We start from the raw sequence: 57,671 nt of genomic DNA, 5'->3' as shown, positions 1-57,671 counted from the left end.
TTTTGGAAGGAAATCAGCTCACAAGTGTTATGGATTTAGATGAATTAAAGAATGACTACGTTAAAATCCAGATGGCATTTGAAGAGGATATGAACTTAAGTATTAGAAAAAAAGGCGTTGCCATTTTAGATCAAGCGGGTGTGTTCTATACAGCACTTGTACTCAAAACAGATGAAGAAGCAAAAGAGTATTTGAAATCGCTTGAACCAAAAGTGTGGCATGAACTGCCTGTAAATTTAGAAGAAGTATTCATTGCGAAGTTTGGAGGGAAACGCAGATGGTAAAGCGGCAATTGTTATATAAGGAATGGAAGCAGTCTGAGCTGACATTCATTTTAGTGATGCTTGTTGCGGTATTTGCGACGCCATTATCCTTTTTAATGGAATACTCATCCTTTCAAGATTGTTTAGAAAACCGAGAATGTCTAATGGATACAACAACATTCACTTATATTTTTAAGACGGACGCATTTCTCTCACTTTCATGGGTCATGGGAATATTTTTTGCTGTGATTCAGCTAGGATTTGAAAGAAATAAAGGGCAGATGGACTTTACCGTATCCTTGCCGTTTAGTAGAAGTTCCATCTTTCACACAAAGTTTTTCTTAGGTGCTGGAATTATTGCAAGTGTTCATGCTGTTTCATACCTTCTCATTTATTTATTAAAATTAGGTCTTGGGCCAATAGAGACACCTGGATTTAACAGTCATTATTTCTCTGCGTTGTTGTCAGCCTTGATGATCTATAGTTTGTTTTTTGCAGCAGGTGCTTTAACAGGGAGTGCTATTTCTCAAGCAATCGTTGGATTTAGTACAGCTATTTTACCTTACTTAGTGATTGGTTTACCAATCCTTCACTTAGATTTTATCTTTAAAACAAGCGGGATGTGGCTGGATAAAATCTTTAATTTTTTGATCACGCCCATTTCCCCCATTACTTATATTACAGCTAACAGTTTTTATCAGGAATATCGGCTTTGGTTCAATGGTGAAGAATACATCGTTCCAATTGTCATGATGTTGCTATTTTACCTTATTGGCTTGTTTAGCTTTATTAAACATCCAATTGAACGAAATGGCCGATTCTTCCTTTATTCAATAATGGATCGCCCAATTCAAATTATGGTGATCGTGTTTGGCGTCTTAGGGTTTGGCTGGGTTGGTTTCTCCTCAGATTCATTAATTGGATATTTTGTTGGGATGTGCATCGGTGGAGCTGTAGGCGCACTGACGAGTTATTTCTTAATCTATCGAAAAAGATAAACAGAGAGCAGGGGAGTAGAGATGATTCAAATTCAATCGTTAGATCATGTGTTTAAAATTGGGAAAAAGGGCAGGGAGAACGAGATTCCTGTGCTCAAAGACATTGACTTGTCTATTAAAAGAGGCGAAATTGCATGTATCGTCGGACGAAGCGGTTCGGGGAAATCCACTTTACTGAATTTAATATCGGGGTATATTACGCCAACAAGCGGACAAATTATGGTTGATGGCACCAATGTGACCGGCTTTAATGAGAAAGAATGGGCAGACTTTCGGTTAGATCATTTTGGCTTTATCTTTCAAAGCTTTCAATTGATCGGGAGTTTAACAACATATGAGAACGTTGAACTTCCGCTCACTTTAAAAGGTGTGAAGCCGTCTGAGCGAAAAGTGAAAGTAAAGGAAATGCTGAAACGAGTTGGACTGGAACATCACGCAGGACATTATCCTAATGAACTATCAGGTGGACAGCAGCAGCGTGTGAGTATTGCAAGAGCCTTGATCCTTAATCCGTCTATTATTTTAGCAGATGAACCAACAGGCAGTCTGGATTCAGAAACTGAAGGCGAAATTCTAGCCTTTATCCAGCAGCTCAATCGTGAAAAAGGAATTACATTTGTCATCATTACACATGACGATGAAGTCGCTTCAATCGCAGACACAACGTTCCAGCTTCATGATGGTGTATTAAAGAAAGGGGATCAGTCCATTGAAATTTAGAGATCAGGTCAAATTCATCAGAAGAAATATGAAGAAAAATAGATTGCGTGTGTTTATGACCATACTTGCAACGACAATGGCATGCTCTTTCTTAATCGTTCTAGCGTCAGTTGGTTTTGGTCTGCAAAAATCGGCTCAAGATGAAATCATGAAACAACAAATTATCACAGAAATTAAAGTGTTAGGCAAAGAAAAAGGTGACGTCAAGGTTGACGATTTAAAGAAATATGATCATGCGAAATCTGTCGTTGCAAGAACGTCAATCATTCCATCGGTTCACGTCGAGCTCGATAATCGCTCAAGTGATACGCAGGCTGTACTGACAGATATGAAAGAAGAAAAAGAGGCAGGCCTTGAACTAGACCGTGGAAAAGTCCCAACATCGGCGAATGAAATTGTAGTTGGGTATCAAATGGCAGAACAACTTTGGACGGAAAAAGAACGAAAAGACTATGAAAAAGAAATGAATCAGACATCAAATGGTGAAGAGACACCGGAAGAGCCAAAAGGCTATACGAAGGAAATTTTAAACAAAGTCATTCAAATCAAGGTGCCGAAACTGAATGAAGAAAATGAAGTGGTGAAAGAAAAGACGTTCGATTTCCGTGTCGTCGGTGTATTGAAGAAACCGAATTTGGAGTGGCAGCAGGATCATAAAATTCTTATTCCGAATGCTTATGAAAAAGAATTTAGTCAAGTGCTCGATCTGTCTCCTGATGCAGGAAATGTCGAAAAAATGACGTCTGTCTATGCTGATAAGTTCGACAATGTCGGTGCGCTCACAGATAAGCTGACAGATGACGGCTATCAAGTCATCTCTGTGACGAATCAGCTTGAAGGAATGGATATGTTCTTTACAGTCTTTAAAATTGGACTCATCTTTGTTGGATGTATTGCGGTGATTATTTCGGCGATCGGCATTTTCAATACGATGACAATGGCCGTAACAGAGCGGACACAAGAGATTGGGATCATGAAAGCCATCGGTGCGAATCCTTCCATTATTAAGCGAATGTTCCTCATGGAAAGTGCTTATATTGGGGTGATTGGATCGATCATCGGGATTATCATCTCGTACATCGTTAGTTTTGCAGTGAATTTAATCATTCCAGCGATTTTGTCTTCCATGTCTGAAGGGGGATCAAGTGATCAATTCTCGATCACCTTCTCCTATATTCCGCTAAGCCTTGTGGTCACAGCAACAGTGATTAGTGCAGGAGTCGCCATTATTTCTGGACTCAATCCAGCACGTAAAGCGACAAAAACGAATGTATTAACAGCATTAAGAAGAGAAATTTAAAGAAGAACCTCCTGTACCTATATTGGGCTGACAGGAGGTTTTTTTATCGTCAAAAGATGTTTATTGCTTTGGTGCCCGGTACCCTGCACGCTCAGCTTCTTCTACGGAGCAGAACATTTTGGTCACGTTTTTTGTCCGTGAGTAGTATCTGCTGCTCGGTGTGTGATATATGCCGTTGACACTTCCTTTAATATTACAGGCGGCAGATTCTTTTTTTGTTTCTTTTTGTGACTCATGACCGCCAGTATTCGACCCATCATCTTTAGGAGCAGATCGCTGGGCCGATGACGTGGTGTCTTTGTTTACTTTCTGGTGTTCTTTTTTGAGTGTTTCGTTTGTAGAGGTGAGCTTGTCTATTTTCTCTTCAAGCTCATGGATGGTTTTTTCTTGCTGTTTGACTGTCTTCTTTTCGGAGGTGATGGTTTCTAATTTCTTGGATAGCTTTTCTTTTTCTTTGGTCACGTCTTCTAAAGAGGCCGTCAGCGTTTCTTTGTCTTCCTTTAGACGAGAAATGTCAGATGCTAATTGTTTTTGCTCTTTCAGCAGCTGTTCAGAAGATGGATCTGCTTGTGCTTTCGGAGCACCTGTGCCGGCAAACGGTAATGACATAATAGAAAAAACAAGACCAATGGTCAAAAAAGGATAGAAGAGTTTTTTTGAAAAGATTTGTTGATTTTGGTGTTTAAGTAATAAATAATTGACGGCATATCCTATGGCGAAACAAATACATAAAAGACCTATGATGAGTAACATCATCATCTGGCAGCCCCCCTATATCGCTATTTACACCTATCATACCTCATTTTTCCATTTTGGGGAGCGGTTCAATTAAAAAAACCCTGTTTAAACAGGGTTTTCAGCTAATGGCAATCCTTTGATTGCTTCTTTTACCGTTAAATAAGTGATCGTATTCTGGAAGTCTGTATCTAAGTCTTTCATTTTCATCGCAAGCTGTGGTTTGATCCCAGTGATGATGAGTTCAGTTCCAGTTAAGTTCAGCAGGTGATGCAGTTTGAAAATTCGCGCTGCAACGGAATCATCGACATCAATTAAACCAGAAAGATCGACAATTAAATAATCATCCTTTGAATCTTCTAATATACAAGTTAACTTCGCGACGATAGCATCAAAGCGTTCTTCTGATAATTTTCCGATGAGTGGAAGAGCGGAAACACCATTTTTGATTGGGACAATTGGCGTCGACAGAGAGGTGACTTCCTGTAAGGAATCTTCTAGGAGTTGTTCATATTCTTTCTGCTTTGTAATGTCCTTTTGAAAGCCAATAAAAAATGTTTTGTCATCTTGTTCAATGTATAGAGGGTCTATATTGAGTTCATTCCAAAAAAAAGTACCGTCTTTTTTATAATTTTTGAGCTGTGTGGTAATAGGTGTTTTGTTTTGAATTCCGTGACGTATTAAGGCAAGTTGCTCTTGATTTGTGTCTTTTCCTTGGAGGAATCGACAATTACGTCCAAGAATCTCATCTGGTTTATATCCAGTCATTTGTGTAAAGCCATGATTCACATAAACGATAGGGTTATCCTCTAAAGAAGGGTCTGTAATGACAACACCAATCCGCGCATGATCCAGCGCTTTTTTTATGAGTTCAAGCTGTTTTTGCAAGCCGAAGATGTTCGAGCTGACCATATTACCCTCCTTTGCTGCTGCTATCAGACATTTAAGATGGTTTTTTTAAAACCAAATGAATTCTTTTTAAACGTAACATAACATATGTTCTGTTTCAATGATTGCAATCGCTTTGTTAAATTTGTCATCATAGTTTGTCCTCCATTAGAATAGAGTAAGTAAGGAGACTTTTCATTAGAAAAAGAAGGAATCATTTGAGGATAATTCATAAAATGACAAAAATAGTTAATATGGATTAGGTGAAAATGATTCCAATGCATCAAGATTGTTTTTGGGTCATTCACATATAATGGAAGAAACAAGCTTTTTTTCTTCGTTAGAGAGAATAGACCTTTTACATGGATTATGACGGAACAGCAGAATGGCATTACAGGGGGCTGGACAGCCTGAAGTCGCTTTACTATTCTAAGGGCTTTAGGAAGGTGATGAAAATGCTGCAACAAGTCATTATTGCTTGCGCCATTGGAGGGGTCATGGGCATTCTCGGTCACGTAAAGAAAAAAGGCAGGCTAGAGAAGCCCAGAATGACAAAGAAGTTTATTTATCTAGGGTTTATTGAAGATTGGCTCGTTGGGATGATTGCTGCTACACTGCTTGTCTTATCCTCAAATCCCGAATCTAGTCTGCACTTGATCATCTTATCCATTATTTCAGGTTACGGAGGAGAAGCAGTTCTGCGAAGCTTCGATTTTGTGAGAGAAGAACGTTCACAGGATGCAGGCTCCAACCGTCATAACCGATCTCCACACGAATAATATCCTCACTTTACCCTAGTCTAGGGTACATTCCCATTGTATACAAACCTGCTTGCACTTATGATCATAATTCTATAAAATACTACTTAGATGACGGTTACGATAAGAACAGTGAAGAGGAGTAGTAGGAAAGCAGTATTTGTCTTTAGAGAATTGACGGCTGGTGAAAGTCAATCAAATCTGCTTCTGAACTCGCCTCAGAGTTGCAGTTGCGTTAAAGCTTCTGTCGCATGTCTGCGTTAAAGATATTAAGTGAGCGTATGAACAGTTCATGACGCTAACAAGGGTGGTACCGCGGGAACCAAAAAATCTCTCGTCCCTTTCCAGGGATGAGGGTTTTTTGTTGATTTTAGAAAAATCTGAATTCTTGCAGTGGTCATCTGAGCAGATAAAGCCGTACATATTAAAGGAGGTTTTCACATTGAGTTTTCAGCATCGGGAAATTGAAAAAAAGTGGCAGGATTATTGGCTGACACATAAAACATTCGCCACATCTGACTCGGAAGATAAACCAAAGTTTTATGCGCTAGATATGTTTCCTTATCCATCAGGAGCAGGGCTTCATGTAGGGCATCCTGAAGGATACACAGCAACGGATATTTTATCACGTATGAAACGTATGCAGGGATACGATGTTCTTCATCCAATGGGATGGGACGCATTTGGTCTTCCAGCGGAACAATATGCGCTGGATACAGGAAATGATCCAGCTGCATTTACAGAAGAGAACATTAATAATTTCCGCCGTCAAATTCAATCATTGGGCTTCTCGTATGATTGGGATCGAGAAATTAACACGACAGATCCGAATTATTATAAATGGACCCAGTGGATTTTCTTGAAATTGTACGAAAAAGGATTGGCGTATATTGATGAAGTACCTGTAAACTGGTGCCCAGCACTCGGTACAGTCCTTGCAAATGAAGAAGTCATTGATGGGAAAAGTGAGCGCGGAGGGCATCCTGTTGAACGACGTCCAATGAAGCAATGGATGCTAAAAATTACAGCATATGCGGACAGGCTGTTAGAAGATTTAGAAGACATTGATTGGCCTGAAAGCATCAAAGACATGCAGCGCAACTGGATTGGACGTTCTGAAGGTGCACATGTTCACTTCGAAGTAGAAGGACATGACGAACAGTTTACGGTGTTTACAACACGTCCTGATACACTATTTGGTGCAACATATGCCGTTCTTGCACCAGAGCATGCACTAGTTGAAAAAATTACAACAGCTGCTCAAAAAGAAGCAGTTGAAGCATATATCAAAGAAATTCAGTCTAAGAGTGACTTAGAGCGAACAGATCTTGCTAAAACGAAAACGGGCATTTTCACAGGTGCTTATGCCATCAATCCATTGAATGGGGAAAAGATGCCGATTTGGATTGCAGATTATGTGTTAGCCACATATGGCACTGGAGCGATCATGGCAGTTCCTGCTCATGATGAACGTGATTATGAATTCGCCAAAACATTCGATCTTCCAATCAAAGAGGTTGTCGAAGGTGGAGACATTGACAAAGAAGCCTACACAGGTGATGGAAAGCACATCAACTCTGATTTCTTAAACGGCTTAGGGAAAGAAGAAGCAATTGAAAAAGCGATTGCATGGCTGGAAGAACATCAAAAAGGTGAAAAGAAAGTCACTTATCGTTTAAGAGACTGGCTGTTCAGCCGTCAGCGTTACTGGGGAGAGCCAATTCCAATTATTCATTGGGAGGACGGAACATCTTCAGCTGTTTCAGAAGAAGAGCTTCCACTGATTTTGCCTAAGACGACTGAGATTAAGCCAAGCGGAACAGGTGAATCACCTTTAGCGAATATTAAAGATTGGGTAGAGGTCGTCGATCCAGTGACAGGTAAAAAAGGACGCCGTGAAACCAATACGATGCCACAATGGGCAGGTAGCTGCTGGTACTTCTTACGTTATATTGATCCACATAACACAGAAGAACTTGCATCGCCTGAAAAGCTGAAGAAATGGCTTCCGGTTGATGTGTATATTGGTGGAGCAGAACATGCTGTGCTTCATCTGCTATATGCACGATTCTGGCATAAATTCTTGTATGATATTGGTGTTGTTCCAACAAAAGAACCGTTCATGAAATTGTTCAACCAAGGAATGATTCTTGGTGAAAATAATGAAAAAATGAGTAAATCAAAAGGGAATGTTGTCAACCCAGATGATATCGTAGAATCTCATGGTGCAGATACATTAAGACTGTACGAAATGTTCATGGGACCTTTAGATGCGTCGATTGCTTGGTCTGAAACAGGTCTTGATGGTGCTCGTCGTTTCCTAGATCGTGTATGGCGTCTGTTTACAAATGAAGATGGCTCCATCAGTGATAAAGTGACAGAGCAATCTGGCGGCGCATTAGAGCGCAGCTACCATGAAACCGTCATGAAGGTAACGGATCATTATGAAGGCTTACGTTTCAATACTGGGATTTCACAATTAATGGTGTTCATCAACGATGCATACAAGGCTGACACACTGCCGAAAGAATATGCAGAAGGATTTGTGAAACTTCTTTCTCCGATTGCACCGCATGTAGCGGAAGAGCTTTGGAATAAACTTGGTCATGAAGGGTCTATTTCTTATGAAGCATGGCCGCAATATGATGAGTCAAAACTTGTCGATGATGAAGTGGAAATTGTCGTACAGCTAAATGGAAAAGTGAAAGCAAAATTAACGGTCCCTGCTGATGCAACAAAAGAGCAGCTAGAAGAGCTTGCGAAAAATGATGCACGGATAAAAGAACAGCTTGAAGGGAAAACAATCCGCAAAGTGATTGCGGTTCCTGGAAAACTTGTCAATATTGTCGCAAACTAATGAACGCACCCATCGGTATCAGCCGATGGGTGTTGTTTATTTCCCGGGACATAATTTTGTCGAAAACAAGGTAATTCCTCCATCAATCTCGTATTTAACAAGTTGATCAAGAAAATGAGGAGTGACGTCAATGGAAAAGGAAAGCAAACGTGAACAACTGCTCAGTTTATTAGGGGAAATGCCGGAGCGCCATCGTGTGGAGGCGTATACGTTAAAGATTGAGGAACGTGAATCGTACTTAGTAGAAACACTCATTCTCTCTATTCATGGGGTGGAGGAAGTTCCGGCTTATTTTGTGAAGCCGAAAGATACAGTAAAAAAAAGGCCTGTTGTCTTGTTTCAGCATTCTCATGGTGGGAATTATGTGGATGGGAAAGAAGAGTTATTGAAGGGGGCTCATTATTTGCAAACGCCTTCATACGCAAAAGAATTCACTTCAAAGGGCTATAGTGTGTTGGCGATTGATCACGCGGGATTTGGTGAAAGAAGGGGAAGAACAGAAAGTGAAATTTTCAAAGAAATGCTGTTAACAGGAAAAGTGATGTGGGGCATGATGCTGTATGAGAGCATGTGTGCAATTGATTATTTGCTGTCCCGCTCTGATGTGCTTCCAGAGCGTTTAGCTGTTTTTGGGATGTCAATGGGCGGCCTTCTTTCATGGTGGACGGCAGCACTTGATGAGAGGGTCAGTGTGTGTGTGGATCTTTGCGCACAGGTTGATCATCACACATTGATTGAAACAAATCATTTAGATAGACACGGTTTTTACTATTATGTACCGAGCTTAGCTAAGCACTTTACAGCAGCTGACATCCAAGAAATGATTTTCCCAAGACCGCATTTAAGCTTAGTTGGAAAGCATGATCAGCTTACACCAGCTGAAGGTGTTGGACGAATTCAACAGACATTAAGTCAAGCCTATCAAGCTGCTTCCTTAAAGGAACGTTATCAGCTTGTAGGTTTACATGCAGGTCATTTTGAAACGGCTGCTATGCGCCACGAGGCTACACGTTTTTTGAAAAAGTGGCTGTAATCAATAGACGGCATGGACATACTACTCCGATAGAAGATGAAGGAGGAAACAGATGAAAAAAATCACCATGATTGGCGGATGTGGTGTCATCGGACGTTTATTAACTAACGAGCTCTCTTCGGAGTATGACCTGACCATCATTGATCAAACAAGATGTGTAGAAGAAGTCATTTTTGCAAATGCGGCAATTGAAGAGGAGTTGTTTCAAGCCATTCCAAGAGATACAGATGTGATCATTCATCTTTTAAACATAGGCATGACGCATGATGTGATGAATGAAAAGGAGTTTACAAAAATGAATGATGTGTTTTGGATAAGCACGTATAATATGTTTCGTTCAGCGGCAAGGTTAAGCATTCCAAAAGTCATTTTTGCAAGCAGTAATCATGTGACAGATCGATATGAAAAAGATGGTCACTCCTTACTAGGGCGAGAAATTACGACTGATGATGTACCAGCAACGAAAAATGTGTATGGCATTTTAAAATTTGCTTCCGAACAGCTTGGACGTTTGTTTCACGATCAAACAGGTATGTCTGTCATCAATTTGAGAATTGGAACCGTCGTGACAGATGAGATGGAAGGATTGCACACTAAAAAAAGAACGAAACGAACGCTTCTTTCACATGAAGACCTTTTCGGCATGATCAAGGCTGCCATCGAAACGGACGTTCCATTCGGGACTTATTATGCCGTATCAGAAAACGAAGGAAAACCTTGGTCTACTCAGTCAACGAAGCAGGAGTTAGGCTACAGGCCAGATGTCAATACGGCAGAAATTCTGAAAGAAAACGATCAGGCATAGGGCATAATCATGACATTAGCTCATGATCTTTTTCTTTTCATTGATGAGGCTAAAAGCACGAATGGCATGATCATCTCTGTGGTCTGTCATGATGATTATAGACGCTTTCTTCCCCCGTTTGTTACATTTTAATCACGATATCGTCAAAGGCTGCAGCTTATGTTCAGACGAAATGATAACGCTTACAAAGAAAGGGCGTGATGAACATAGATCGTTCTATTAAAGGCCGATTGTTCAATGTATTTAATTACTCTTTTCTACTCATGTTCGCATTAATATGTGTGCTCCCGTTCATCCATGTCATTGCCGCCTCTTTTGCGACAGTAGAAGAGGTCATCTCAAAGAAGTTTATTTTGTTTCCAACGACGTTTTCTCTAGAGGCCTATCGCTATATCTTTTCTACAGATATTGTGTATCGCAGCCTGATTGTATCCATTCTTGTGACACTCGTTGGAACAGCGGTCAGCATGTTTTTATCCTCACTCATGGCGTATGGGCTGTCTCGTCAGGAGCTAAAGGGCCGAAGAACTCTCATGTTTCTCGTTGTCTTCACGATGCTGTTTAGCGGAGGGATGATTCCAACGTTTATCGTCGTGAAAACACTTGGGCTGCTTGATACTTACTGGTCACTCATTCTACCTGTGGCCATCAATGCATTCAATTTGATCATTTTGAAAAACTTCTTTCAAAACATACCGGCTAGCCTTGAAGAATCAGCGAAGATGGACGGCTGTAACGATTTAGGGATCTTCTTTAAAATCGTCCTGCCACTTTCTTTGCCAGCTATTGCGACGATTTCACTTTTTTATGCCGTGACGTATTGGAATACGTACATGACAGCCATTTTATATTTAAACGATTCGGTGAAATGGCCAATTCAGGTCCTGTTAAGACAAATCGTCATTGTATCAAGCGGTATGCAGGGAGATATGTCAGATATGGGCTCATCAACACCGCCGCCAGACCAAACCATTAAAATGGCGGTCATCGTCGTGGCGACCATTCCTGTTCTGCTTGTCTATCCATTTATTCAAAAGCATTTCAACAAAGGGGCATTACTAGGTTCTGTAAAGGGTTAAAAAGATGGAATAACGGAGGGATCTATGGGGAGAAAGAAATTATGGCTGATTGCCTTTGTTTTGTTATTTGCCGCAAGTGGTATTCTGTCAGCTTGTTCAAGTAAAGGGGCAAGCTCATCAGATGAAAAGGTTGATTTAGACAAAAAGGTGAAGCTGACATGGATGGCGATTTTATATCATCAGCAGCCGCCGAAAGATTCAGTGCTAGAAGAGATTGAGAAGCTCACAAATACAGAGCTTGATATTACGTGGGTGCCTGATGCGGTGAAAGAAGACCGTTTAAATTCAGCACTTGCCGCAGGGAACCTCCCGCAAATTGTGACGATTCAAGACATTAAGAATTCATCTGCTATCAATGCGTTCAGATCAGGCATGTTCTGGGAAATCGGTCCATACTTAAAGGATTATCCAAATTTAAGTAAGATGAACGAACTGATTAATAAAAATGCCTCTATCGATGGGAAGCTTTATGGCATTTATAGAGAGAGACCACTTTCAAGACAAGGGATTGTCATTCGAAAGGATTGGCTTGAAAATTTAAATTTGGATACACCAAAAACGCTGGATGACCTTTATGAAGTAGCCAAGGCATTTACTGAAAAAGATCCGAACAAAAATGGCAAGGACGATACAATTGGTTTTACAGACCGTAACGATTTGATTTACGGTGCATTTAAAACGCTAGGTTCTTATGAAGGAATGCCAACAGATTGGAAAGAAGAAAACGGCAAATTTACGCCAGACTTTATGACGGATGAGTATATGAATACAATGAAATATATGAAAAAACTGCGTGACAATGGCTATATAAACAAAGACTTCCCAGTCACAAGCAAAACGCAGCAGCAAGAATTGTTCTCACAAGGAAAAGCGGGTATCTATGTTGGAAATATGGTAGATGCAGTGAACTTAAGAGATGATGCAACAGATAAGAACATGGAAGTGGATATTATCAACCGAATCAAAGGCCCAGATGGCAAAGAACGTGTATGGGCATCAGGCGGCCATAATGGCATCTTCGCCTTCCCTAAAACAAGCGTCAAATCAGAAGCAGAGTTAAAGAGAATTTTGGCTTTCTTTGACCGCATTGCAGAAGAAGACGTGTATGGTCTCATGACGTATGGGATTGATGGAAAGCATTATAACAAACAAGATGGAAATACATTTGTGAGGGAAGAAAGCCAAGTGAAAAGCTGGCAGACAGATGTACAGCCGCTTGTCAGCCTCGTAGGGATTGATAAACGTTACTTGAAAAATAAAGGCGATGCAGTTCGTACAAAATATGAAGAGCTAGAAGAAGACAATAAAAACATCATTGTCGCTAACCCTGCTGAAAGCCTGTATTCAGAAACGGCATCAGAGCGAGGAAATGAATTGAAGAAAATCATCGATGATGCGACCTATAAGTTCATTCTTGGTGATATCAACGAAGAACAATTTAAGAAAGATGTAGAGAAGTGGAAATCAAATGGTGGAAATAAAATCATAGAAGAATATGAAGCTTCCTTTAAAAAATCAAAATGATGAACATGAAGACCCCCGCTTAGTAAAAAGCGGGGGTGTTTTCATTAAAAGTCGAAGTTGTCGGGATCAGGACCAATTCGTTTATTTTCATTTAAGGCAGACAGGCGCTTCATATCCTCATCAGATAGGACAAAATCGAAAATGTCGGCATTTTCTTTTAAACGATGGGCTTTCGTTGATTTAGGAATCGTAATGACGCCTTTTTGCACATCCCAGCGCAAAATAATTTGAGCAGGTGTTTTGCTGTATGTGCCCGCAAGCTCCGTGATCAGCGGGTGGTGCAGTAGCTCTCCCTGCATAAGTGGTGACCAGGCTTCCATTTGGATGCCATGTGTTTTCAAATACGTAAACAGCGTTTCCTGTGTGAGTTTTGGATGAAACTCGACTTGATTAATCGCTGGAATGATGTCCGCATCTTTCAATAATTCATCTAGATGATGCGGTTGGAAGTTACTTACACCGATGGCTCTAACTTTTCCTTCACGGTACAGCGTTTCAAGCGCGCGCCATGCTTCCTTGTATTTCCCTTCAACTGGCCAGTGAATTAAATACAGATCAAGGTAATCAAGCTGAAGTTTTTTCAGGCTGTCTTCGTATGCTTTTAGTGTCGCTTCATATCCTAAATCGGCATTCCACACTTTGGATGTCACAAAGATATCTTCGCGGCGAAGGCCTGTTTCTGCTAGACCAAGTTGTATGCCTCGTCCAACACCTTCTTCATTGCCGTAAATAGAAGCTGTATCAATACTGCGATATCCTAATTGAATGGCTGTTTTAACAGCTTCAATTAATTCCGTGCCCTCTTCAACCTGAAAGACCCCAAGACCAAATCCTGGCATGCGGACGCCGTTGTTTAATGTTTTTGTACTTTGTAAATCGTTCATATGAAAGTCTCCTTTAAATGGTTTGTTTGTATTCTTTTTGTTCGATTTGATGACTCACCATCGTGAGTATGGCCGCTATGAGCACCATGATGCCGCCAACCCAGCCGGTATGCACAAGCCCAAGGGTATCTGTCACGATACCGCCTAAAAATGAACCAATGGCGATACCTGCATTAAAGGCAGCGATATTCAGAGCGGAAGCAACATCGACAGCTCCAGGTGTATACCTTTCTCCAAAATCAACGACGGCAACTTGAAGGCCGGGTACATTCATGAAAGCAAACAGTCCCATCAGCATCACAGTTCCAATCCCGAGTGTCATAAATCCAGCAGTAAAGCTAAGGATAAACAAGATGAGACTTTGAATGATAAACATATAAATCAGTGCTTTCATTGGCTGTTTATTCGCTGCTTTTCCGCCAATGACATTCCCAGCGGCGATGGTCATCCCGTATAACAGCAGGATCAAGGCAACTGTTCCAGGCGCAAGACCTGTCACATGCTGCAAGAGAGGGGATAAATAGGTGAAGACGACAAAAGTTCCTCCATACCCTGTAGCAGTAATGACAAATAAAAGCAAAATTCTTTTCGTCTTTAATAAGGCTGCTTGATCCTTAAACGTTGTTTTCACACCCTGTTTCAATTGAGACGGAACAAGGAAATAGTTAGAAATCAGTGCGATTAGGCCAATCATGACAATCACACCAAATGACGTCCGCCAGCCGAGCTCATGACCAAGAAACGTACCGAATGGCACACCGGTCACAGTAGCGACTGTTAAACCAGTGAACATAAAGGCAATAGCGCTTGCCCGCTTTTCTTTCACCACAAGGCTTGCGGCAATGGTCGAGCCAATCGACATAAATACGCCATGTGATAGGGCTGAAATCACTCGTCCGATTAAGAGCACAGAAAAAGTCGGGGCAATCGTGGCAAGTGTATTTCCAATGAGAAAGACGAGCATAATGAGCAAAAGCAATGTCTTTTTGTTCATAGCGGAAGTCAGGGAGGTTAGAATTGGTGCGCCAAAGGTAACACCGAGCGCATATAAAGAAACGGTCCAGCCGGCCTGACTGACACTCACGCCAAAGTCCTCTGAGATCATCGGTAGGAGACCTACAGAGATAAATTCAGTTGTACCTATAGCAAATGCACTAATCGCTAGTGCGAGAAGGGCAAAGTGATTTTGTTTGTTTTGCATAGTGATTCACATCCTTCTTTCATGACATTTTAATAGACGAAGCCGATCGGCAAGAGTTATTATCTAACATAGATAACAGAAAAAAAAGTACGTACTTTTTTGTAATATAGGTACTAAAAAGTGCCTGTACAGCATCAAAAGGAGTGAAGAGACGTTGGAAAAGAAGAAATATAATATCTCTGTGGAAGCAACGCTTGAAGTGATCGGCGGGAAATGGAAGTGTGTCATTTTATGTCATTTAACACATGGGAAAAAGCGGACGAGTGAACTGAAGCGCCTCATGCCAAATATCACGCAAAAAATGCTCACACAGCAGCTGAGAGAGCTTGAAAATGACGGTGTGATTAACCGCATTGTATATGAACAAGTGCCGCCTAAAGTGGAGTATGAATTAAGTGAATACGGACAGTCACTTGAGCGAATTTTGAATGCGTTATGTGATTGGGGGGCAGCCCATATTGAACGAGTGTATGGCGAGCCGCTTTCAGTGCTGGAAGACAGTATTCTAAATGAACAGTTTAAATAAAAAAGTCCCGCTTCTTGCGAGAGCGGGACTTTGCTTTATATGCCTTTTTTCTGATCACGGTATTTCCCAGGTGTGGTGCCTTCCAGCTTTTTAAAGGAGCGGATGAAATTTTGCGGATTTTTGTATTTTAGCTTTTCCGAAATTTCTTTCACCGACATATCCGTTTCCACCAACCAGTTTTTGGCGACATGATGTCTGTAAGACGAGAGATATTCACTAAAGGAGATATCCATTTCTTTTCTAAAAATACTGCTTAAATAATTTGGGTTGTAGTGTAGGCGTGTAGCGATTTCGTCCAATGTCAGATCTGAGTCAAATTCTTGATGAATGATATGAATGATTTTCTCTGAGATATTTTTATATTGAGAGTCTTCACGCGCGCCGAGCTGATCAATGATGGGTCGAATGATCTCATGTTTCAGCCACGCTTCTGTATCTTCAAACGTTTTAAACTCAAAGATCGTATCATAGAGCATTTTATTATCTTCGACTTCAAACAATTCAATGCCTAGCAAATGCATCAGCTCGATGAGATTGTTTAAAAAACGAGCGAGAGCAATCTGGTACTCATGTGGTCCAGCATTTTTAGAAAAAATGGATTGCAGAAGCACATGTAAATAGTGATCTGCCTTGCCTTGATCGCCTGCTTTAATGGCATCAAATAAATCATGCTGTAGCTGTTTTGGGAAATGAGTCTTAAACGTCTTTCCTTGCTGAATGTGCTCGTATAAAAGAATGGATTTTTTCTCTGCTTTGAGCCTGTATTTTAGGGCTTCTTTCCCTTCAATATAAGCATGTTTGGCCATAGGTAACTCTTTAAATGGGCGGCTGATCCCAATGCTGATCGATAAGCCCAGCTCTTCCTCAATCCGTTGCTGAATTGTTTCGGCTAATTGATTTAAATATTCAGTAAATTCCTCTTCTGACTTCGATTGATTGAGAACAATCGTCGTTTGATGCTGATTGACAACGGTCGGCTGAAGGTGCTCCTCTAGCGGAATAATCTGCTCAATCAGTCCGTTTATCGCAAATAAAAGCAAGTCTGCATCCTTTTTTTCATACGGCGTTCCTTTTAGTGTATCGATTTGGGTCACAAGCATGGACAAATGGGACCAGTCACGAGGAAAGCCTAGACTTTGAAATCGGTTGTGAATCTCTTCTTCCGTCAGTTTGCCAAGCAGCAGCCGCACCATAAAGTATTGCTGTAAGTGGGTCACTTGCTGCTCAATCCGTTCCTCTAGATCATTGTTTTGATCTTTCATTTGTTTAATGCTCGATTCGATGAGCTCAAATTCATTTTGGAAAGGCTGTTTATGCAAAAACGACTCATTACGTGCAAAGGATTCGTATAATAAGCGAATCGGTTTATAAAAGTGTCTAGAGCCAAACCATGAAAATAATAATGAAAGCGCTAACAAAATAAAGCAAATAATAAAGGTGATCCACCCGATTGATTTCGTTTGCTGCTTTAGTTCTGGAATGGAGACAAAGGATAAGTATGTCCATTCGTTATAATCTGATTTTTGAAACGTAATTTGATAGTTTAGTTCATCGATTTTCATATCAAATTGTCCGGATCGTTCTTCAAGTGACAGGACATGTTTGACGAAATCTTGATTTTTTAACGAGTCACCAATTTGTTCTTTTCGATTATGTAGCAGTACTTTTCCGTTTGTATCAATGACAAACATACTATCAGATTGAGAGAAGTCAGGCATGTTGTCAGCAATCACGCAGCTTGGAATGCTGGCGACGGCGATCCCCTTCTTTTGGACACTGTTCATTGGAAGCTGCTTAATTAAATTCACATTGTATTTGCAAAAGGATGTCTTTCCTTCTTTTGTTGAGACAAGTGGATTATTTTCTTCAAGTGCCCAGCTGGAATGACTCGGAATATTGAGGTAAGAGGTTAACGCTTTCTCTTGATCTCCGTTTGAGACATGATAAAGACCAGAATTGTTCATATACCAATCTTCCATTTTACTAACAAGTGTAATATTGGAGAGATCGGTGTCGAAGGTTTGCAGGTAATTCAGTTCTTGCTGGACTTGATTATAAAGTTGGAATTGGTCTGGATTTAAAGGTTCTGCCAGTGTTTGAAGGAGAGGCGGCGAACTGACATAGTGAGTGAGAGAATGATCTACTGTCTTTAGAATATGCTCAATATTGGATTGCGTTTGTTTGACGCTGTCCAGCTTTTCATTTGAAATATTTTCGAGTGCAGTTTTTTGCGAATGCTGATAAGAAAAAATACCGACAATAATAACAGGAATTGTACTAAGCACGAAAAAAAACGTCACCAGCTTGTAATAAAATTTATACTGCTTTCTTTTCATAAAACCCCCCATTTCAAACGAAACAATCTTTTCCCCTTAGTTTATTAATCCAAAAATCTGGTAGGTTTGTCAATAATCATTTTCTGAGATTAGGATCATTTTCTTATGTTTTATGTAACGTTTTGAGTAGCTTCCCCTGAGTAAATATGATCTGATGATATGATTGTAGACGGATTTTTCATCCTTAAGATACAGTTAACACATGCATCAGCATGAGGGGAGGCTTTATCTGTGAAAACACAGGATGTCACTGCCAAGGGTGTGCCTGCGGCAGCTTTGAAAAAAGAAAAGAGAAAGCGCTTACTTAACCAATTACTTAGTCAAAAATTTCTGTATTTAATGATTTTGCCAGGGCTCCTTTATTTTCTTGTCTTTAAATATGTCCCTATGTGGGGGCTGATCATTGCCTTTCAAGATTACCAGCCGTTTCTCGGAATTCTTGGCAGTGAGTGGGTTGGCTTCAAACACTTTATTCGCTTATTTACAGAACCAACATTTTTCATCTTATTAAAAAATACGCTCATTTTATTTGCCATGAATGTCGTGATTTTCTTTCCGATTCCAATCTTATTAGCCCTTCTTTTAAACGAGGTCAGATTGGCACTGTTTAAGAAATTTGTTCAGACAATGATTTATATTCCTCACTTCATGTCATGGGTGATTGTCGTGTCCTTATCTTTTGTTTTGTTAACGGTAGATGGCGGGTTAATCAATGAATTGATTGCTTTCTTCGGAGGAGAAAAGATTAACTTCCTTCTTAGTCAAGAATGGTTTAGACCCATGTACATTTTGCAGGTAATCTGGAGAGAAGCGGGTTGGTCAACCATTATTTATCTTGCAGCGATTACAGCAGTAGATCCGCAGCTATATGAAGCAGCAAAAATGGATGGAGCCGGCAGACTCAGACAAATGTGGCACATCACCCTTCCTGCGATTAAAAGTGTCATTGTTGTACTACTCATTTTAAAAATCGGTGATACATTAGAGCTTGGATTTGAACATGTCTATTTATTACTCAATGCGACCAACAGGGAAGTTGCAGAGATTTTTGATACGTATGTGTATACAGCTGGTCTGAAGCAAGGACAATTCAGCTATAGTACCGCTGTTGGTTTATTTAAAGCAGCCGTTGGACTTATTTTGGTCATGATGGCAAACCGTTTAGCGAAGAAGTTTGGAGAAGAAGGGATTTATTAAAAGGGGAGATGAAGACCAATGACATTATCGATTGAAAAGGGATCACCGCTTGAGCATGCAGAGAAATTAGCACAAACAATAATGAAAGCGTATACACCGATTGAACTTCCGCCAGCTGGAAGGTGGCACTATCATCAAGGGGTTTTCCTTTGCGGAGTGATGAAGCTTTACGAAGCAACAGAAAACGAGGCGTACTTTGATTATGTGAAAAATTATGCTGACTCACTCATTGATGACCATGGGAATCTGTTATTCCGCAGAGACGAGCTTGATGCCATTCAAGCAGGGCTGATTTTATTCCCGCTGATTGAAAGAACGGGAGAGAAGCGGTATGTGAAGGCAGCAGAAAAGCTTCGGGGGCTTTACCGGACGCTGAATCGCACGTCTGAGGGCGGTTTCTGGCATAAAGACAATTATGCCTATCAAATGTGGCTAGATGGTCTTTATATGGGTGGGCCTTTTGCTTTAAAGTATGCCCAGTTGACAGGAGAATCGGAGCTGGTGGACATGGTCATCCATCAAGAGCATCTCATGAGAAAGCATACCAAAGATGAAAAAACGGGCCTTTACTATCACGCATGGGATGAACGGAAAGTGATGCCATGGGCTGATCAACAGACGGGCTGTTCCCCAGAATTTTGGGCAAGATCCTTTGGCTGGTATGTCCTTGCGTTAGCCGATATGATCGAAGATTTACCAGAAGGACATGAAGGACGAAAAGTGTGGAAGGACACACTGACAGATATGCTGGAAAGTGTGGCAAAATATCAGGACGACGAGACGGGTCTATGGCATCAAATCATTGATAAAGGAAGTCATAGCGACAATTGGCTTGAAAGCTCAGGGTCATGTCTATTCATATATGCAATGGCAAAAGCCATGAATGAAGGATATGTCAGTCTTCGATATGTTGATCACGTGGTCAAAGCGTATCAAGGATTGATTCAGTATAAAACGGAGGAAAAAGACAACGGCGATTTTACGGTGAACGATATTTGTATTGGAACATCTGCGGGATTTTATGACTATTACGTTGGCAGAGAGCGGAGCACGAATGATTTGCATGGAGCAGGCGCTTTTATTATGGCGTTAACTGAACTAGAAAAGCTGTCTGTGTTTCAAAAGGTATGAGGCGGCATCAAAGGGCTGCGGCATGGTTCCTCAGCTTCATCGCTGCCTTTTATTTGTCCGCCTGTCAGGGGAAAACAGAGGGGATTGATGTCCTTATTTTTTCTGACATGTCAAAAGCAATGAAAGACCAATTAGTGGAGAAAGCTTTTCAACCAAATCAGGAGACATACGACGTTCACATCTTCCCTGCAATTCCTGAAAAACTTCTTGTTGAAATAACTGCAAAAGAGGGGGACGTGATGTTTGTCCCGGAAGAAATGTTTAGAACATATGATGATCCTGAAAGCTTTCAGCTGCTTGAAGAGATGCGGGTAGATGGCGAAGGGGCAGGACCATATACGGTGGAAGATGCAAAGACGGGAAATACAGTCGATTATGCGGTCCAAATCAAGAAAGGAACAAAGCAGCTAAATGGCTATACCTTTCGATTACACCGAGATATGGTCGCCTTCATTCCTGTGTATGCGGAGAAATCTAAAGAGGCACTGTCTCTCATGAAGCAGCTTCGTGAAAACCAATAGAAAAAGGGGTGGGGGAATGTGAAAAGGGTCGCTGTTTGCGGGCTCAGTCACCGTGCCTTCAATATGTTTATCAAACCGCTCACCGAGGATTTCAACGAGCATTACAGGATTACAGGGCTCTTAGATGTAGATGAGAAGCGATATACACTTTGTCAGGAGCGTTTTCCATCACTAAGGGGCGTCTCATTTTTTCATGAGGATGCATTTGGTCAGATGGTGAAGGAAGCAAGACCAGATATCGTCATTGTGGCGGGGCGAGATGATACACATGTCACATATATCCTGCAGGCACTGGATCATGATCTGGATGTCATAACGGAAAAGCCGATGGTCACAACAGCAAAAGACGCCAAACAGGTGATGGAAAAAGAGGCAGAAAGCAAAGGGAAGGTCACCGTCACCTTTAATTATCGCTACAATCCATTCCATCGAAAGATAAAAGAGCTCATTTTAGATGGAAAGATTGGAAGGGTCACGTCTGTTGAGTTAAGCTGGCTCATTGATACGTATCACGGAGCCAGTTATTTTAAAAGGTGGAACCGCTCGCGTCAATATTCAGGAGGTCTGTCTATTCATAAATCGACCCATCACTTTGACTTGGTCAACTGGTGGATTGATCAAAAGCCGAAGCAAGTATTTGCCTATGGCGCACTGAATTATTTTGGGGATGAAAGTCCTTGGAATCCTTTGCAGGGTGAAGAGAATCGATATTGTGGAACCTGTCATGTAAGAGATACCTGTCATTATGAAGCAAGGTGGAATCCGCGGGTAGAGCGCACAAAGGTGGAGGATGACCATATAGAATCAGGTGAGCAGCAGTCAAAGCAATACTCAAATTATCGCCCGGATGCCTGTATTTTTGATCAAGAAATTGATATTGAGGATACGTATGTGGCGTCAGTGGCTTATGATCAGGGGGCTTTGTTAAGTTACTCGATTCAATTTTCAGCGCCATATGAAGGCTACCGGCTTGCGATTAACGGGACGAAGGGACGGATTGAAACAAATGAGTTTCATGTGCCATCGAGAATCCCTTTTCAATTCCCTGAACAGACAATTGCATACTACCCGATGTTTGGTGGAAAAGAAACGATTGAAGTTGTGAAGCAATCAGGGGGGCATGGAGGCGGAGATCCGCTATTATTAGCAGATTTATTTTTAGGAAAAGATCCGCTCATTCCTTATGACATTTCGGCAGGAGCAGAGGCGGGGGCTTATTCCATTGCACTTGGCGAAGGCATGTGGCGCTCAGTTGCAGAAAAACGCCCGATTGAAATAGAAGAATTGTTTCAAAAAGAGACGGTGTAACGAGAAAGAGAGGAGGGAAGAGAGATGGATCATGATGGATCAATGAGCAGAATGCTGCGCATGTGTGAGTGGGTGATGAGACTCGCCTATACGAATTTGTTATGGCTTTTGTTCACTTTACTTGGGCTTGGAATCTTTGGCTTCATGCCTGCAACAACAGCGTTATTTTCTGTGATGAGAAAGTGGATACAAGGGCATGAGCAAGTCAGCGTCTTTCAAACCTTTTGGAAAGTATACCGCGAAGAATTTGTACGCTCTAATGTCATTGGAGTGGTGCTGGTCATCATAGGGACAATTATTTATGTAGACCTTGCTTATATTTATCCAACGAGTTGGTTTTTACACGTGCTTCGCTTTGCGATCTATATCTTTGGTTTTCTGTTTATTGTCAGCTTGTTTTATATCTTTCCGCTGCTGGCTCATTATGATTGGAAAAAGCGTCTTTATTTGAAATTTTCCCTTCTGCTTGGCATCTCGTATTTGCAATATACGCTCTCTATGCTCGTTTTCTCGGCTGTTCTCTTTATCTTATTTGCTTATTTGCCAGGGATCGTGCCGTTTTTTAGCATCAGCATTCTCGCATATGGCCACATGTGGCTGGCCTATCAAGTGTTTAAAAAGATAGAGTTTGAAAGCGAGCAGCCGGCAGTTGATGTGAAGAAACGATTCCCGTCTTTCCTTCAATCCAAGCGGGTGAATACGCAGTGATGTGTATGATTTGCTATAATGGTGTCACCGTGAATAAAAGGAGAGATGAGAGTCGTGTCAGTAAAAGAAATTTCAATAGAAGAATTAAAGCAAAAGCTAGAGCAAGAAGAAGCCATTCAACTCGTCGATGTGCGTGAGGATGAAGAGGTAGCAGAAGGCATGATTCCAGAGGCAGTCCATATTCGAATGGGCGATATTCCTGAGAAGCTAGATGCGTTTGATAAGACGCAAGAGTATTATATTATTTGCCGTTCTGGTAAACGCAGTGAGAATGTCTGCTATTTCTTAGAAGACCAAGGTTATCAAGCAATCAATGTCGTTGGCGGCATGCTTGCATGGACAGGAGAAACAAAACCGAAGCTGTAAAAAGAAGTCCTTTCATCGACAAGATGGAAGGCTTTTTTTTGTTCATATGTCCGTCTCTATTTGCATAAAAATAGAGTAGCAAGAGAAGGGAGAGTGGCATATGTGCTGAAGGTAGCTGTATTTGATGAAGAACACGAGAAAGATTTGCAAAGCGAAATCAATCTTTTTTTAAAAGGAATGGACGACGACCAAATTATTGACATCAAATACAATGTGGCGGTGATCTGTGAGCAAGGAGGAGAGCAGCTCTACTGTTTTTCAGCGCTCATTTTATATAAAAAATAAAAGGACCTGCTGAAGGGTCCTTTTGACATGATCAACTAGCGTCAATATGTAAACGATGCTTTTTGCAGTGAACGCATTGAAAGAGGTAGCCTTGCAAGTCTCCTCCGTTCACGAGCCATTGTTTCAGGTTCTCTTTTGTGAAATGTCCACCACTGCAAATCTCTTCAATATCCTCTGAGAGTTCTTCCTCTAAATGCTCAATCTCTTTCCATCCAACATACTGCACAATCGCGCAAAAATCCCCGCAATGGCTTAACCAATATTCCTGCTGCCATCCGCGGTAACCAGGCGTTCTGTAGATCAGTTCATCTATATATTCTTCATGATCGACGTCATCACAACTCACATCGTCTTGAAACATTCCATTATATGTTTGAGCAGCTGATCCATCTTTAATGCACCAAGGACAAATGCCAGAAACGTCTTCAACAGAATAAAAAGGACCATGATATACATAATCTCGTTCTTTCTCACAAACGGGGCATATCGTCTGCTCTTTTTTAATTACATGTAATGAAACTGGGTCTGGGTTGTACTTGAACGTAGGTAACGTCATATAAACCTCCATTATGTAGAAAAGTGATGATTCAACACTATTTTATCGGAATACGCGATGTCATGACAATCTTCAATTATTTCAACGAGAAAAAAAGCCGTTCGGATGAGGAACGACTTTTCTCTTGTGATGATTATGCTTTTTTTACTCTTGGACTTCTTGGTTTATTGTACTTATTTGCTTGTTTAATCGCTCTTCGTTCTTCATTTAATGACTTGTACAGTGAAACAATCATTAAAATGATGACAACAGAGAACGGCAAAGCAGCAAGTTTGGCTGTGTTTTGCAAGGCTTCAAGACCGCCTGAAAATAAGAGCACTGCCGCAACTGCGGACTGGATAATACCCCAGCTGATCTTTACACTATTCGCTGGATTTAATGATCCATAGGTTGTCTGCATTCCGAGAACGAATGTAGCTGAGTCTGCTGATGTGATAAAGAATACCGCAATTAAAATAAGAGCTAGAATCGATGTGATCATTGCCAGCGGATATTCATTTAGTACACCAAAAAGCATGGTTTCCGTAGAAAGGCCTGCAACATCGACAATATTCTTTTGCTGTAAGTCCATCGCAGAAACACCGAAAATAGAGAACCAAAGAAATACAAGGATAGATGGAGCAACTAACACACCAACTAAAAACTCTCGAATGGTTCGTCCACGTGATACACGTGCAATAAAGATCCCGACAAATGGTGCCCAAGAGATCCACCATGCCCAATAAAAGATCGTCCATCCGTTAATCCATTCTCTCTTTTCAGGGTCATTTGGAGATAAGCGAAAGCTCATTTGAACGATGTTGGATAAGTATTGTCCAATAGAGTCAGTAAATGAATTTAAAATATAAACTGTTGGACCTACCAAAAGTAAGAAAAACATCAGAACAGCTGCTAATACCATGTTGATATTACTTAAATATTTAATCCCTTTACCAATACCGCTAAGAGCAGATGCAAGGAAGAGCACCGTCACAATGATGATAATAATCAATTGTGTGCTAAAGGCATTTGGAATGTTAAATAGATAATCCAATCCGCCATTGATTTGTGCTGCGCCTAATCCTAAGCTCGTTGCAACACCAACAACTGTCGCAAACACAGCAATACAATCGATGGTTTTTCCGATCCATCCGTGCGTTTTATCTCCTAAAACTGGCTGCAGTGTTGCACTGATTAAGCCAGGCGCATCTTTTCTAAATTTAAAGTATGCAATGCAAAGCGCAACAATGGCATAGATCGCCCATGCATGAAGTCCCCAGTGGAAAAAAGTATAGCGAAGGGAATCACGGAAGGCTTGTGCAGTTTCAGTGTCACCCGTTGGTGATTGAATCGCATAATGACTGATCGGTTCAGCTGCTCCGTAAAAAACAAGCCCAATACCCATTCCAGCACTAAATAGCATGGCAAACCAAGAAAAAAGACCAAATTCAGGCTCTTCACCTGGCTTTCCTAACGTAATTTTTCCGATAGGGCTAAAGATAAAGAATAGACAAAAGCCGACTAGAAGCGATACGACTAATAAATAATACCAGCCAAAGTCATTTGTAATGTATGTTTGAATTTGATCTGTCACATTTTGCAGTGATTCTGGAGAAAAGGCTCCCCATAGAACGGCAATAAATGTGATTGCAATCACAATCCAAAATACACTTGATACGTTTTTCACACCATCTCACTCTCCTGTTGTTCTACACGTTTAAGCAGAGGATTTTGTTTAATATCCCCTGTCTCAACTATTTTCAAACAAAAAGAGGCGAGTTTCTCACTCGACCTCTATTTTACCGTAACATGTTTTGCTTCCATTTATCAACCATCGATATGTGAAGATGACTTTTCTTCAATTCGTTTGCGCAGACGGTAGACATATTCTTTTAAACAAACTGCGAAAATCGTAAACGCTAAAATAATGGCGATTTTTAACGGGGTAATGGACAGCTTCATAAAGAAAGCGGCTGTCAAACTAATGACAACTGCAAGGACAATCGGAAGTGCGCGTCTAATCATTGAAATCTCTCCTTTAGTTCTAGTGCGGCATTCATGCCAGCTAACCTGCCTGTCACAAGTGCTGACGTAATATTGTAACCGCCTGTGTAACCGTGAATATCTAAAATTTCTCCGCAGAAATAAAGACCGGCCATTTTTTTGGATGCCATTTTCTTCGGTTCAATTTCTTTGACAGAAACGCCGCCACCTGTAACAAAGGCTTTATCTAAAGAAAGCGTCCCATTTGCATGGACGATGAAATGTTTACAATCATGAGCAAAAGCGCGCAGTTTATCTTTAGCGAGACCAGAAAATGTCTCCTGCGGATCAATGCCATTTCGTTCTAAAAGGAACAATAAATAGCGCTCTTGCATCCAAGATTTCAGGACATTTTTAATGGCTTTTTTTGGTTCATCTTTTAGATCGCGATGAAGCTTTTGGAATAGCTCCTCGTCATTGAGCTTTGGGTATAAGTCAATTTGAAGACGGACGGCCGGCTGCTTTTTCAGTTCTTTCACAACAAATCCGCTGCATCTCAGAACGGCAGGACCTGATAAGCCAAAGTGTGTAAAGATCATATCCATGACATGAGTGACGACGGGTTTTCCTTTTTTATTTAAAACACTCACGGCAACACTTCTTAATGAAAGACCTTGAAGCACTTTGTCCTTAATAAAACGCTCGTCTGACGTGACGGGTACTTCGGTTGGGAAGAGCTCTGTAATGGTATGACCAGCGGCTTCTGCCCATGCATAGCCATCGCCAGTAGAGCCTGTATGCGGCACACTTTTCCCGCCAACAGCAATGACAACGGCATGACTTGAAATTTTTTCATCATTATTTGTAACAATTCCAGCTGCTTGTCCGTCTTGATACAGAACGGTTTTAATCTTTTCATTCGTTCGAATGGTCACATTGAGCACGCGGAGCCTATCTAATAGGGCATCCACAACAGATTGTGCTTTGTTTGAGACAGGGAACATACGTCCATGGTCTTCTTCTTTTAGTTCAATACCTAGATTTTCAAAGAACGAAATAATATCCTCGTTATTGAACTCAGAAAATGCACTATATAGAAAACGGCCGTTTCCGGGAATATGCTTGATGATTTCTTCTACTGGAAGGCGATTGGTCACATTGCAGCGTCCACCGCCAGAAATGGCGAGCTTTCTGCCAAGTTTGTTTCCTTTGTCAATTAACAGAACCGATGCACCGTGTTCTGCCGATGCAATCGCGGCCATCAGTCCAGAAGGTCCACCGCCAATGACAATGACATCATAATGTTTCATGTTACATTCCTCTTTCTACTTTCAGTCATTTCTCTATTATAACGAAGATTGGGGAAGGCTGAAATATGAATTGATTGGTTTTGTGACTTCTGTATTGGATTTGTTACCTGTGCGATGAAATGATGTGTTAAAATAGTTAAGTTGAATATTCATTAGAAAAATGGTGGTTAAGCGCATGTCTAATAAACTGCTTCGTGGTACGTTGGTTTTAACGATAGGGACTTATCTCTCTCGTATTCTTGGTATGATTTACTTAATTCCATTTAGCGCAATGGTCGGAGCGACTGGTGGTGCGCTATTCCAATATGGATACAATCAGTATACGATCTTTTTAAGTATTGCTACGCTCGGTTTTCCAACAGCGGTATCGAAATTCGTCTCTAAATATAATGCAATCGGCGATTATGAGACAACAAGAAAAATGTTCAGGGCGGGTATGTCGGTCATGCTTGTCACCGGTATTATCGCCTTTTCTATTTTATATTTGACCGCACCGATCTTTGCCAAGATTCAGCTTGGAGGATCGAATGAAACGGGCGGTTTGACGGTCGATCAAGTGGTTTATGTGATTCGGATGGTCAGTTTGGGTCTATTGGTTGTACCCATTATGAGTCTTGTGCGAGGGTTTTTCCAAGGGCACTCGATGATGGGCCCGACAGCTGTTTCCCAAGTCATCGAACAACTTGTCAGAATCATCTTCCTATTAACAGCGACGTTTATCATTTTAAAAGTGCTTGACGGCGGTCTTGTTATTGCGGTTGGTTATGCCACATTTGCCGCACTCATTGGTGCGTTTGGCGGTCTATTTACGCTTTATTTATATTGGCTGAAGCGGAAAGATCGGCTTTTGGCAATGCAGCCGAATACAGGGGACTATTCTGGATTATCTTATAAGCAAATGTTTACAGAGCTGTTCAGTTATGCAGCACCCTATGTGTTTGTTGGGCTTGCCATTCCGATTTATTCTTATATTGATACAAATACAATTAACAGAGCGATGATTGCATCAGGACATCAGGATATTAGTACAGCGGTTCTGTCTATTGTGACGTTATATTTACCGAAGCTTGTCATGATTCCTGTGTCACTTGCAACTGCATTTGGTTTAACATTGATTCCTACCATAACGGAATCCTTTACAGCGCGAAATTACAAGCTGCTGAATCGACAAATTGATCAAACGATGCAGGTCATTTTATTCTTCGTTCTGCCTGCTTCATTTGGTATTTCGGCATTGGCTGGACCAGTTTATTGGTTTTTCTATCCGTCTGTGCATCCTGAGATTGGGGCTTCTATTTTGTTTTGGTATGCACCTGTTGCGTTACTGTTTTCTTTATTCACCATTAACGCAGCGATTTTACAAGGGATTAACAAACAAAAATTTGCGATCGTCAGTCTTTTGTTAGGGATTATCATTAAAACGGTTCTCAATATCCCGCTGATTAGCTGGCTGCAAGGAAACGGTTCTGTGCTTGCAACGGCATTAGGCTACAGTGCCTCGATTTTGTATATGTTCATCATGATCAAGCGCCATGCAGGCTATTCGTTCCGCAGGATTTTCAAACGGTTTATTTTAATTGGTATTTTAACGGCAATCATGGCTGTAGTGGCTTATGTGACATGTCAGCTTGTGAGTCAAGTCATTTCATATGAAGGCGGAATCATACAAGCGGGTATTGTTATTTTGATTTCAATGATCACTGGCGGCGGTGTGTATATGTTCTTATCTTATAAAGTTGGATTGTTAGAGCGTGTACTTGGCAGCCGGATGCCATCATTTTTAAGAAAAAAGAGTTAAGAAGAGGTGGAGAAGCATGAGGCTTGATAAATTGCTGGCCAATACCGGCTTTGGTTCAAGGAAAGATGTAAAGAAGCTGGTCAAGGCCCGGGCTGTCACAGTGAATGGAGAAGTGGCGAAGCAGGTGAAAGATCATGTCGATCCAACAAATGATGAAGTGCTCGTGCATGGAGAGCGTGTAGAGTATAAAGAATTCATTTATCTCATGATGAACAAGCCAGACGGTGTCATTTCAGCAACGGAGGATCTGCGAGATGAGACGGTTGTTGATTTACTAGAGCCAGAGGATATTGCAAGGGAGCCATTCCCTGTGGGGAGACTGGATAAGGATACAGTCGGTCTCCTCCTCCTTACAAATGACGGCCAGCTTGCTCATCAATTGTTATCTCCGAAAAAGCATGTCCCGAAAACGTATGAAGTTCATCTAAAATACCCGCTTGGAGATCAAGACATCACTCGTCTTGAAGAGGGAGTTGTTATTTTAGACGACTACCGAACGAAGCCAGCGAAGGTTGAAGTAGATGCCAACCAAGAGGCAGATACACGAATCCGTTTAACGATTACTGAAGGGAAGTACCATCAAGTGAAGCTGATGGCACAAGCAGTGGGCAATGAAGTGATCTTTTTAAAACGACTCTCGATGGGAGCTGTTTCATTAGACGAAGATTTGGCGCCAGGAGAATATCGTGAATTGACGGAGGAAGAGTTAGACAGTTTAATCAATCGTGATTAATATAGAGAAAAAGAAAAGAACCGGCATATCGCCGGTTCTTTTTGTTATATGGAAGTTCATTATTCGCTTATGATGATATTTTTACTTTTTTTCTCGTTGTTTCCCATTTGCCTCTGCTTGGACTATGAACAAGATCGTTATAGGCAAGCACGTTTAAGTCTCTTTGGATGGTTCTAGGTGTGATCCCGAATTCATCAACCAGCTCTTGTGTCGTCACAAGACCTTTCTCTTGAATGAACATATAAACTGATTTTATTCGAGTCATCATACGGTTTGTTGAAGGTTTCAAAAAACCACTCCCTATCAATAAGATCGGATGGACTTGACTAACCACAACTTACTACACTAAAACTGCGACATAAGGACATGCAACAATGGTAAATGTTCGTGTTTCTTAATGTTTTATTCTATTATACACGTTATTATGCATCTAGTTCCACCAAAAAGTCAACTTTACGTGTTTTTAAACTTGTCTTCATGAATGAAATTATGGTATATATCATGATTTGAATCCGTTTACAACCCAATAAACACAAGGTGTATAAAGAAAATTGCCACTTAAGAAAGAGCAAAAAATAAACACAGAAAATTTACAAAATAAAAAATCATTCATACAAAAAAGACACATTCAAATGAGAAATGTGTCTTTTTATTTTGGTTATCCTTCTAAGAAAAAGAGCTGCACGAAAAATAAGACGGCGAAAATGAGTACAAGAATATGCACTTCTTTCCATTTTCCTTTTGCCAGCTTCACAAGTGGATATGAAATAAATCCTAGTGAAATTCCTGTAGAGATGCTAGATGTCAGCGGCATGGAAAGAATCACAAGAAAAGCAGGAAATGCTTCGTCAAGCTCATTCCAGCGAATACGTGACACTGAATTCATCATCAAACAGCCGACAATGATTAAGACAGGTGAAGTGATGGACGGCAAAGACGAAATGGCTTGAACGAGTGGACCAAAAAACAAAGCCACAATAAACAATGCAGCAACGGTTAAAGAGGTCAGTCCAGTTCTTCCGCCAGCAGCCACTCCTGATGAGGATTCAATGTAAGCTGTGGTTGGGCTTGTTCCAAACATTGAGCCAATTGTCGTTGCAGCAGAGTCAGCAAGTAAGGCTCTGCGTACTTTTGGGAGCTGACCATTTTTCATTAAACCTGCTTGTTCCGCAACCCCGATCATTGTTCCTGTTGTATCAAAAATCGTCACAAGTAAAAAGGAGAAGACAACAGCATACAAGTGATGGGAAAATACATCGCCAAACGCAGCGAATGGATTTGTAATCAGCATTCCTTCAGGCAGTGCTGGGGTATCCACTAGCACTTTAGGAAAATGAAGCTGACCTGTTGCAAGTGCAATTAACGTGGTTGCTAACATGCCGATAAACAGCGCTCCATTCACTTGAAGAACCATTAATATGACAGAAATCATTAAACCAACGAGTGTCAAAATGACAACAGGTGAGCTTAAATTGCCAAGTTTCACAAGATTTTGTGGATCAGCAGTGATGATTCCAGACTGTCTTAGCCCAATGAATGCAATAAATAGTCCGATACCTGCTGTAATTCCGTACTTTAAATTATCTGGAATCGCCTCAATGAGTTGTTTTCTAAGGGATGTTAACGATAAAATAATAAAGAGTATTCCAGCAACAAATACCGCACTAAATGCTGTTTGATAGCTGAGACCTCCACCACCGACAACAGTGACGGTGAAATAGACATTCAGCCCCATACCTGGTGCAATGGCAATCGGATAGTTTGCAAAGAGTGCCATCCAGAGGGTACCGACAACAGCAGCGATAATGGTTGCAGTAAAGACTTGGTCAAAAGGAATGCCTGCATCTGAAAGGATTCCTGGATTGACGGCTACAATATATACCATCGTAAAGAATGTCGTCATACCAGCGAGTAATTCTTTCTTTATGTTGGTTTGGTTCTCTTTTAACTGAAACATAAAATCCTCCATTTACGAACATTATTACAAAACACTTAATATAATATTCGTTTTAAGGGTGGATTGCAACCTTTTTTCAAGGAGGAATGGAAAAATGAATTGGGAAGCAGAAGTCATACGAAAAAAAGGCAGTTTGATTCAGGATACACAATCTTTTTTACAAATTGAAAGTGTCTTGGATGAAGAAGGCGGCACAGTAGGAAAACCGTTCGGTGAAAAAGTGGATGAGGCTCTTCAGTATATGCTCAAAAAAGGGCAGGACGAGGGCTTCAAAGTGAAAAATGTTGATGGTTATGCTGGTCATATTGAATATGGAGAAGGCGAAGATATCGTCGGTGTGCTATGCCATGTGGATGTCGTGCCTGCGGGAGACGACTGGACAACCCCGCCATTTTCAGCGGACATAAGAGAAAATAAAATCTTTGCAAGAGGAGCCATTGATGATAAAGGGCCGACCATGGCGGCGTTTTACGCATTGAAAATGTTAAAAGATGCCGGTCTACCGCTGTCGAAAAAGATTCGAATCATCATTGGCACAGATGAAGAAAGCGATTGGAGATGCGTCGATCACTATTTCAAGCATGAGGCGATGCCGCAAATTGGGTTTGCGCCAGATGCTGATTTTCCAATTATTCATGCTGAAAAAGGGATCATAGATGCCATCGTATCCTTTACATACGAACAATCAGAAGAAAACAAGCGTTACATCCTCAAGCAATTCACATCAGGCATGCGTCTTAATATGGTCCCAGATGAGGCTCGCGCGATTGTGGCAGCAGCAAATGATCACGATGCTGAATCCTTAAAAACGGCTTTTGCAGCCTATCTTGCGGAAAATCAGTTAACCGGTGAGACAAATCATACAGCAGATGGACTGACATTCACATTAAAAGGTGTATCAGTTCATGCAATGGAGCCGGCGAATGGCACAAATGCGGGCATTCATATGGCGAATTTCTTATGTGCGCATGAATTAGATGAAAGAGGGCTCGCTTTTACATCACAAATAAATGCTTTATTTGATCAAGACACAAGAGGACAAAAACTCGGCATCGCTTGTAAAGATGATATTAGTGGTGACTTGACCTTGAATGTTGGCACAATCCGCTATTCGCAAAACGAAGAAGCGAAGCTTGGGCTGAATGTCCGCTATCCCGTAACAGCGGACGGTGAGGAAGTCAAAAAAGGGATTGAACGAATAAAAGGGGCAGCGATTGAGAAATTTGATGACAGTCCTCCTCATCACGTCTCAAAAGACCATCCACTTGTGAAAACATTACAGCGTGTCTACGAAGAACAAACAGGAGATCCTGCCCATCTTATTGCGATTGGGGGAGGAACGTATGCAAGGTCATTAGAAGCAGGCGTTGCCTTTGGCCCTCTATTCCCTGGAAGACCTGATTGCGCACACCAAAAGGATGAATATATCGAAATCGATGATTTACTACGAGCAACTGCGCTATATGCACAAGCCATGTATGAATTGGCGAAGTAAGAAAGAAAAAGAGAAGAGGGGATTCACCGTGAAAAAAATGTTCTTATGCTCTTCATTCAAAGACAGCTATTCTCTCTTGTCTGACTTTGCAGGCGACACCTTAAAAGGAAAAAGTGTGACATTCATTCCGGCAGCCAGTGAAGTGGAAGAAGTCACGCACTATGTCGATGCAGCAAAAGAAGCCTTTCATCAATTAGAAATGCGTGTAGAGACTGTTCAGCTGACCGGGCAAACGGTTCAGGAGATCACACAGATCATTGGAAAGAATGATGTCATGTATGTATCTGGCGGCAATACCTTTTATTTGCTGCAAGAATTAAGAAAGCACGGGCTCGATCGTGTATTGAAAGAAGAGATCGGCAAAGGCAAGCTGTATATCGGAGAATCCGCGGGGAGTATTATCATGGCGCCAAGCATTGAATACATCTCACTGATGGATGATCAGGAGAAAGCGCTAGAGTTATCTTCCTTTGAAGGATTCAATGAGATCAGCAGCTATCCGGTACCGCATATAAACAATCCTTATTTAGGTGAAGCCGCGCAGCATATCATAGAGAAAGATCAAAATACGCTCTCTTTATGCCCGCTCACTGATGAACAAGTTTTACTTGTGACAGGCGAACAGACTGAGGTCAAGACGGTCTGAGTTGTTCCTTTCAGCGTGTAGACAAACCCTCGCATTCTTTGTCAGTCCTGCGCTCTGGTGCTCACGAATGTCAAATTCGCTCCGCGCCAGTACTCGTCCTTCCTAGGGCTGCAAAGGTTTTCTATCACGCTGAAAAGAAGACAAAGGGCTAAAATAAAGTTCATTTTAGCCCTTTGTCAACAATCTGAAAGGAACAGGAGCATATGCCCTGTTCCTTTTTTAATCTTGAAACACATCACTTGATAAATAGCGTTCACCCGTGTCTGCTGTCATACAAATGACAATGTGATCCTTTGGCATTTGCTTGGCTGCTTCAATGGCTGCATAGCATGCTGCGCCAGATGATGGACCGACTAAAATACCTTCAAGACGGGCGAGCTTTCGTGTGATGTCGTAAGCATCTTCATCACTCACTTGCACAATCTCATCATACACCTGTTCGTTTAAAATATGTGGGATAAATCCTGGACTTGTGCCAACAAGCTTATGTTTGCCAGGTTTCCCGCCTGATAAAACAGGTGACCCCTTTGGCTCTGCCACATGTATCGTCAATTCCGGGAATGCTTTTTTGAGTTCCTCTCCAGTGCCTGTAATGGTTCCGCCAGTTCCAGCAGTTGCGACAAAAGCGGCAAGCGGCTGCCCAATCTGTTGCACTGCATCAATAATTTCTACAGCCGTTGTCCCTCTATGAGCATCGGGGTTCGCACCATTGTCAAATTGCATGGGAATAAAGCTGTTAGGAATTTGAGCAGCTAATTCTTCTGCCTTGCGAATACAGCCTGGCATTTTTTCCTCCCCCGGGGTTAAGACGACCTGTGCGCCGTATGCCTTTAAAATATTGATTCTTTCTTGGGTCATCGTATCAGGCATGATCAGAATGGCTTTGTAGCCTCTTGCAGCAGCGTTCATCGCTAAGCCAATTCCTGTATTCCCGCTTGTTGGTTCAATAATCGTTGCCCCTTTTGTGAGCTTTCCTTGTTTTTCTGCCTCAAGGATCATATTGTAAGCAGCCCGATCTTTTACACTTCCGCTAGGATTAAATGATTCCAGTTTTAAATAAATAGCAGCGCCATGTTCTGGCTGAAGGCGCTGTAATTTTACAAGTGGTGTATGACCTATTAATTCAGCTATATTTTGTGCAACCTTCATCATGTGACACCCTTTCTTCTCATTCCGCATTACTTTAGTTATACTATCATCAATGGGGATTCGTAAAGTTTGTTAAAAAGGACAGGTGAAAATATGGCCGAAAGCCGTCATTATTTTATCGGGATTCCAATCCCTGAACAACTCGCGTATCAAATGAAAGCGGATATAGACAAGAGGAGCGGACTTTCCTTTCAAAAATGGACAGCACCCATTGATTATCATGTCACCCTTGTGTTTTTAGGTGCGATTCCAGAGGACCGTTTAAATAAGATTTCTGAGCTACTTGCACAGCTGTCTCCTGAGGTGTCTGCTTTCCCGCTGAAGCTGAATGAAGTAGGGATATTTGGCCAAAAGGAGCGGCCGAGAGTCTTTTTTGCAAAGCCTAGTGAAAGTAAGCCTTTGATGGATCTAAGAGAAAAAGTGAAAGCAGCCGTTTTGACAGCAGGTCATCCTGTCGAAAAGAGACCCTTTCATCCACATATGACGATTGCGCGCAAATGGAATAGGGAACAGTCCTATATAGAACAAGCACCCTTACGGAAAGTACCATATTCGATGGAGGTTTCTAGTATCGCTTTATTTGAAATCCGTCTAAAAGAAACCCCGCGTTATCACGCGATCAAACAATTTACACTACATAAATGATTCTAGAGGTTGGAGTGAGCAGCAGATGGCGCAAATTATTAAAATCCAAGATTATATATCACGATATGAACAAGACCCGCATCATTACATCAATCAGTTTATTCGGTTGAAAAAACAAAGATGGGACGAGTTAAAAAAGGCTTCCAAAGAGCAGGTGCAAAAGCAGGCTGACCAAGCCATCGAGCAAGCACCTGAACAAGAGGAAGAAAAGAGAAAGAAATTCTCCTTAAAAAGAAAGCAAAAAGAAGCCGATATGAAAAAGGAACGGGACCTGAGTCTTTTTAACGAGCCAACAGATATAGAACAAGGTGTCTTTACAAACGTTCCTACCGATGAAACGAAGCTGATTCACTTTTTTAAAGATCATCTTTACGATGTTCAGTTAAAATGGGCCAGCTCGACGATCTCTCATATTTCAACTGTCTCCCATCACATTCGCTATGATGAAAAGCTGCGGATGCTTGCAAGGCAGCTGCCAGATTCTTATTTTGTGATGTACAAGCCGGTGCTGCTCATTCAAAAAGCTGAGATGGAATTGTGTCCAGTGCTCATTACACCGCTTGAAGTCATCTGTTTATCTTTCTTAGAAGCAGAGCCAGACAGCGTATATATTGGGTCGAAGGAACGTTTTTGGGAAAAGCGGGCGACGGGAAAAGCTGTTCAATCCGTTTTAAACCCTTGTGCAAGCCTTCTTCGCTCTGGAACTGTTGTGTCAAAAATTTTACAGCAAAGTGGTGTAGAGCTTCCTGTGAAAAAAATCCTCATCAGCCGCACCTCGTATATTGATTTGCCCGAAGTTCCATTCGGGATGGAGGTTGTCGATAAGAAGAAAGCGGAGGATTGGTTTGACAAGCAGCGGAAAAACACGGCGCCGACAAAGCACCAGCAATTCAAAGCGACAAAGGCATTGCTCGCTTATGGTGAATCAGACAGCAAGAGAAGGCAGGAATGGCTCGATTAAAGGCATATCAAGGTCACCAAAAAATGAGACCTGAGTGGAGCTAATATATGAATGAATGGTACTTTATCGTCAATCCAGCAGCAGGACAAGGAAAAGGACTCCGCACTTGGAGAAGCATAGAGAAAGAATTACAAAAGGTAGAGATCTCATACAGATCGTTTCTTACCCAGCATGAAGGACATGCCGAAGTTTTGGCGAGACAGATTAGCGCTATGCAAGACGACAGATTGAAACGGCTGATCGTCATTGGCGGTGACGGCACATTTCATGAAGTACTGAATGGTTTGAAAGAAATTGATCATGTGCAGCTAAGCTTTGTCCCAGCAGGTCATTGGAATGATGCTGCGAAGGGGCTGAGCATCCAGCGTCATGATGTGATCAAAGAAGTGAGAAAACAAAAGAGGATGCTGACGAAAACATTTTCTCTCGGCTCCTTTCAAGATCATGCAGAAAGTCCGCAATCTGTTCTTTTTCTCAATCATATTGGTGTTGGTTTTGATGCGCATGTCTTGAAGAGAACGGTCCATTTTAGAGGGAAAAAGTGGCTCAACCGACTCAAACTCGGATTTATCATCTACCCGCTGTCCTTTCTACATTCGTTATGGTCTTTCAAACCGTTTGACCTTGCTCTTTTTATTGAAAATGAGAGAAAAGTTTTTCGCCAAGTGTGGTTTGTGATCGTATGTAATCACCCATATTATGGAGGCGGGCTGGAAGCAGCGCCGGAAGCAAGTGCGAGGCAATCAGGATTTCAAACAATCGTTGTCACGGATTTGAATCCATTGAAAGTCCTCTTATTTTTAAGTGCAATGGTTTTTAAAAAGCACCTTGTAATGGAGGGAGTCACCCTTTTTCAGCATGAAGAAGCCTACTTGGAGGCAGATGAAAAAATCCTATTTCACGCCGATGGAGAAGTGATTGGCGCCACTCCAGTGTTTGTTAAGGCTAGTGAGCGATCGTTAAAATTACGTGGTTAAGAAGCAGCCAGTGTGCGCACGAGCAAAAGAAACATGAAAAAAGACTTCCCTTTTCATAAGGTTCTTGTCCTGTTTTTCTAGTTTTGCTTGACGAGTATAAGAAGGTAGCGATAAAATCTATAGGACGGCTATTGTTTAGCATCTCATTCTCAATAGCTGTCCTTTTTGTTTTTATGATCATATAAATAAAAAATAAACAGCCAATTGATCTCAATCGGCTGAATTTTGTCGACTAAAAAAGCATGATTTAAAATATTTTAAGAAATGATGGGTTGAAAATTGATATGAACTGGTTGGGACAAATATTAGGTAGCGAATGGCACATCTCTCCTGCTGGAGGCGCTACGGGAGATGCGTACTTCGCAACACACAATGACCAAAAGCTATTTTTAAAACGCAATACGTCACCGTTTCTTGCGGTTTTGTCAGCTGAAGGCATTGTGCCGAAGCTTGTCTGGACAAAACGGATGGAAAATGGGGATGTCATTACTGCGCAGCACTGGCTGAGCGGCAGAGAGCTGAAGCCAAAGGACATGAATGACCGTCCTGTAGCGGAGCAGCTAAGAAAAATTCATACATCAAAAGAGCTGCTCGATATGCTGAAACGATTAGAAAAGCACTCGCTTGACCCGGCATCGATCTTGATGCATCTCAAGGCATCGATCTTAAAAGAGCAGATTGACTCACATGATATCACGCGCGCCATCCAGTATTTAGAGAAACATGTGGAGGCAGTTCATTTCGAGGATAAGGTCGTATGCCATTGTGACCTCAACCATAATAATTGGCTGCTGACAGATGAAAACCAGCTCTATTTAATTGATTGGGACGGGGCAATGATTGCGGATCCAGCGATTGATCTTGGACCGCTCTTATACCATTATGTTGAAGAAGAGAACTGGGAAAGCTGGCTCTCTATGTATGGTGCTCCGCTGACCGACAACTTGCGAAAACGCATGGCATGGTATGTGCTGGCTGAAACCGTCTCGTTTGTCGTTTGGCATAAAAGAAAAGGAAATGAAAAGGCGCAAAAAGAAGTGCAAGCCGAGCTACATGCACTCTTAAAACGGTTAAACATCCATTAAGACAGTGGAATGTTCTCGACCCATTCAGATAAATGCGATTGATGCGCTTCGATATGTGCATCAATTGAACTGACAGAGGTACCTTTTTGGCTGTAATCATAAATATCTGTTAGTAGCTGACGAACGTCAGCATCCAAATCTTCTTTTTCCAGCATTAATTGAATCACGCGTCCCACCTGTTCATATTCTGCAACAGTCCCGCAGCAATCCAGCTGGTGATCAGTTAAAATATCTTTGATTAATTGAAGCTGATGTTGGCGGTTTAATCCCATACGTATGCTCCTTTCAGGGCGTGTCATTTATGTGGTTAAACTGTGCATTCAGCTTTGATTTTATACATGAAGCAGACCAGCCCAATTAGCAGCTGGTCTTTTTCATATGTGCGGATAAGATGCTGTCTTGCGGCTCTTTATGTTTCATGGTATCTTGATAAAATGTAAAGAAAATAGAGGTGTATCAAATTGAGAATGCGACATAAACCATGGGCGGATGATTACTTAGCTGAAAATGCTCATATTGCTTTAGCCAACCCTGAACAATACAAAGGGAAATGGCATGAGCTGTTTGGAAATGATCATCCAATCCATATCGAAGTCGGTACAGGAAAAGGGAGTTTTATTGCCGGAATGGGCAAGCTTCATCCTGAGATAAACTATATCGGCATTGAATTATTTAAAAGTGTCATTGTGACGGCAGTCGATAAAATCAAAGAAACAGATGTAGAAAACGTAAAGCTTCTAAACATCAACGCAGAGACACTGACAGATGTCTTTGCGGAAAATGAGATTGACCGGGTGTATTTGAACTTCTCTGATCCGTGGCCAAAATCAAGGCATGAAAAACGTAGGTTGACGTTTAAAGCCTTTTTAAAGCGATATGAACAGATCCTCCGTCCCGGCGGTGAATTACATTTCAAAACCGATAACCGCGGACTATTTGAATATTCCTTGAAAAGTTTTTCGTCTTACGGACTCCTTTTAACATATGTGAGCCTTGATTTACATGAGGATGGTCTCGAAGGAAATGTCATGACAGAATATGAAGAGAAATTCTCTTCCATGGGACAACCGATCTATCGATCAGAAGTAAAATTTCCTGAATAACAAGCGAACAAAGCTGGCTGCAACGAACGATTGCGGTCAGCTTTTTTTGATAAAAGATTAGCACATGCGATTTTCCTTTGTATTTGCTACGATAGAAAAAGGAGGGATGACAGCAATGGAGACAATGAAAATAGGTGAAATGGAACTGTTCTGGTTAAATGGGGGAGATACACACATGGATGGCGGTGCCATGTTTGGCGTGGTGCCAAAGCCATTATGGTCAAAAAAATACCCTGTGAATGATCGAAATCAAATTGAATTACGGTGTGATCCAATGCTCATACGGTGGAACGGTCTTCATCTGTTAGTAGATTCCGGCATCGGGTCAGGGAAGCTGACAGAGAAACAAAAACGCAATTATGGAGTCACAGAGGAAACGAAAATAGAAGAATCACTTGCGGCTCTCGGTTTGCGCCCATCTGATATAGATTACGTCTTAATGACTCATTTGCATTTTGATCATGCAAGCGGGCTGACAAAACGTGAAGGCGATAAGCTTGTGTCTGTTTTTCAGCAAGCAAAAATCATCACGTCCAAAATTGAATGGGACGAAATGAGAGCACCGAACATCCGCTCAAGAAATACATATTGGAAAGAAAACTGGGAGCCTGTTGCCGATCAAGTCATGACATTTGAAGATAGCATCGAAGTAACAGAAGGCATTCGCCTGCATCATACAGGTGGACATAGCAATGGGCATAGCATCTTAACGCTCACAAGTCAGGGAGAAACAGCTATTCATTTAGCGGATATCATGCCGACACACGCTCATAAAAACCCGCTTTGGGTCTTGGCATACGATGATTATCCAATGACCTCGATCCCAGCGAAACAAAAATGGCAGGCATTTGCCGAAGAAAACAATGCATGGTACTTGTTTTATCATGATGCCATCTACCGTGCTGTCAAGTGGGATGAAGACGGAACAATGACCCATGAGGTCAAAAGAGAAACCGGAAGATAAAAGATCATCTGTATGTTTTTGCGCCTTTCACACAAAATAACGACAAAATGAACTTGTGAAAGGAAGAGTGCAGGTGAATCAATTTTATCGTGTACATGGTGATGTCATCGAGACACCGTTAAGAGGGATGGAAGTCATGTCTGTCCCTTATTTAAACAAAGGGGTCGCATTTACAAAGGAAGAGCGGGAAGAGCTTGGGTTAAAGGGATTTCTGCCGCCGAAGGTGTTAACACTAGAAGATCAAGCAAAGCGTGCATATGAACAGTTCAAAGCACAGCCAGACGCACTTGGGAAAAATGTGTATTTAACTGCGCTTCATGACAGAAATGAAGTGCTCTTTTATAAATTATTAAATGAGCATTTGGCAGAAATGCTGCCGATTGTTTACACACCGACCGTAGGAACAGCGATTCAGCGTTACAGCCACGAGTATAGAAAGCCAAGAGGAATTTATTTATCCATTGATGACCTAGAAGGAATGGAAGAAATTTTTGCATCTTACGGAGTGGATGAATCAATTGATCTCATTGTCGCAACAGATGCAGAAGGAATTTTAGGCATCGGTGACTGGGGTGTAGGCGGAATCGCCATTTCAGTCGGGAAGCTGGCTGTTTATACAGCCGCAGCAGGTATTGATCCTAGCCGTGTACTGGCAGTGGTGCTTGATGCTGGAACCAACCAAGAAAGCCTTTTAAATGATCCGCTTTATGTGGGAAATCAGCACTCCCGCGTTCGAGGAGAGCGCTATAATCAATTTATTGATCAATATGTTGAGCTTGCCCGTGCGACTTTTCCAAATGCACTTCTTCACTGGGAAGACTTCGGTACAAAAAATGCCCGCGCCATTTTGGAAAAATATAAGGACCGTATTTGTACATTTAATGATGATATTCAAGGAACTGGAGCCGTTTCACTTGCTGCCGTTCTGGCTTGTGCAAAAGCATCGAAGGTTCCGCTGAAAGATCACCGAATCGTGATCTTTGGAGCAGGTACAGCAGGGATTGGTATAGCCGAGCAAATTCGTGATGCCATCGTGAGAGATGGTGTCAAAGAAGAGGAATCATATGATCATTTCTGGTGTATTGATAAAACGGGATTGCTCACAGATGATTCACCCGACATTCAGCCATTCCAAAAGCCGTATGCAAGACGTTCTGATGAAGTGAAGGATTATGCACGTAATGGTCCAAAGCATTCGATTGATTTGTTAGAGGTCGTGAAGCAGGCGAAACCTACGATCTTAATTGGTACCTCAACTGTAGGTGGGGCATTTACAGAGGAAATAGTGAAAGAAATGGCGTCACATGTAGAGCGGCCAGCGATTTTACCGATGTCAAACCCGACACCCCTTTCAGAGGCAAAGCCGGAAGATCTCATTGAGTGGACAGAAGGACGTGCGCTTGTCACAACGGGAAGCCCGTTTGATCCAGTTGAATATGGCGGTGTGACATATGAAATTGGGCAGGCAAATAATGCTCTTGTGTTTCCAGGGCTTGGTCTTGGAACGATTGTGTGTAAAGCCCGTCTCATGACAGACAGCATGTTTGTTGCGAGTGCTGAAGCGATTGCGAGCATGGTCAATGTCGGAAAACCGGGTGCTGCGATGCTTCCAAGTGTTGATCAGCTCAGAACGGTTTCAGCGACAGTGGCTGTCCGTGTGGCACAAGCAGCGATTGACGAAGGAATTGCGGAAGAAACCCCTGATGACCTCATTCAGGCTGTGCAAGACGCCATGTGGCACCCTGTATACAAAAAAATCAAAGCCATCTAAAAAAAGCTTCGCAAGGACTTGTCTTTGCGAAGCTTTCTTATTAAGCAACAGAATCAATGACATCAACGATCATGCCTGTTTTTGCATCAATCATGACTTCATACTGTTCCAGCTCGCCAAAGGCGGAGCGTGTAATGCCAGATTTGTACACATCAATCGTTTCACCATTTACGGTATACGGTTCTGGTACAGTATAAATCCAAGAGCCATCAATCGGACCGCGCTGTTTAAAAGCGGATTTCACAATTTTTAACGCTTTTTCAGACGAGATATACGTCGGGAAAAAGACTTTCTTTGCAACAATTGCAGCGGCTACGCCAATACTCGCACCAATCAGAACATGTTTTAACTTCAACGTGCTGCACCTCCGTATTGCTGTTTTTTCCATTATACAAAACTTGTCCAGCGATGTTAAGAAATCCGAATACTTGAAAGCATATTCAAAATTTCTGGAGAGATACTTGGAAAACCGAAAGAATTCTTATAGTATAAAGTGAGTGTTATTTTTATAGGAATTTATATGGTCATTACATAGAAATGAGGGTAACTGTCAAATGAACGAAGAAACAATGTCGCTTTTCCGAAATTTAACAGAACTACAAGGAACTCCAGGTAATGAGCACCATGTGCGTGCTTTTATGAAAAAGGAACTTGAGAAATATTCCGATGAACTCATACAGGATCGTCTTGGCGGAGTGTTTGGTGTCCGTAAAGGCCCAGAGAACGCGCCGAAGATTATGGTGGCTGGTCATATGGATGAAGTCGGCTTTATGGTGTCATCCATTACGAAAAACGGAATGATTCGTTTTCAAACACTTGGCGGCTGGTGGAGTCAAGTGATGCTTGCGCAGCGTGTGGATGTTCATACGGATCACGGGCCAATTCCGGGCGTTGTATCGAGCACACCTCCTCACCTTCTGACACCAGAACAAAAAAGCAAACCAGTAAAACCGTCAGATATGCTGATTGATATTGGTGCAGACAGTGAAGAAGAAGCGAAAGAGCTTGGTGTTCGCCCAGGGCAGCAAATCGTTCCTGCAACGGTCTTTACCCCAATGGCCAATCCGAAAAAGATTTTAGCCAAAGCTTGGGATAACCGCTATGGGTGCGGACTTGCCATTGAATTATTGAAAGAATTAAAAGACGAAGCTCTTTCATGTCAGCTATATTCAGGCGCCACCGTACAAGAGGAAGTAGGGCTCAGAGGGGCTGAGGTAGCTGCGAATATGATTCAGCCTGATCTGTTCTTTGCTCTAGATGCGAGTCCCGCAAATGATGTGACGGGAGACAAATCACAATTTGGCCAGCTTGGAAAAGGTGCACTTCTTCGTATTTATGATCGCACGATGATTACGCATCGAGGCATGAGAGAATTTGTTCTCGATACAGCCGAAACAAACAATATTCCATATCAATATTTCGTATCGCCAGGCGGTACGGATGCTGGACGTGTCCATATCTCAAATCAAGGTGTACCGTCTGCTGTTATTGGTGTATGTGCGCGTTACATTCATACAAGTCACTCTGTCTTGCATGTGGATGATTATGCAGCGGCAAAAGAATTAATTGTTCGTCTTGTTAAAAATTGTGATCAAAGCACGGTGGATTCGATTTATCAACAAGTGTAAACGATAAGAAAAAGGCTGCCTCTTTTAAGAGCACAGCCTTCAGCGTGTAGACAAATCCTCGCATTCTTTGTCAGTCCTGCGTGCGGGTGCTCACGAATGTCAAATTCGCTCCGCGCCGGTACTCGACCTTCCTAGGGCTGCAAAGGTTTTCTATCACGCTGAAAAGAAGAAAAAGGGCTAAAATCAAGTTCATTTTAGCCCTTTTTCTTATTCTTGTTCAAACACGTATGACAACGCCTTAATTGCTTGATTCACTGTTTCGACAGTGATATTTGCTTTGTTTGATAGTTCCTTTAGTGGATGATGTAATTCTTTAGGACGAATCAAAATAAGGGGTTTTCCTTTGGCGATGGCAGAAGAAGCATCCATTGCCGTGTTCCACTGTTTATATTTCTCACCAAAGCGGGCGATGACAACGTCTGCCTTATTTAATAATAGTTCGGTGCGGAAATTGTTCAAATCAGAAGCCGCATCGTCTTTTAAGATGGCATTTGGCTGCCCGCCTAAAATATCTTCTCCGATGTTATCTGATCGGTCATGATTCTCCATTGGACCAACAAACGTCACTGGTAGTTTCAAAGACTGGCTTTTTTCCTTAATTTCATCGCGCCACTGGCTATGAATTTCTCCAGCTAAATAAACCGTTAATTGCATAACAATCTCCTCCTTGTGCACAAACTTAGTAAAGGTTTGCCCTGTTTCTTTTCATGTTACACAAGAAGTGCTTGATAAAGCAAAAAAAATATGATTATGATATTCATGGTAGAGACTATTTTTCATCGTAAGAAGACTACATATAATGGGAAGGACAGGCCTCTTCGTCTTTCCTATGAGAAAGCAGGAAGACGACGTTGATGACTTATTTAAAAAGAAAGGGTATTTCCCTTTCGCCAAAGGTCTATTTTATTGATGCACTCTCTTATATGGCTTTAGGTCTATTTGCTACATTAGTGGTAGGGCTGATTTTAAAAACAGCAGGCGGCCTGTTATCATTTCCTCTCATCGTGGAAATGGGAACGCTCGCAATGGGGCTGATGGGACCAGCAATTGGCGTAGCGGTTGCTTATCGCTTAAACGCTTCTCCTTTAATTATTTTCGCAAGTGTTGTTTCAGGTGCCGCCGGAGCAGAGCTTGGGGGACCTGCTGGAAGCTTCGTGGCTGCTCTCGTTGGTGTGGAATTAGGCAAACTGATCAGTGGTGAGACAAGAATTGATATTATTTTAACGCCGCTTGTGACCATTATCACAGGTTTTCTCACTGCTGCTTTCATCGGCCCTGGGATTCAGGCGGTGATGACAGGGCTCGGCAGGCTGATCGTATGGGGGACTGACCAAAGTCCACTCATCATGGGCATGCTGGTTGCAACCATTGTTGGACTTGCTCTTAGCTCACCGATTTCAAGTGCTGCGCTTGCGCTGATGCTTGATTTAAGCGGTCTTGCTGCTGGTGCGGCGACGATTGGCTGCTGCGCGCAGATGGTCGGCTTTGCTGCTGCAGGATTTAGGGAAAATCGTTTTGGCGGTCTTGCTGCGGTAGGCATTGGAACATCAAAACTACAGCTGCCGAACATTGTGAAAAATCCGCTCATTCTCATTCCGCCGACGATTGCAGGACTGATTCTTGCACCAATTGGTATCATTGGCTTTGGGATGGTCAATAATGCGGCAGGAGCGGGTATGGGAACGAGCGGACTTGTCGGCCAGCTCATGACACTCACAGTCATGGGATTTCATCCTTCCGTTTTCCTCGCTATTGCTCTCTTGCATATCGTTGGCCCGGCAGTGATTAGTTTGGTAGTATCAGAATGGATGAGAAAGAAAGGCTATATACAATTCGGAGATTTAAGTATACAAACTGGAGGAATCAAACATGAAAAAAATTGAATCAAACGAAGAATTACAAAAAGTGATTCAAGAAGACTTAACCGTATTACTATTTTCAGCTGACTGGTGCCCGGACTGCACATTTATTGAGCCGTTTTTGCCAGAGCTTGAAGCAAACTATCCAGAATTTGAATACTTCTATGTGGATAGAGATCAGTTCATCGACACTTGTGCAGAGTGGGAAATTTACGGAATTCCAAGCTTTTTAGTCTTTAAAAACGGACAAGAGATCAACCGTTTTGTCAGCAAAGATCGTAAGACAAAGGAAGAGATTGAAGCATTTTTAACAGATTCTCTTTCTAAATAACGAAAGGAGAGTCTTATCATGGCGAAAATGACATCAAGACAGCTTGCCAATCAATTGAAAAGCCGTCTGACGAACGACAGCTGGACCCACCAGTTTGACAGGGAAAAAGATACGCTTCGTGTGGAAGATAAACATACAGGAAAGGGAATCACGCTTGAGCTCCCACCGATTATTGCAAAGTGGGAAGTAAAGCCTGATGAAACACTGGATGAGATCGTTTATTATGTGAAAGAGGCGCTCAGCGCTATGAAAGGTGAAGCGCAGCACATCTCAGGTAAAGAGAAGCACATTTATCCGGTCATTCGTTCAACGTCCTTTCCAGAAACATCAAGTGATGAGATTCCGCTCGTTTTTGATGAGCATACAGCAGAGACAAGAATCTACTATGCACTTGACCTTGGAAGCACCTACAGATTAATTGACGAGAAGATGCTGCAAAAGGAAAACTGGACAAAAGAACGAATCAGAGAAACTGCAAGTTTTAACGTCCGTTCACTAAAGACTGTCGTGAAAATGGATGAAGTGGCGGGCAACCGTTTTTATTTCTTCCGTGCAAATGACGGGTACGATGCAAGCAGAATATTAAATGAATCGATTTTACAAGAATACGCGCAAAAAGTAGAGGGGCAAATGGCCATTTCCGTTCCCCATCAAGATGTGTTCATCATTGCAGATGTACGCAATGAATCAGGCTATGATATTTTAGGGCAAATGTCGATGAGCTTCTTCGCCAGCGGCACGGTTCCGATTACGGCCTTGTCATTTTTATATGACGAAGGCAAGCTTGAACCGATCTTTATTCTTGCAAAAAGCAGACCAAAACAGCAGTAGAAGGGAATTTTGAAGAATGAACGTTTTTTATAATGCAGAAGGTGTCGGCGACACACTCCTTATTTCATTGAAAGATGTAACAAGAGAAGAAGTAGGTCATGAAACGTTTGGAGATGTCGTAAGAATCTTCAATCAAGACACAAAAGAAACAACAGGTTTTAATATTTTCAATGCATCTTCTTACATGAAAATTGAAGAAAACGGATCTGTACCGCTTTCTGAAACGCTTGTTCAAGATATCAATGAAATTTTAAACCGCAACGGTGTCAGTGAAACATTAACAGTTGATCTATCACCTAAGTTTGTGGTCGGTTATGTGAAGGAAAAAGAAAAACATCCGAATGCAGATAAACTGAACATTTGCCAAGTAGATGTTGGCGATGAAACCTTACAAATCGTGTGCGGTGCACCAAACGTTGATCAAGGTCAATATGTTGTGGTTGCAAAGGTCGGTGCTGTGATGCCGAGCGGTTTGGTGATCAAAGATGCTGAACTAAGAGGTGTTCCTTCAAGCGGAATGATTTGTTCTGCAAAAGAATTAGATCTTCCGAATGCGCCTGCTGAAAAAGGAATCCTTGTTCTAGAAGGAAGCCGCCAAGCTGGCGAACCATTTGAAGCGTAACCTCCCATAAACGGGTACAAATGAGCGAAGAATGTGTTATACCAAAAGTCACTAAGTACGTACTTAGTGACTTTTTTTCATCTACAGACAGCATGAACAGCAAAGCGTAGCACTTTTCTCGCTTTTCTGCATGAAAAAGCAATGGTATACTAAAAATCGCCCAAGAAAACGTAAGGGGAGTTAAAGTGAGTGATAAATGATGAGTTGGTTAGATAAATTTTTTAGTGTATTTTTAGGAGAAGAAAAAAAAGAAGAAAAAGCTGAGAGGCCTGAAACAGGTCCGATTGCACCAAAGCAGCCAGCTGTTGAACAACATAAAGAATATAAAAAAGTTGAAGATACGAAAGTGTATTATGAATATCCAAAAGGCAATTTCCGCTTTCCTCTCGTTCCAGATGAACCTGCACGTGAGGCAGCAAAGCAACAAGAAAGAAGGCGCACGCGGCCAAGTCAGCCAAAGGCAAAGCAGACGACCTATCAGCCAAAACAAACAGTGCAGCCTGATCTCAATAAAAAGCCTTTTAAACCAGAGCAAATCCCTTCACCTATCTATGGCTACCACCAGGATATGCGTCCAAAACATGCAGCAGCCAAAGAAGACACATCTTCTGTCAAAATGAAATCGGCAGAAGAAACGTCACAGCGTGTCACACTGTTATCAGAAGAAGCAGAGCGTGAACGGAATTTAAGACAGCAAATGAACATCCCGTCTATACGAAAAGAACAACGTATGGAAGACATGATGTCAGCCCAAACAGAAGAACAAGCAGAGAAGCAACCTGTCACGACGCCGCTTACTTTGCAAGAGGAACTCGCTTATCAAGATCACGTTCAATCAACGATGGAACGTTTATATGACGAGCCTTTCAGTGAGACAGAGGAGCAAGATCAAGCTTTGTCACAGACCAAAGACGACCGGGAAGCATCCTTACATATGGAGCAAGCTGAAGCATCTAACGAGCCTCTAGAGATGGAGCAAGAACAGGCAGTCACCGTTGAACAAGAAGAGCCGATGATTCCGCTTGAAGATGATGCTGAGAAAAAAGAGAGCTTTACATTTGAAACAGCTGAAAGCCCATCACCAGCACTCGACATGGAGATAGAAAGCCCAGTAGAAGAAACTGCGATGCTGGAAGAGAATGAAGTAGAGGCTATGGAGGAAACAACAGAGGCTGCATGGATAGAAGAAAGTCAAACAGACGTGTCAGCGGCAGCATTTGAACAAGAAGAACCGGTGATCATACAAGATTCGCAAGATGATGATTCTCTGCCGGAAGAAAAATTAACAGATGATGAAGTCATGCCAGTTGAAGAAGCATCAGATGAATTTGCTGACTCTGGACAAGCAGAGATCGCCGGGGATATGGCAGAAGAGCTTGAGGAAACACCTGAAGAAACGCCTGAAATAAAACGTGAAGAACCAAAACCGTCTTCTCCACAGCCAAAGCGCTCAAGCGGTCAAACCTCCACCGTTCCTTTTAACGTCATGATGTTAAAAAGTGATCAGCGCGTGCAAGGACAGAAGAAAACGGCAGATGCACAAGGATATGTATTTCCGAGTTTAGCCCTTCTAGACGTTCCACCAGCACAAAAAGAAGAGGACGGAACATGGGTGAAAGAACGGGCAGAACTGCTCAATGCCACACTGAAAAATTTCAATGTCAGAGCAAGTGTTGTTCATGTGACGCAAGGTCCTTCTGTTACAAGATTTGAAGTGCATCCTGAACCAGGCGTGAAAGTGAACAAAATTACAAACCTGTCAGATGATATCAAACTCAGTTTGTCTGCAAAAGATATTCGCATCGAAGCGCCGATTCCTGGGAAGAACACGATTGGAATCGAAGTGCCGAACCTTCACAGTAAAATGGTTTTCTTAAGAGAAATGATCAGAAGCAGTGCCTTTAGAGACAACCCATCTCCATTAACGGCAGCGCTCGGATTGGATATTTCCGGTCAGCCCGTTGTGGTTGATTTGCAAAAAATGCCGCACGGCTTAATTGCCGGAGCAACAGGTTCAGGGAAAAGTGTCTGTATTAATACCATTCTCGTAAGCCTGATGTTTAAAGCCTCACCTGATGAAGTGAAAATGCTGTTAATCGACCCTAAAATGGTAGAACTGGCGCCATATAATCACATTCCGCATCTTGTGAGCCCAGTTATTACTGATGCCAAGACAGCAACAGCTGCCCTGAAATGGGTAGTAGATGAAATGGAAAGACGCTATGAACTGTTTGCACACTCTGGTGTGAGAGAAATCAAACGATTTAACGAACTGGTGAAAGAAAAACAAATGGGTGAAAAACTACCATATCTCGTCGTTGTCATTGATGAGTTGGCTGATTTAATGATGGTCGCACCAAATGAAGTCGAAGAAAGCATTTGCCGAATTGCCCAAAAAGCAAGAGCATGCGGGATTCACTTACTCATTGCGACGCAAAGACCTTCTGTTGATGTCATTACAGGCCTCATTAAAGCAAACATCCCAACAAGAATTGCTTTCTCTGTTTCAAGCCAAGTGGATTCAAGAACCATTATTGATATGGCAGGTGCTGAAAAGCTTCTCGGAAAAGGAGACATGCTGTTCTTAGAAAATGGCTCTGGCAAACCGACAAGGCTGCAAGGGAACTTTGTATCAGATCGAGAGATTGATGAAGTGGTAGCGCATGTGAGAAAACAGCGCAAACCTGTGTTCCTTTTTGAACAGGAAGAATTGATGCTCCAAGGCTCTGCCATTACAGACGAAGATGAATTGTTTATGGACGCATGCAGATTCGCCATCGAGCAAAATAGTGCAAGTACATCCAGTTTGCAAAGAAGATTTAGAATTGGCTACAATCGAGCAGCGAGATTGATTGATATGATGGAACGTGAAGGAATGATCTCTGGGGCAAAAGGCAGTAAGCCAAGAGAGGTCCTCATGACACTGAGTGATTTAGAACAATTGATCTAAACAAACCACTTCATTTTTTTGATAAACATGGTATGATAGCACATAGGTGCAATTTTTGAATTGGACGCTTTTCGCATGCCTGTCTGAACGCTTTTTAACGAAAATGAGCGAAAGCAGGTGTTAGAAATGGGAAAGTTGTCGGATACTAATCATAGTTAATATTGATTAGAATAGGAAGATCGGAAAAAATCTTTATTTGGAGCTGCGATTTGTGATCAGCTAGAGACAAAAATCACAAGTTGCAAATTGAAATGAGCGTCATATACTGTAAGTCAGATAGACGTTTGTTGGAGGTACAATTATGACTGTTTATCATTTTGTTGGAATAAAAGGGACAGGTATGAGTCCACTGGCCCAAATTCTTCATGATACTGGGTATACTGTCCAAGGATCGGATATCGAAAAACATATCTTTACACAAAAAGCATTAGAAGAACGAAATATTAAAATTCTTCCATTTGACCCAGATAATATTCAGCCAGGGATGACGGTGATTGCAGGAAATGCATTCCCAGATACACACCCTGAGATTGAGCGTGCTCTTTCTGAAGGGATTCCTGTCATTCGTTATCATAAATTTCTTGGAGAATACATGGATTCATTCACAAACGTTGCAATTACGGGTGCTCATGGTAAAACATCGACAACAGGTCTGCTTGCACATGTGATGCAAGCGGCAAAACCAACTTCCTATTTAATCGGTGATGGATCTGGAATGGGGAAAGAAAACAGCGAGTATTTTGTATTTGAAGCGTGCGAATACCGCAGACATTTCCTCAGCTACCATCCAGACTATGCGATCATGACCAATATTGATTTTGATCACCCTGATTATTTCACGGATATTGATGACGTGTTTGATGCGTTTCAAAACATGGCACTTCAAGTGAAAAAAGCCATCATCGCTTGCGGTGATGACGAGCATCTGCTCAAGATCCAAGCAAAAGTACCTGTTGTGTACTACGGATTCAATGAAGAAAATGATTTCCAAGCACGAAATGTTGTGAAAAACACAGAAGGCACCACATTTGATGTATTTGTACGTAATACGTTTTATGATACCTTCTACATTCCTGCTTACGGAAACCACAATGTCCTTAACTCATTAGCGGTTATTGCATTATGCCACTATGAGGCCATTGATGTAGAGCTCATCAAAGGTGCTTTAACGACATTTGGCGGTGTGAAACGACGCTTTAATGAAAAAGTAGTCGGTGAACAAGTCTTAATTGACGACTATGCGCACCATCCGACTGAAATTGAAGTCACGATCGAAGCAGCTCGCCAGAAGTATCCAGACCGTGATATTGTAGCAGTCTTCCAGCCGCACACTTTCACTCGTACACAGCAATTTTTAAGTGAATTTGCGGACAGTCTGAAAAAAGCAGACTATGTATATCTCTGTGATATTTTCGGCTCAGCTCGTGAAAACATTGGGAAACTAAGCATTGAAGATTTGCGGGAAAAAATTCCGCAAGCCCAATTGATTGAAGAAGAAGAGACATCTGTGCTGAAAGCACATGAAAATGCGATCTTGGTCTTTATGGGAGCAGGAGATATTCAAAAGTATCTTCGTGCTTATGAGAAAGTCGCAGTATAATTGCCTGTCAAAAAGTGCCGATTCAATCGGCGCTTTTTTATTTTGAATAAAATGTGACAAAGGGGCTAAATGTGACAAGATGTGCCGCTTTTTTTCGTTCGCTGTGGACAGGAATTGGCGAATAAGTGTAGAATTATTATTCAATCGGTCATTCTAGGCGATGTTTGAATGATACAACGAGAGGGTATTGAATTGAATATGCCCGCAGCAAAGGAGGTATCAGATGATTATTATTCTCTATTTAAGCGTTGCACTCATCGCAATCGCTTTCCTCATTCTTGTCATCTACTTGTCCAAAACATTGAAATCCTTACAGCTGACATTAAAGAATGTCGCATCAACTTTAGAAGGTCTTGAAGGACAGATGCAAGGCATCACCACAGAGACAGCACAGTTGCTACATAAGACCAATCAGCTTGCTGAAGATATTCAAGACAAATCGGCAAAACTTAACACAGTTGTGGATGCGGTGCAGGGAATTGGTGGCTCGATCAACCAATTTAATACAAGCATAAAGCAGGCAGCTGGTGCGGTTTCTTCATCCGTTGAACGAAATCAAGAGAAAGTCACGGATGTGGTAAGCTGGAGTAACGCAGCACTTGAAATCTATAAAAAATGGAAACAGCGTAAACAACAATAAACAACCATTTTCGCATAGGAGGAATAATCATGAGCAAAGACGGAATCAATAGCAAAGACTTTTTGATCGGAACACTTATCGGTGGCATTATCGGTGCAACAACGGCATTATTTTTAGCACCAAAGTCAGGGAAAGAGCTTCGCGATGATTTGAACACCCAAGCGAATGCCCTAAAAGAAAAAACAGATCGTCTTACAACAGATGCAAAGGAAAAAGGCACTGAATATGTGACGATTGCGAAAGACAAAACATCTGAATTGTCTCAGCTCGTAGCAGAGCAGTCAAACCAGATTTTAGACAAAGTAAAAGACATAAAAGATCGTACAGCTGGAAAAGCTAAACAAGTAAAAAGCGAAGCAGAAGATGCTGCAGCAAATATAGCGGATGAAGCTTCAGATGTAGCAGACGAAGCAAAAGTTAGAGCACAAGAAGCAAAAGCAGACATTGAAGACGGCATCAAAGATGTCAAAGAAAAAGTAGAACAATCTACGAAAGGCTAACTCACTGTTTAAGTGTGGAAGGAGCACATCATGTCTAAACAACTCATAGAAACAGAAGAACAGTTTGATCAACTAACGAATCAAGACGGAACCTTTGTCTTTTTTAAGCACAGTTTGACATGTCCAATCAGCCAAGCTGCTTTTCAAGAGTTTGAAGCGTTTGCGTCAGAACATGAGGATGTTCCTGCTTATTTCTTGCAAATTCAAAACACAAGAGAGCTTTCATCCTATGTGACTGAAAAGTCAGGGATCAAGCACGAAAGCCCGCAGGCATTCATCTTTAGCGATGGCAAAGTAAAGTGGCATGCTTCTCACTCAACCATTACAAAAGAAGCGCTTGAACATAACATGTAGAAAAACGTCAGCGATTGCTGACGTTCAAGATTGTGGACAAAGGGCTAAAATGAATTTTATTTTAGCCCTTTGTCTTCTTTTCAGCGTGATAGAAAACCTTTGCAGTCTAGGAAGGACAGCTACTTTTACGGAGCGAATTTGTCATTCGTGAGTACCAGCGCGCAGGACTGACAAAGAATGCGAGGGTTTGTCTACCCGCTGAAACGTCAGCGATTGCTGACGTTTTTTTTATAAAAAAGGTTTACTTGCATCAAAAGTATGCTATAATCTTACACATAATACTTTATCGCTTAAAAGCGTTTGGGTAATAAAGAATTTTTTCGTGACAATTCCGAAATCTTTGTTTATAATAAACCCTATTATAAGAGATCAAAAATAAAAAGCGAGAGCGGGCAGAGGAAAGGATGACAAAAATGAGCAACAATGAATTGGAACAATTGAGACAGCAAGCAGATGAACTAAATCTTCAAATCTTAAAACTGATCAATGAAAGAGGAAACATTGTAAAAGAAATTGGAAAGGCAAAAGAAGCGCAAGGTGTCAACCGTTATGACCCTGTCAGAGAGCGCACAATGCTTAATCAAATTCTTGAAGAAAATGATGGCCCATTTGAAAATTCAACGATTCAACATATTTTCAAAGAAATTTTCAAAGCAGGTTTAGAGCTTCAAGAAGATGACCACAGCAAAGCACTTCTTGTTTCTCGTAAGAAAAAACCTGAAAATACAATTGTAAATATCAATGGAGAAGCGATCGGTGACGGAAAACAACGTTTCATCGTTGGACCATGTGCCGTTGAAAGCTACGAGCAAGTTGCAGAAGTAGCGGCAGCAGCGAAACAGCAGGGACTAAAACTTCTTCGTGGTGGCGCATTTAAGCCTCGCACAAGTCCATACGACTTCCAAGGACTTGGCGTAGACGGTCTAAAAATTCTAAAACGTGTAGCAGATGAATACGGTCTTGCAGTTATTAGTGAAATCGTGAACCCTGCTCATATTGAAGAAGCAATTGAGCATATCGATGTCATCCAAATTGGAGCTCGTAACATGCAGAACTTCGAGCTTTTAAAAGAAGCTGGATCAGTGAACAAACCAGTTCTTTTAAAACGCGGTCTAGCAGCAACAATTTCAGAATTCATCAATGCAGCTGAATACATCATCGCACAAGGAAATGACCAAATCATCCTTTGCGAGCGAGGCATCCGCACATACGAAACAGCCACAAGAAATACACTAGATATCTCGGCTGTGCCAATCTTGAAACAAGAGACACATTTACCAGTCTTTGTTGACGTGACACACTCAACAGGACGCAGAGATCTACTCCTTCCAACAGCTAAAGCAGCTCTTGCGATTGGAGCAGACGGTGTGATGGCAGAAGTGCATCCAGATCCATCTGTTGCCCTATCTGATTCAGCGCAGCAAATGGACATTCCACAATTCGAAAAATGGTTAGATGCGTTAAGACCACTTGTCAACATTCACGCGTAACCATAAATAGAAAAGCCGCCGGATGACAGCCCGGCGGTTTTTTCATGAAAAAATACGATCAAAATTGGCAATGAAAGGAAAAGAGCGCATTGCAAGCTAAAAATACGCTTGTTCACAATGTTTTCATTTTTAAAATTCGATAGAATCTGCTAAGATCATTGTCATAGCTGACGTTCGCAACGATTTTTGGTGAAATATGATTCAATTTACAGGTAACAAGCTCATTAAAGTTTGTTTAATTTAGTTATAAAAAGAAAGGGAACGTTTTCATATGAAGAAAAAACGTGTATAATTTCATAAAAGAATGTCATTTTGATGTAGATTGAAAAATTATGTGTCTCTTTTCATCGTTTTAATGACAAATAGGATATTATTTTCCTCGTATCTGACATGTCTCTATCCAATTGGTGAATGCTATAGATATGAAGTGTATTTGAAGGAGTGATTTATGTGAATAATGTTACAATATATGATGTAGCAAGAGAAGCAAACGTAAGTATGGCAACGGTATCACGCGTTGTTAATGGTAATCCAAACGTAAAACCAACAACAAGAAAAAAGGTGCTTGAAGCAATTGATCGTCTCGGCTACCGTCCAAACGCAGTCGCACGAGGCCTTGCAAGTAAAAAGACCACAACAGTTGGGGTCATCATCCCTGATATTTCAAGTATCTTCTATTCAGAGCTTGCACGAGGAATTGAAGATATTGCGACGATGTACAAGTACAACATTATTTTGAGCAACTCAGACCAAAATACTGATAAAGAACTGCATTTGTTAAACACAATGCTTGGCAAACAAGTAGATGGAATCGTTTTTATGGGCGGAAACATTACAGATGTGCATGTGGAAGAATTTAAGCGCTCTCCTGTACCCATTGTACTTGCAGCATCTGTTGAAGAGCAGGCACAAACACCATCAGTCAACATTAACTATGAACAAGCCATTTATGATTCAGTTCAGCTATTAGTTGAAAAAGGACATAAACGAATTGCGTTTGTATCTGGACCAATGTCAGAACCAATTAACTCTATGAGAAAGCTTGCTGGTTATAAGCGTGCGCTTGAAGAAGCTGGTATCGTGTTTGACGAAGCGCTTGTTGCTGAAGGAGACTACTCATATGACTCTGGTATTGAAGCGCTCGCTAATCTGCTTGATCAATCTGACAAGCCGACGGCTGTGATTGCAGCTACTGACGAAATGGCGCTAGGTGTCATTCATGGAGCGCAGGACAGAGGCGTATCAATTCCTGAAGATTTAGAAGTGATTGGTTTTGATAACACAAGACTATCCCTCATGGTTCGCCCTCAATTGACAACAGTTGTTCAGCCGACTTACGATATTGGCGCTGTTGCGATGAGACTTTTGACAAAGCTCATGAACAAAGAACAAGTAGAAGATCAAATTGTTGAATTGCCACATAGAATCGAAGAAAGACAATCGACGAAATAAAAAAGAAAGCAGGCTCACTTGATCAGTGGACGCCTGCTTTTTTTTATGCCTTTTTCTTTTCTCGTCGAACAGGCATGAGTGCTTTTTCTACCGTTTGTGCATTTTTTTCTGTAATTTCTGCTCTTCTTGGAATCGGTGGATATAAATCGTCAGGATCTAGCCATGTGGATGGAAGCGGAACAGGCGATTGTTTTTCCCATGCCCGAATCCATTCCTGAGGAAGTGCATCTGGTGGTGTAATGCCTTTCATCTCAAGCCAAATGCGGCTCCATGCTCTTGGGACGACACGCCAAATATCATAGCCGCCTCCGCCCACAGCGATCCATTTTCCATCACAATATTGATGCGCCAGCTCATGGGCAATTCTAGGAATTTCCTCATATATTTTCATGGTAGCAGATAAATGCGTCAAAGGGTCATAATAGTGGGCATCTGCTCCATTTTGCGTCAAAATGACATCTGGTTTAAAAAAAGCAGCAATCTCTGTCACTGCTGTTCGATAGGCTTCTAAAAATGATTCGTCTTCTGTAAATGCGTCAAGCGGGATATTATATGCATAGCCATAGCCTTTATCATGACCCCTTTCCTGTACTTGTCCAGTTCCAGGGAACAAATAGCGCCCTGTTTCATGAATGGAAACAGTACATACCTCTGGATCATCATAGAAGCTAAACTGTACACCATCGCCATGATGAGCATCTGTATCAATATATAAAATTCTAGCGCCATATGTCTTTTGAATATACTGAATGGCTACAGAGCTGTCATTATAAATACAAAAGCCAGAAGCACGCCCTTTAAATCCATGGTGAAGCCCGCCGCCAAGATTGAGCGCATGCTGCGAATGCCCAAGCATCACTTGATCAACCGCTGTTAATG

57 protein-coding genes and 1 other annotated feature (2 of these 58 only partly in view) are annotated in these 57,671 nt (G+C 41.7%); of the genes, 41 read left to right on the top strand and 16 right to left on the bottom strand.

The genetic code is table 11. The annotated features are described in order from the left end of the window. The 4 genes in view from AC0VYC_RS13815 to AC0VYC_RS13800 are tightly spaced (at most 21 nt apart) and all read left to right on the top strand, a layout consistent with a single transcriptional unit that may run on beyond the window. Positions 1-284, top strand: the 3' portion of a protein-coding gene (locus tag AC0VYC_RS13815) for an ATP-binding cassette domain-containing protein (RefSeq protein WP_007501894.1). 595 nt of this gene lie to the left of the window's left edge; only the last 284 of its 879 coding nucleotides appear in the window; its start codon lies beyond the left edge, outside the window; the stop codon is at positions 282-284. Then, positions 278-1,261 (top strand): ABC transporter ATP-binding protein, encoded by a 984-nt coding sequence (locus AC0VYC_RS13810; RefSeq protein ID WP_041093384.1) that lies wholly within the window; start codon positions 278-280, stop codon positions 1,259-1,261. The genes AC0VYC_RS13815 and AC0VYC_RS13810 overlap by 7 nt, the downstream gene beginning before the upstream one ends. Before the next feature lie 21 nt (positions 1,262-1,282). Then, on the top strand, positions 1,283-1,981 hold the full coding sequence (locus tag AC0VYC_RS13805) for an ABC transporter ATP-binding protein (protein ID WP_007501890.1): 699 nt from the start codon (positions 1,283-1,285) through the stop codon (positions 1,979-1,981). Further along, positions 1,971-3,281, top strand: coding sequence for an ABC transporter permease (locus AC0VYC_RS13800; RefSeq protein ID WP_008342997.1), 1,311 nt, complete (start codon positions 1,971-1,973; stop codon positions 3,279-3,281). The genes AC0VYC_RS13805 and AC0VYC_RS13800 overlap by 11 nt, the downstream gene beginning before the upstream one ends. Positions 3,282-3,341: 60 nt before the next feature. Here AC0VYC_RS13800 and AC0VYC_RS13795 read toward each other — a convergent pair whose 3' ends face one another. Together AC0VYC_RS13795 and ytvA are read right to left on the bottom strand one after the other, a co-directional pair. Further along, complete coding sequence (locus AC0VYC_RS13795; RefSeq protein ID WP_008343000.1) at positions 3,342-4,040, bottom strand: sunset domain-containing protein; 699 nt, start codon at positions 4,038-4,040, stop codon at positions 3,342-3,344. Between the two features lie 84 nt (positions 4,041-4,124). After that, positions 4,125-4,928: a YtvA family blue-light photoreceptor gene (ytvA, locus tag AC0VYC_RS13790; protein WP_007501884.1), complete on the bottom strand. Its 804-nt coding sequence runs from the start codon at positions 4,926-4,928 to the stop codon at positions 4,125-4,127. A 425-nt stretch (positions 4,929-5,353) separates the two neighbouring features. On the opposite strand from ytvA, the gene AC0VYC_RS13785 reads away from it, so the two are divergent. The 6 genes from AC0VYC_RS13785 to AC0VYC_RS13760 all read left to right on the top strand — a co-directional run bounded on the left by AC0VYC_RS13785 (position 5,354) and on the right by AC0VYC_RS13760 (position 12,960). Next, positions 5,354-5,683: a DUF4257 domain-containing protein gene (locus AC0VYC_RS13785; protein WP_008343006.1), complete on the top strand. Its 330-nt coding sequence runs from the start codon at positions 5,354-5,356 to the stop codon at positions 5,681-5,683. Positions 5,684-5,785: 102 nt separating this feature from the next. Then, positions 5,786-6,007: a binding site (T-box leader), on the top strand. Between the two features lie 97 nt (positions 6,008-6,104). Beyond that, a complete protein-coding gene (gene leuS, locus AC0VYC_RS13780) occupies positions 6,105-8,519 on the top strand; it encodes a leucine--tRNA ligase (protein WP_017367888.1) in 2,415 nt (804 codons plus the stop codon). Positions 8,520-8,649: 130 nt separating this feature from the next. Next, on the top strand, positions 8,650-9,552 hold the full coding sequence (locus AC0VYC_RS13775; RefSeq protein WP_160757435.1) for a dienelactone hydrolase family protein: 903 nt from the start codon (positions 8,650-8,652) through the stop codon (positions 9,550-9,552). Between the two features lie 52 nt (positions 9,553-9,604). Beyond that, positions 9,605-10,357 (top strand): NAD-dependent epimerase/dehydratase family protein, encoded by a 753-nt coding sequence (locus AC0VYC_RS13770; RefSeq protein ID WP_475388684.1) that lies wholly within the window; start codon positions 9,605-9,607, stop codon positions 10,355-10,357. Between the two features lie 218 nt (positions 10,358-10,575). Then, positions 10,576-11,436 carry a carbohydrate ABC transporter permease gene (locus AC0VYC_RS13765; protein ID WP_098680761.1) on the top strand — a complete coding sequence of 287 codons (861 nt, stop codon included), beginning with the start codon at positions 10,576-10,578 and terminating at the stop codon, positions 11,434-11,436. Between the two features lie 24 nt (positions 11,437-11,460). Beyond that, positions 11,461-12,960 (top strand): extracellular solute-binding protein, encoded by a 1,500-nt coding sequence (locus AC0VYC_RS13760; protein ID WP_008343015.1) that lies wholly within the window; start codon positions 11,461-11,463, stop codon positions 12,958-12,960. 44 nt (positions 12,961-13,004) lie between these two features. Here AC0VYC_RS13760 and AC0VYC_RS13755 read toward each other — a convergent pair whose 3' ends face one another. Beyond that, on the bottom strand, positions 13,005-13,844 hold the full coding sequence (locus tag AC0VYC_RS13755) for an aldo/keto reductase (protein ID WP_039168372.1): 840 nt from the start codon (positions 13,842-13,844) through the stop codon (positions 13,005-13,007). Between the two features lie 13 nt (positions 13,845-13,857). Then, positions 13,858-15,045 carry an MFS transporter gene (locus AC0VYC_RS13750; protein WP_475388682.1) on the bottom strand — a complete coding sequence of 396 codons (1,188 nt, stop codon included), beginning with the start codon at positions 15,043-15,045 and terminating at the stop codon, positions 13,858-13,860. 154 nt (positions 15,046-15,199) lie between these two features. On the opposite strand from AC0VYC_RS13750, the gene AC0VYC_RS13745 reads away from it, so the two are divergent. Beyond that, positions 15,200-15,571, top strand: coding sequence for a winged helix-turn-helix transcriptional regulator (locus tag AC0VYC_RS13745; RefSeq protein ID WP_008343017.1), 372 nt, complete (start codon positions 15,200-15,202; stop codon positions 15,569-15,571). Positions 15,572-15,606: 35 nt separating this feature from the next. Here the strand turns inward: AC0VYC_RS13745 and AC0VYC_RS13740 are convergent, their stop codons facing one another. Next, positions 15,607-17,907, bottom strand: coding sequence for a helix-turn-helix domain-containing protein (locus AC0VYC_RS13740; protein ID WP_045034177.1), 2,301 nt, complete (start codon positions 17,905-17,907; stop codon positions 15,607-15,609). Between the two features lie 231 nt (positions 17,908-18,138). Here AC0VYC_RS13740 and AC0VYC_RS13735 point away from each other — a divergent pair, with 231 nt between their 5' ends. The 7 genes from AC0VYC_RS13735 (at position 18,139) to AC0VYC_RS13705 (ending at position 23,423) form a co-directional block, all read left to right on the top strand. Beyond that, positions 18,139-19,104: an ABC transporter permease gene (locus tag AC0VYC_RS13735; RefSeq protein ID WP_008343019.1), complete on the top strand. Its 966-nt coding sequence runs from the start codon at positions 18,139-18,141 to the stop codon at positions 19,102-19,104. A gap of 18 nt (positions 19,105-19,122) precedes the next feature. Continuing rightward, positions 19,123-20,235 (top strand): glycoside hydrolase family 88/105 protein, encoded by a 1,113-nt coding sequence (locus AC0VYC_RS13730; RefSeq protein ID WP_039168377.1) that lies wholly within the window; start codon positions 19,123-19,125, stop codon positions 20,233-20,235. After that, positions 20,232-20,756, top strand: coding sequence for a lipoprotein YteS (locus AC0VYC_RS13725; RefSeq protein WP_159159901.1), 525 nt, complete (start codon positions 20,232-20,234; stop codon positions 20,754-20,756). The genes AC0VYC_RS13730 and AC0VYC_RS13725 overlap by 4 nt, the downstream gene beginning before the upstream one ends. An 18-nt stretch (positions 20,757-20,774) precedes the next feature. Beyond that, complete coding sequence (locus tag AC0VYC_RS13720) at positions 20,775-22,064, top strand: Gfo/Idh/MocA family oxidoreductase (RefSeq protein ID WP_335350663.1); 1,290 nt, start codon at positions 20,775-20,777, stop codon at positions 22,062-22,064. Positions 22,065-22,088: 24 nt separating this feature from the next. Further along, positions 22,089-22,772 carry a YesL family protein gene (locus AC0VYC_RS13715; protein ID WP_007501858.1) on the top strand — a complete coding sequence of 228 codons (684 nt, stop codon included), beginning with the start codon at positions 22,089-22,091 and terminating at the stop codon, positions 22,770-22,772. A 54-nt stretch (positions 22,773-22,826) separates the two neighbouring features. Next, a complete protein-coding gene (locus AC0VYC_RS13710) occupies positions 22,827-23,138 on the top strand; it encodes a rhodanese-like domain-containing protein (RefSeq protein WP_475388679.1) in 312 nt (103 codons plus the stop codon). Positions 23,139-23,240: 102 nt separating this feature from the next. Next, positions 23,241-23,423 carry a sporulation protein Cse60 gene (locus AC0VYC_RS13705; RefSeq protein WP_003217582.1) on the top strand — a complete coding sequence of 61 codons (183 nt, stop codon included), beginning with the start codon at positions 23,241-23,243 and terminating at the stop codon, positions 23,421-23,423. Between the two features lie 31 nt (positions 23,424-23,454). Here AC0VYC_RS13705 and AC0VYC_RS13700 read toward each other — a convergent pair whose 3' ends face one another. The 4 genes from AC0VYC_RS13700 to AC0VYC_RS13685 all read right to left on the bottom strand — a co-directional run bounded on the left by AC0VYC_RS13700 (position 23,455) and on the right by AC0VYC_RS13685 (position 27,251). Next, positions 23,455-23,979, bottom strand: a complete 525-nt coding sequence (locus AC0VYC_RS13700; protein WP_017358334.1) for a CbrC family protein — start codon at positions 23,977-23,979, stop codon at positions 23,455-23,457. A gap of 133 nt (positions 23,980-24,112) precedes the next feature. Next, a complete protein-coding gene (gene opuD / locus AC0VYC_RS13695) occupies positions 24,113-25,645 on the bottom strand; it encodes a glycine betaine transporter OpuD (protein WP_017358333.1) in 1,533 nt (510 codons plus the stop codon). Positions 25,646-25,785: 140 nt separating this feature from the next. Then, on the bottom strand, positions 25,786-25,983 hold the full coding sequence (locus AC0VYC_RS13690; protein WP_008343027.1) for a hypothetical protein: 198 nt from the start codon (positions 25,981-25,983) through the stop codon (positions 25,786-25,788). Then, positions 25,980-27,251, bottom strand: coding sequence for a BaiN/RdsA family NAD(P)/FAD-dependent oxidoreductase (locus AC0VYC_RS13685; RefSeq protein WP_058337262.1), 1,272 nt, complete (start codon positions 27,249-27,251; stop codon positions 25,980-25,982). Before AC0VYC_RS13685 ends, AC0VYC_RS13690 begins: the two co-directional genes overlap by 4 nt. A 175-nt stretch (positions 27,252-27,426) precedes the next feature. Between AC0VYC_RS13685 and AC0VYC_RS13680 the strand changes: the two genes are divergently transcribed. After that, positions 27,427-29,049 carry a putative polysaccharide biosynthesis protein gene (locus AC0VYC_RS13680; protein WP_203143547.1) on the top strand — a complete coding sequence of 541 codons (1,623 nt, stop codon included), beginning with the start codon at positions 27,427-27,429 and terminating at the stop codon, positions 29,047-29,049. A gap of 16 nt (positions 29,050-29,065) precedes the next feature. Continuing rightward, a complete protein-coding gene (locus AC0VYC_RS13675; protein WP_017367874.1) occupies positions 29,066-29,782 on the top strand; it encodes a pseudouridine synthase in 717 nt (238 codons plus the stop codon). A gap of 67 nt (positions 29,783-29,849) precedes the next feature. On the opposite strand, the gene AC0VYC_RS13670 is transcribed toward AC0VYC_RS13675, so the two are convergent. Both AC0VYC_RS13670 and AC0VYC_RS13665 read right to left on the bottom strand, forming a co-directional pair. Then, the gene (locus AC0VYC_RS13670) at positions 29,850-30,071 is read right to left on the bottom strand and encodes a DeoR family transcriptional regulator (RefSeq protein WP_008356419.1); all 222 of its coding nucleotides are present in this window, start codon (positions 30,069-30,071) and stop codon (positions 29,850-29,852) included. 369 nt (positions 30,072-30,440) lie between these two features. Beyond that, positions 30,441-31,739 carry an NCS2 family permease gene (locus AC0VYC_RS13665; protein WP_017358329.1) on the bottom strand — a complete coding sequence of 433 codons (1,299 nt, stop codon included), beginning with the start codon at positions 31,737-31,739 and terminating at the stop codon, positions 30,441-30,443. 94 nt (positions 31,740-31,833) lie between these two features. Here AC0VYC_RS13665 and pepV point away from each other — a divergent pair, with 94 nt between their 5' ends. Together pepV and AC0VYC_RS13655 are read left to right on the top strand one after the other, a co-directional pair. Continuing rightward, on the top strand, positions 31,834-33,234 hold the full coding sequence (gene pepV / locus AC0VYC_RS13660; RefSeq protein WP_475388677.1) for a dipeptidase PepV: 1,401 nt from the start codon (positions 31,834-31,836) through the stop codon (positions 33,232-33,234). 28 nt (positions 33,235-33,262) lie between these two features. Next, a complete protein-coding gene (locus AC0VYC_RS13655; RefSeq protein ID WP_024719292.1) occupies positions 33,263-33,880 on the top strand; it encodes a Type 1 glutamine amidotransferase-like domain-containing protein in 618 nt (205 codons plus the stop codon). Positions 33,881-34,099: 219 nt separating this feature from the next. Here AC0VYC_RS13655 and cysK read toward each other — a convergent pair whose 3' ends face one another. Continuing rightward, positions 34,100-35,029: a cysteine synthase A gene (gene cysK / locus AC0VYC_RS13650; RefSeq protein ID WP_024719291.1), complete on the bottom strand. Its 930-nt coding sequence runs from the start codon at positions 35,027-35,029 to the stop codon at positions 34,100-34,102. A 93-nt stretch (positions 35,030-35,122) separates the two neighbouring features. Between cysK and thpR the strand changes: the two genes are divergently transcribed. From thpR to AC0VYC_RS13630, 4 genes are all read left to right on the top strand, one after another. After that, positions 35,123-35,674, top strand: a complete 552-nt coding sequence (gene thpR / locus AC0VYC_RS13645; RefSeq protein WP_342468106.1) for an RNA 2',3'-cyclic phosphodiesterase — start codon at positions 35,123-35,125, stop codon at positions 35,672-35,674. Positions 35,675-35,699: 25 nt separating this feature from the next. Beyond that, positions 35,700-36,635, top strand: coding sequence for a hypothetical protein (locus AC0VYC_RS13640; protein ID WP_039168403.1), 936 nt, complete (start codon positions 35,700-35,702; stop codon positions 36,633-36,635). Positions 36,636-36,682: 47 nt separating this feature from the next. Further along, positions 36,683-37,612, top strand: coding sequence for a YegS/Rv2252/BmrU family lipid kinase (locus AC0VYC_RS13635; RefSeq protein WP_475388675.1), 930 nt, complete (start codon positions 36,683-36,685; stop codon positions 37,610-37,612). Positions 37,613-37,896: 284 nt separating this feature from the next. Continuing rightward, complete coding sequence (locus AC0VYC_RS13630; RefSeq protein ID WP_025207816.1) at positions 37,897-38,697, top strand: phosphotransferase family protein; 801 nt, start codon at positions 37,897-37,899, stop codon at positions 38,695-38,697. Here the strand turns inward: AC0VYC_RS13630 and AC0VYC_RS13625 are convergent. Then, a complete protein-coding gene (locus tag AC0VYC_RS13625; RefSeq protein WP_475388673.1) occupies positions 38,694-38,969 on the bottom strand; it encodes a YtzH-like family protein in 276 nt (91 codons plus the stop codon). The two genes, AC0VYC_RS13630 and AC0VYC_RS13625, sit on opposite strands and share 4 nt — an antisense overlap. A gap of 189 nt (positions 38,970-39,158) precedes the next feature. On the opposite strand from AC0VYC_RS13625, the gene trmB reads away from it, so the two are divergent. The 3 genes from trmB to AC0VYC_RS13610 all read left to right on the top strand — a co-directional run bounded on the left by trmB (position 39,159) and on the right by AC0VYC_RS13610 (position 42,535). Then, positions 39,159-39,800 (top strand): tRNA (guanosine(46)-N7)-methyltransferase TrmB, encoded by a 642-nt coding sequence (gene trmB / locus AC0VYC_RS13620; RefSeq protein ID WP_025207815.1) that lies wholly within the window; start codon positions 39,159-39,161, stop codon positions 39,798-39,800. Positions 39,801-39,915: 115 nt separating this feature from the next. Continuing rightward, entirely contained in the window at positions 39,916-40,764 is an 849-nt protein-coding gene (locus AC0VYC_RS13615; RefSeq protein WP_475388672.1) for a YtnP family quorum-quenching lactonase, read from the top strand. Between the two features lie 73 nt (positions 40,765-40,837). After that, on the top strand, positions 40,838-42,535 hold the full coding sequence (locus tag AC0VYC_RS13610) for an NAD-dependent malic enzyme (protein WP_178896948.1): 1,698 nt from the start codon (positions 40,838-40,840) through the stop codon (positions 42,533-42,535). A 40-nt stretch (positions 42,536-42,575) separates the two neighbouring features. Here AC0VYC_RS13610 and AC0VYC_RS13605 read toward each other — a convergent pair whose 3' ends face one another. Beyond that, on the bottom strand, positions 42,576-42,890 hold the full coding sequence (locus AC0VYC_RS13605) for a PepSY domain-containing protein (protein ID WP_003217759.1): 315 nt from the start codon (positions 42,888-42,890) through the stop codon (positions 42,576-42,578). A 199-nt stretch (positions 42,891-43,089) separates the two neighbouring features. Here AC0VYC_RS13605 and AC0VYC_RS13600 point away from each other — a divergent pair, with 199 nt between their 5' ends. After that, the gene (locus AC0VYC_RS13600; protein ID WP_017358321.1) at positions 43,090-44,163 is read left to right on the top strand and encodes a M42 family metallopeptidase; all 1,074 of its coding nucleotides are present in this window, start codon (positions 43,090-43,092) and stop codon (positions 44,161-44,163) included. Positions 44,164-44,370: 207 nt separating this feature from the next. Here the strand turns inward: AC0VYC_RS13600 and AC0VYC_RS13595 are convergent, their stop codons facing one another. After that, positions 44,371-44,817, bottom strand: coding sequence for a YtoQ family protein (locus AC0VYC_RS13595; RefSeq protein WP_007501817.1), 447 nt, complete (start codon positions 44,815-44,817; stop codon positions 44,371-44,373). A gap of 200 nt (positions 44,818-45,017) precedes the next feature. On the opposite strand from AC0VYC_RS13595, the gene AC0VYC_RS13590 reads away from it, so the two are divergent. The 11 genes from AC0VYC_RS13590 to ccpA all read left to right on the top strand — a co-directional run bounded on the left by AC0VYC_RS13590 (position 45,018) and on the right by ccpA (position 56,792). After that, complete coding sequence (locus AC0VYC_RS13590; RefSeq protein WP_039168417.1) at positions 45,018-46,046, top strand: PTS sugar transporter subunit IIC; 1,029 nt, start codon at positions 45,018-45,020, stop codon at positions 46,044-46,046. Beyond that, complete coding sequence (locus tag AC0VYC_RS13585; protein ID WP_003217665.1) at positions 46,033-46,353, top strand: thioredoxin family protein; 321 nt, start codon at positions 46,033-46,035, stop codon at positions 46,351-46,353. Before AC0VYC_RS13590 ends, AC0VYC_RS13585 begins: the two co-directional genes overlap by 14 nt. An 18-nt stretch (positions 46,354-46,371) precedes the next feature. Beyond that, positions 46,372-47,184, top strand: coding sequence for a DUF1444 domain-containing protein (locus AC0VYC_RS13580; protein ID WP_008343044.1), 813 nt, complete (start codon positions 46,372-46,374; stop codon positions 47,182-47,184). A 16-nt stretch (positions 47,185-47,200) separates the two neighbouring features. Then, the gene (gene ytpR, locus AC0VYC_RS13575) at positions 47,201-47,806 is read left to right on the top strand and encodes a YtpR family tRNA-binding protein (protein ID WP_039168420.1); all 606 of its coding nucleotides are present in this window, start codon (positions 47,201-47,203) and stop codon (positions 47,804-47,806) included. A 196-nt stretch (positions 47,807-48,002) separates the two neighbouring features. Beyond that, on the top strand, positions 48,003-50,756 hold the full coding sequence (locus AC0VYC_RS13570; RefSeq protein WP_327861903.1) for a DNA translocase FtsK: 2,754 nt from the start codon (positions 48,003-48,005) through the stop codon (positions 50,754-50,756). A gap of 301 nt (positions 50,757-51,057) precedes the next feature. Further along, complete coding sequence (murC, locus tag AC0VYC_RS13565) at positions 51,058-52,356, top strand: UDP-N-acetylmuramate--L-alanine ligase (RefSeq protein WP_008343047.1); 1,299 nt, start codon at positions 51,058-51,060, stop codon at positions 52,354-52,356. 223 nt (positions 52,357-52,579) lie between these two features. After that, a complete protein-coding gene (locus tag AC0VYC_RS13560; protein WP_017367864.1) occupies positions 52,580-52,996 on the top strand; it encodes a DUF948 domain-containing protein in 417 nt (138 codons plus the stop codon). A 29-nt stretch (positions 52,997-53,025) separates the two neighbouring features. Beyond that, positions 53,026-53,496, top strand: a complete 471-nt coding sequence (locus AC0VYC_RS13555; RefSeq protein WP_041092587.1) for a YtxH domain-containing protein — start codon at positions 53,026-53,028, stop codon at positions 53,494-53,496. Between the two features lie 30 nt (positions 53,497-53,526). Further along, complete coding sequence (gene ytxJ, locus AC0VYC_RS13550) at positions 53,527-53,850, top strand: bacillithiol system redox-active protein YtxJ (RefSeq protein WP_039168426.1); 324 nt, start codon at positions 53,527-53,529, stop codon at positions 53,848-53,850. 413 nt (positions 53,851-54,263) lie between these two features. Next, on the top strand, positions 54,264-55,340 hold the full coding sequence (locus AC0VYC_RS13545) for a bifunctional 3-deoxy-7-phosphoheptulonate synthase/chorismate mutase (protein WP_017358315.1): 1,077 nt from the start codon (positions 54,264-54,266) through the stop codon (positions 55,338-55,340). Positions 55,341-55,790: 450 nt separating this feature from the next. Beyond that, positions 55,791-56,792, top strand: a complete 1,002-nt coding sequence (ccpA, locus tag AC0VYC_RS13540) for a catabolite control protein A (RefSeq protein ID WP_035702055.1) — start codon at positions 55,791-55,793, stop codon at positions 56,790-56,792. 43 nt (positions 56,793-56,835) lie between these two features. On the opposite strand, the gene AC0VYC_RS13535 is transcribed toward ccpA, so the two are convergent. Further along, positions 56,836-57,671, bottom strand: the 3' portion of a protein-coding gene (locus AC0VYC_RS13535; RefSeq protein WP_045034170.1) for an acetoin utilization protein AcuC. Its footprint extends 325 nt past the window's final position; only the last 836 of its 1,161 coding nucleotides appear in the window; the start codon falls outside the window, past its right edge; the stop codon is at positions 56,836-56,838.

Source organism: Bacillus sp. iso_77 (assembly GCF_056173625.1).
The sequence above is the reverse complement of the archived record's forward strand: the minus strand, read 5'-3'. Positions and strand labels throughout refer to the sequence as shown.

Coding starts and splice junctions, on each gene's coding strand:
- AC0VYC_RS13810 (WP_041093384.1), top strand. CDS start 278: ATGGTAAAGCGGCAATTGTTATATAAGGAATGGAAGCAGTCTGAGCTG.
- AC0VYC_RS13805 (WP_007501890.1), top strand. CDS start 1,283: ATGATTCAAATTCAATCGTTAGATCATGTGTTTAAAATTGGGAAAAAG.
- AC0VYC_RS13795 (WP_008343000.1), bottom strand. CDS start 4,040: ATGATGATGTTACTCATCATAGGTCTTTTATGTATTTGTTTCGCCATA.
- ytvA (WP_007501884.1), bottom strand. CDS start 4,928: ATGGTCAGCTCGAACATCTTCGGCTTGCAAAAACAGCTTGAACTCATA.
- AC0VYC_RS13785 (WP_008343006.1), top strand. CDS start 5,354: ATGAAAATGCTGCAACAAGTCATTATTGCTTGCGCCATTGGAGGGGTC.
- AC0VYC_RS13775 (WP_160757435.1), top strand. CDS start 8,650: ATGGAAAAGGAAAGCAAACGTGAACAACTGCTCAGTTTATTAGGGGAA.
- AC0VYC_RS13770 (WP_475388684.1), top strand. CDS start 9,605: ATGAAAAAAATCACCATGATTGGCGGATGTGGTGTCATCGGACGTTTA.
- AC0VYC_RS13760 (WP_008343015.1), top strand. CDS start 11,461: ATGGGGAGAAAGAAATTATGGCTGATTGCCTTTGTTTTGTTATTTGCC.
- AC0VYC_RS13755 (WP_039168372.1), bottom strand. CDS start 13,844: ATGAACGATTTACAAAGTACAAAAACATTAAACAACGGCGTCCGCATG.
- AC0VYC_RS13750 (WP_475388682.1), bottom strand. CDS start 15,045: ATGCAAAACAAACAAAATCACTTTGCCCTTCTCGCACTAGCGATTAGT.
- AC0VYC_RS13740 (WP_045034177.1), bottom strand. CDS start 17,907: ATGAAAAGAAAGCAGTATAAATTTTATTACAAGCTGGTGACGTTTTTT.
- AC0VYC_RS13730 (WP_039168377.1), top strand. CDS start 19,123: ATGACATTATCGATTGAAAAGGGATCACCGCTTGAGCATGCAGAGAAA.
- AC0VYC_RS13725 (WP_159159901.1), top strand. CDS start 20,232: ATGAGGCGGCATCAAAGGGCTGCGGCATGGTTCCTCAGCTTCATCGCT.
- AC0VYC_RS13715 (WP_007501858.1), top strand. CDS start 22,089: ATGGATCATGATGGATCAATGAGCAGAATGCTGCGCATGTGTGAGTGG.
- AC0VYC_RS13700 (WP_017358334.1), bottom strand. CDS start 23,979: ATGACGTTACCTACGTTCAAGTACAACCCAGACCCAGTTTCATTACAT.
- AC0VYC_RS13690 (WP_008343027.1), bottom strand. CDS start 25,983: ATGATTAGACGCGCACTTCCGATTGTCCTTGCAGTTGTCATTAGTTTG.
- AC0VYC_RS13685 (WP_058337262.1), bottom strand. CDS start 27,251: ATGAAACATTATGATGTCATTGTCATTGGCGGTGGACCTTCTGGACTG.
- AC0VYC_RS13680 (WP_203143547.1), top strand. CDS start 27,427: ATGTCTAATAAACTGCTTCGTGGTACGTTGGTTTTAACGATAGGGACT.
- AC0VYC_RS13675 (WP_017367874.1), top strand. CDS start 29,066: ATGAGGCTTGATAAATTGCTGGCCAATACCGGCTTTGGTTCAAGGAAA.
- AC0VYC_RS13665 (WP_017358329.1), bottom strand. CDS start 31,739: ATGTTTCAGTTAAAAGAGAACCAAACCAACATAAAGAAAGAATTACTC.
- pepV (WP_475388677.1), top strand. CDS start 31,834: ATGAATTGGGAAGCAGAAGTCATACGAAAAAAAGGCAGTTTGATTCAG.
- cysK (WP_024719291.1), bottom strand. CDS start 35,029: ATGAAGGTTGCACAAAATATAGCTGAATTAATAGGTCATACACCACTT.
- thpR (WP_342468106.1), top strand. CDS start 35,123: ATGGCCGAAAGCCGTCATTATTTTATCGGGATTCCAATCCCTGAACAA.
- AC0VYC_RS13640 (WP_039168403.1), top strand. CDS start 35,700: ATGGCGCAAATTATTAAAATCCAAGATTATATATCACGATATGAACAA.
- AC0VYC_RS13635 (WP_475388675.1), top strand. CDS start 36,683: ATGAATGAATGGTACTTTATCGTCAATCCAGCAGCAGGACAAGGAAAA.
- AC0VYC_RS13630 (WP_025207816.1), top strand. CDS start 37,897: ATGAACTGGTTGGGACAAATATTAGGTAGCGAATGGCACATCTCTCCT.
- AC0VYC_RS13625 (WP_475388673.1), bottom strand. CDS start 38,969: ATGGGATTAAACCGCCAACATCAGCTTCAATTAATCAAAGATATTTTA.
- AC0VYC_RS13615 (WP_475388672.1), top strand. CDS start 39,916: ATGGAGACAATGAAAATAGGTGAAATGGAACTGTTCTGGTTAAATGGG.
- AC0VYC_RS13600 (WP_017358321.1), top strand. CDS start 43,090: ATGAACGAAGAAACAATGTCGCTTTTCCGAAATTTAACAGAACTACAA.
- AC0VYC_RS13595 (WP_007501817.1), bottom strand. CDS start 44,817: ATGCAATTAACGGTTTATTTAGCTGGAGAAATTCATAGCCAGTGGCGC.
- AC0VYC_RS13590 (WP_039168417.1), top strand. CDS start 45,018: ATGACTTATTTAAAAAGAAAGGGTATTTCCCTTTCGCCAAAGGTCTAT.
- AC0VYC_RS13585 (WP_003217665.1), top strand. CDS start 46,033: ATGAAAAAAATTGAATCAAACGAAGAATTACAAAAAGTGATTCAAGAA.
- AC0VYC_RS13580 (WP_008343044.1), top strand. CDS start 46,372: ATGGCGAAAATGACATCAAGACAGCTTGCCAATCAATTGAAAAGCCGT.
- ytpR (WP_039168420.1), top strand. CDS start 47,201: ATGAACGTTTTTTATAATGCAGAAGGTGTCGGCGACACACTCCTTATT.
- AC0VYC_RS13570 (WP_327861903.1), top strand. CDS start 48,003: ATGATGAGTTGGTTAGATAAATTTTTTAGTGTATTTTTAGGAGAAGAA.
- murC (WP_008343047.1), top strand. CDS start 51,058: ATGACTGTTTATCATTTTGTTGGAATAAAAGGGACAGGTATGAGTCCA.
- AC0VYC_RS13560 (WP_017367864.1), top strand. CDS start 52,580: ATGATTATTATTCTCTATTTAAGCGTTGCACTCATCGCAATCGCTTTC.
- AC0VYC_RS13555 (WP_041092587.1), top strand. CDS start 53,026: ATGAGCAAAGACGGAATCAATAGCAAAGACTTTTTGATCGGAACACTT.
- ytxJ (WP_039168426.1), top strand. CDS start 53,527: ATGTCTAAACAACTCATAGAAACAGAAGAACAGTTTGATCAACTAACG.
- AC0VYC_RS13545 (WP_017358315.1), top strand. CDS start 54,264: ATGAGCAACAATGAATTGGAACAATTGAGACAGCAAGCAGATGAACTA.